The organism is Streptococcus sp. 27098_8_91 (assembly GCF_041432385.1).
GTDB lineage: Bacteria > Bacillota > Bacilli > Lactobacillales > Streptococcaceae > Streptococcus.
Window position 1 is genome coordinate 115,343 of the sequence record NZ_JAPVZN010000001.1, and the last position, 57,671, is coordinate 173,013.

50 protein-coding genes and 3 pseudogenes (2 of these 53 running past the window's edge) are annotated in these 57,671 nt (G+C 38.2%); 4 read left to right on the forward strand and 49 right to left on the reverse strand.

Translation table 11 applies throughout. The annotated features are described in order from the left end of the window. From O3611_RS00530 to O3611_RS00585, 12 genes are all read right to left on the reverse strand, one after another. Positions 1–597 carry the 5' portion of a GNAT family N-acetyltransferase gene (locus O3611_RS00530; RefSeq protein WP_371607465.1) on the reverse strand. The gene continues 270 nt to the left of window position 1, outside the view, so 597 of the gene's 867 nt are visible here — the first part of the coding sequence; it begins with the start codon at positions 595–597; the stop codon falls past the left edge of the window. Between the two features lie 11 nt (positions 598–608). Beyond that, on the reverse strand, positions 609–1,226 hold the full coding sequence (gene cysE, locus O3611_RS00535; RefSeq protein ID WP_371607466.1) for a serine O-acetyltransferase: 618 nt from the start codon (positions 1,224–1,226) through the stop codon (positions 609–611). A 14-nt stretch (positions 1,227–1,240) separates the two neighbouring features. Continuing rightward, on the reverse strand, positions 1,241–3,463 hold the full coding sequence (pnp, locus tag O3611_RS00540) for a polyribonucleotide nucleotidyltransferase (RefSeq protein WP_371607467.1): 2,223 nt from the start codon (positions 3,461–3,463) through the stop codon (positions 1,241–1,243). A gap of 691 nt (positions 3,464–4,154) precedes the next feature. Further along, complete coding sequence (gene metF, locus O3611_RS00545) at positions 4,155–5,015, reverse strand: methylenetetrahydrofolate reductase [NAD(P)H] (protein ID WP_371607468.1); 861 nt, start codon at positions 5,013–5,015, stop codon at positions 4,155–4,157. Positions 5,016–5,077: 62 nt separating this feature from the next. Continuing rightward, a complete protein-coding gene (metE, locus tag O3611_RS00550; RefSeq protein WP_371607469.1) occupies positions 5,078–7,327 on the reverse strand; it encodes a 5-methyltetrahydropteroyltriglutamate--homocysteine S-methyltransferase in 2,250 nt (749 codons plus the stop codon). 243 nt (positions 7,328–7,570) lie between these two features. Beyond that, complete coding sequence (locus O3611_RS00555) at positions 7,571–7,933, reverse strand: TIGR02328 family protein (protein WP_371607470.1); 363 nt, start codon at positions 7,931–7,933, stop codon at positions 7,571–7,573. Continuing rightward, a complete protein-coding gene (locus O3611_RS00560; RefSeq protein WP_371607471.1) occupies positions 7,917–8,321 on the reverse strand; it encodes a YbgA family protein in 405 nt (134 codons plus the stop codon). Before O3611_RS00560 ends, O3611_RS00555 begins: the two co-directional genes overlap by 17 nt. Before the next feature lie 100 nt (positions 8,322–8,421). Next, complete coding sequence (locus O3611_RS00565; protein WP_371607472.1) at positions 8,422–11,466, reverse strand: type I restriction endonuclease subunit R; 3,045 nt, start codon at positions 11,464–11,466, stop codon at positions 8,422–8,424. Between the two features lie 45 nt (positions 11,467–11,511). Continuing rightward, complete coding sequence (locus O3611_RS00570; RefSeq protein WP_371607473.1) at positions 11,512–11,994, reverse strand: restriction endonuclease subunit S; 483 nt, start codon at positions 11,992–11,994, stop codon at positions 11,512–11,514. A 68-nt stretch (positions 11,995–12,062) separates the two neighbouring features. Continuing rightward, positions 12,063–13,247, reverse strand: a complete 1,185-nt coding sequence (locus tag O3611_RS00575; RefSeq protein ID WP_371607474.1) for a restriction endonuclease subunit S — start codon at positions 13,245–13,247, stop codon at positions 12,063–12,065. Beyond that, the gene (locus O3611_RS00580) at positions 13,247–14,815 is read right to left on the reverse strand and encodes a type I restriction-modification system subunit M (RefSeq protein ID WP_371607475.1); all 1,569 of its coding nucleotides are present in this window, start codon (positions 14,813–14,815) and stop codon (positions 13,247–13,249) included. Before O3611_RS00580 ends, O3611_RS00575 begins: the two co-directional genes overlap by 1 nt. Positions 14,816–14,953: 138 nt before the next feature. Further along, entirely contained in the window at positions 14,954–16,294 is a 1,341-nt protein-coding gene (locus O3611_RS00585) for an RNA-dependent DNA polymerase (RefSeq protein ID WP_371607476.1), read from the reverse strand. Positions 16,295–17,062: 768 nt separating this feature from the next. On the opposite strand from O3611_RS00585, the gene O3611_RS00590 reads away from it, so the two are divergent. After that, the gene (locus O3611_RS00590; RefSeq protein WP_371607477.1) at positions 17,063–17,683 is read left to right on the forward strand and encodes a TVP38/TMEM64 family protein; all 621 of its coding nucleotides are present in this window, start codon (positions 17,063–17,065) and stop codon (positions 17,681–17,683) included. A gap of 233 nt (positions 17,684–17,916) precedes the next feature. Here O3611_RS00590 and O3611_RS00595 read toward each other — a convergent pair whose 3' ends face one another. From O3611_RS00595 to O3611_RS00615, 5 genes and pseudogenes are all read right to left on the reverse strand, one after another. Next, complete coding sequence (locus O3611_RS00595) at positions 17,917–19,071, reverse strand: MFS transporter (RefSeq protein WP_371607478.1); 1,155 nt, start codon at positions 19,069–19,071, stop codon at positions 17,917–17,919. Positions 19,072–19,470: 399 nt separating this feature from the next. Then, positions 19,471–20,397: a permease-like cell division protein FtsX gene (gene ftsX / locus O3611_RS00600; RefSeq protein ID WP_075232086.1), complete on the reverse strand. Its 927-nt coding sequence runs from the start codon at positions 20,395–20,397 to the stop codon at positions 19,471–19,473. Next, positions 20,390–21,082 (reverse strand): cell division ATP-binding protein FtsE, encoded by a 693-nt coding sequence (gene ftsE, locus O3611_RS00605; RefSeq protein WP_049548597.1) that lies wholly within the window; start codon positions 21,080–21,082, stop codon positions 20,390–20,392. Before ftsE ends, ftsX begins: the two co-directional genes overlap by 8 nt. 15 nt (positions 21,083–21,097) lie before the next feature. Continuing rightward, positions 21,098–22,193, reverse strand: a protein-coding gene (gene prfB / locus O3611_RS00610) for a peptide chain release factor 2 (protein ID WP_371607479.1) whose coding sequence is annotated in 2 segments (ribosomal slippage) — positions 21,098–22,120 and positions 22,122–22,193 — 1,095 coding nt in all. Because the reading frame shifts where the segments join, the coding sequence is not laid out codon by codon here. Positions 22,194–22,477: 284 nt separating this feature from the next. Beyond that, positions 22,478–22,792: pseudogene (locus O3611_RS00615) on the reverse strand (MBL fold metallo-hydrolase); the annotation flags it as partial. On the opposite strand from O3611_RS00615, the pseudogene O3611_RS00620 reads away from it, so the two are divergent. Continuing rightward, positions 22,786–23,069, forward strand: a pseudogene (locus tag O3611_RS00620) (IS110 family transposase); the annotation flags it as partial. The pseudogenes O3611_RS00615 and O3611_RS00620 overlap by 7 nt on opposite strands. Before the next feature lie 308 nt (positions 23,070–23,377). Here O3611_RS00620 and O3611_RS00625 read toward each other — a convergent pair. The 19 genes and pseudogenes from O3611_RS00625 to O3611_RS00715 form a co-directional block, all read right to left on the reverse strand. Next, positions 23,378–24,868: an oligosaccharide flippase family protein gene (locus O3611_RS00625; protein WP_371607480.1), complete on the reverse strand. Its 1,491-nt coding sequence runs from the start codon at positions 24,866–24,868 to the stop codon at positions 23,378–23,380. A 288-nt stretch (positions 24,869–25,156) separates the two neighbouring features. Further along, the gene (locus O3611_RS00630; RefSeq protein ID WP_248035315.1) at positions 25,157–26,194 is read right to left on the reverse strand and encodes a prephenate dehydratase; all 1,038 of its coding nucleotides are present in this window, start codon (positions 26,192–26,194) and stop codon (positions 25,157–25,159) included. Continuing rightward, a complete protein-coding gene (locus O3611_RS00635; protein ID WP_248035380.1) occupies positions 26,194–27,648 on the reverse strand; it encodes an O-antigen polysaccharide polymerase Wzy family protein in 1,455 nt (484 codons plus the stop codon). The genes O3611_RS00630 and O3611_RS00635 overlap by 1 nt, the downstream gene beginning before the upstream one ends. Before the next feature lie 31 nt (positions 27,649–27,679). Then, positions 27,680–28,699, reverse strand: coding sequence for a sulfotransferase (locus O3611_RS00640; RefSeq protein ID WP_248035317.1), 1,020 nt, complete (start codon positions 28,697–28,699; stop codon positions 27,680–27,682). Between the two features lie 12 nt (positions 28,700–28,711). Next, entirely contained in the window at positions 28,712–29,815 is a 1,104-nt protein-coding gene (locus tag O3611_RS00645; RefSeq protein WP_371607481.1) for a glycosyltransferase, read from the reverse strand. Positions 29,816–29,822: 7 nt separating this feature from the next. Beyond that, complete coding sequence (locus O3611_RS00650; protein WP_371607482.1) at positions 29,823–30,788, reverse strand: glycosyltransferase; 966 nt, start codon at positions 30,786–30,788, stop codon at positions 29,823–29,825. Then, positions 30,785–31,999 carry a CDP-glycerol glycerophosphotransferase family protein gene (locus tag O3611_RS00655; RefSeq protein WP_371607483.1) on the reverse strand — a complete coding sequence of 405 codons (1,215 nt, stop codon included), beginning with the start codon at positions 31,997–31,999 and terminating at the stop codon, positions 30,785–30,787. Before O3611_RS00655 ends, O3611_RS00650 begins: the two co-directional genes overlap by 4 nt. Positions 32,000–32,043: 44 nt before the next feature. After that, a pseudogene (locus O3611_RS00660) lies at positions 32,044–32,463 on the reverse strand (phosphorylcholine transferase LicD); the annotation flags it as partial. A 140-nt stretch (positions 32,464–32,603) separates the two neighbouring features. Continuing rightward, entirely contained in the window at positions 32,604–33,923 is a 1,320-nt protein-coding gene (locus tag O3611_RS00665; RefSeq protein WP_371607484.1) for an LCP family protein, read from the reverse strand. Then, positions 33,920–34,768, reverse strand: coding sequence for a prephenate dehydratase (gene pheA / locus O3611_RS00670; RefSeq protein WP_371607485.1), 849 nt, complete (start codon positions 34,766–34,768; stop codon positions 33,920–33,922). Before pheA ends, O3611_RS00665 begins: the two co-directional genes overlap by 4 nt. Then, positions 34,765–35,241 (reverse strand): shikimate kinase, encoded by a 477-nt coding sequence (locus tag O3611_RS00675; protein ID WP_371607486.1) that lies wholly within the window; start codon positions 35,239–35,241, stop codon positions 34,765–34,767. Before O3611_RS00675 ends, pheA begins: the two co-directional genes overlap by 4 nt. Then, a complete protein-coding gene (gene aroA, locus O3611_RS00680; RefSeq protein WP_371607487.1) occupies positions 35,234–36,517 on the reverse strand; it encodes a 3-phosphoshikimate 1-carboxyvinyltransferase in 1,284 nt (427 codons plus the stop codon). The genes O3611_RS00675 and aroA overlap by 8 nt, the downstream gene beginning before the upstream one ends. Positions 36,518–36,606: 89 nt before the next feature. Then, positions 36,607–36,945, reverse strand: a complete 339-nt coding sequence (locus O3611_RS00685; RefSeq protein ID WP_036757185.1) for a YlbF/YmcA family competence regulator — start codon at positions 36,943–36,945, stop codon at positions 36,607–36,609. A gap of 11 nt (positions 36,946–36,956) precedes the next feature. Beyond that, positions 36,957–38,060, reverse strand: a complete 1,104-nt coding sequence (locus tag O3611_RS00690) for a prephenate dehydrogenase (protein ID WP_371607488.1) — start codon at positions 38,058–38,060, stop codon at positions 36,957–36,959. 9 nt (positions 38,061–38,069) lie between these two features. Then, a complete protein-coding gene (aroC, locus tag O3611_RS00695) occupies positions 38,070–39,236 on the reverse strand; it encodes a chorismate synthase (RefSeq protein WP_371607489.1) in 1,167 nt (388 codons plus the stop codon). A gap of 9 nt (positions 39,237–39,245) precedes the next feature. Then, positions 39,246–40,313 (reverse strand): 3-dehydroquinate synthase, encoded by a 1,068-nt coding sequence (aroB, locus tag O3611_RS00700; protein WP_248035340.1) that lies wholly within the window; start codon positions 40,311–40,313, stop codon positions 39,246–39,248. A gap of 18 nt (positions 40,314–40,331) precedes the next feature. Next, positions 40,332–41,186 carry a shikimate dehydrogenase gene (locus O3611_RS00705; RefSeq protein WP_371607490.1) on the reverse strand — a complete coding sequence of 285 codons (855 nt, stop codon included), beginning with the start codon at positions 41,184–41,186 and terminating at the stop codon, positions 40,332–40,334. After that, on the reverse strand, positions 41,176–41,853 hold the full coding sequence (gene aroD, locus O3611_RS00710) for a type I 3-dehydroquinate dehydratase (protein ID WP_371607491.1): 678 nt from the start codon (positions 41,851–41,853) through the stop codon (positions 41,176–41,178). The genes O3611_RS00705 and aroD overlap by 11 nt, the downstream gene beginning before the upstream one ends. Further along, a complete protein-coding gene (locus O3611_RS00715; protein ID WP_371607492.1) occupies positions 41,850–43,013 on the reverse strand; it encodes a class I SAM-dependent rRNA methyltransferase in 1,164 nt (387 codons plus the stop codon). Before O3611_RS00715 ends, aroD begins: the two co-directional genes overlap by 4 nt. A gap of 247 nt (positions 43,014–43,260) precedes the next feature. On the opposite strand from O3611_RS00715, the gene O3611_RS00720 reads away from it, so the two are divergent. Next, positions 43,261–44,712 carry an alpha-amylase gene (locus O3611_RS00720; RefSeq protein ID WP_371607493.1) on the forward strand — a complete coding sequence of 484 codons (1,452 nt, stop codon included), beginning with the start codon at positions 43,261–43,263 and terminating at the stop codon, positions 44,710–44,712. Positions 44,713–44,910: 198 nt separating this feature from the next. Here the strand turns inward: O3611_RS00720 and O3611_RS00725 are convergent, their stop codons facing one another. The 12 genes from O3611_RS00725 to cdaA all read right to left on the reverse strand — a co-directional run bounded on the left by O3611_RS00725 (position 44,911) and on the right by cdaA (position 56,382). Beyond that, entirely contained in the window at positions 44,911–45,585 is a 675-nt protein-coding gene (locus O3611_RS00725) for a DnaD domain-containing protein (RefSeq protein WP_371607494.1), read from the reverse strand. 8 nt (positions 45,586–45,593) lie between these two features. After that, positions 45,594–46,538: a homoserine O-succinyltransferase gene (gene metA, locus O3611_RS00730; protein ID WP_371607495.1), complete on the reverse strand. Its 945-nt coding sequence runs from the start codon at positions 46,536–46,538 to the stop codon at positions 45,594–45,596. A 192-nt stretch (positions 46,539–46,730) separates the two neighbouring features. After that, positions 46,731–47,243 (reverse strand): adenine phosphoribosyltransferase, encoded by a 513-nt coding sequence (locus O3611_RS00735; protein WP_075229870.1) that lies wholly within the window; start codon positions 47,241–47,243, stop codon positions 46,731–46,733. 122 nt (positions 47,244–47,365) lie between these two features. Beyond that, the gene (locus tag O3611_RS00740; protein WP_371607496.1) at positions 47,366–47,971 is read right to left on the reverse strand and encodes a hypothetical protein; all 606 of its coding nucleotides are present in this window, start codon (positions 47,969–47,971) and stop codon (positions 47,366–47,368) included. Beyond that, positions 47,971–49,839, reverse strand: coding sequence for an ABC-F family ATP-binding cassette domain-containing protein (locus O3611_RS00745; protein ID WP_371607497.1), 1,869 nt, complete (start codon positions 49,837–49,839; stop codon positions 47,971–47,973). Before O3611_RS00745 ends, O3611_RS00740 begins: the two co-directional genes overlap by 1 nt. After that, entirely contained in the window at positions 49,836–51,035 is a 1,200-nt protein-coding gene (locus tag O3611_RS00750; RefSeq protein ID WP_371607498.1) for a CCA tRNA nucleotidyltransferase, read from the reverse strand. The genes O3611_RS00745 and O3611_RS00750 overlap by 4 nt, the downstream gene beginning before the upstream one ends. Next, positions 51,032–51,799 (reverse strand): 4-hydroxy-tetrahydrodipicolinate reductase, encoded by a 768-nt coding sequence (gene dapB / locus O3611_RS00755; RefSeq protein ID WP_371607499.1) that lies wholly within the window; start codon positions 51,797–51,799, stop codon positions 51,032–51,034. Before dapB ends, O3611_RS00750 begins: the two co-directional genes overlap by 4 nt. Before the next feature lie 274 nt (positions 51,800–52,073). Continuing rightward, entirely contained in the window at positions 52,074–52,922 is an 849-nt protein-coding gene (locus O3611_RS00760) for a DegV family protein (protein ID WP_371607500.1), read from the reverse strand. A gap of 3 nt (positions 52,923–52,925) precedes the next feature. After that, positions 52,926–53,300 carry a DUF1149 family protein gene (locus O3611_RS00765; RefSeq protein WP_001050083.1) on the reverse strand — a complete coding sequence of 125 codons (375 nt, stop codon included), beginning with the start codon at positions 53,298–53,300 and terminating at the stop codon, positions 52,926–52,928. A 71-nt stretch (positions 53,301–53,371) separates the two neighbouring features. Then, complete coding sequence (glmM, locus tag O3611_RS00770; RefSeq protein ID WP_371607501.1) at positions 53,372–54,721, reverse strand: phosphoglucosamine mutase; 1,350 nt, start codon at positions 54,719–54,721, stop codon at positions 53,372–53,374. Between the two features lie 25 nt (positions 54,722–54,746). After that, positions 54,747–55,538, reverse strand: a complete 792-nt coding sequence (locus O3611_RS00775) for a YbbR-like domain-containing protein (protein ID WP_371607502.1) — start codon at positions 55,536–55,538, stop codon at positions 54,747–54,749. Continuing rightward, the gene (cdaA, locus tag O3611_RS00780) at positions 55,525–56,382 is read right to left on the reverse strand and encodes a diadenylate cyclase CdaA (protein WP_045763531.1); all 858 of its coding nucleotides are present in this window, start codon (positions 56,380–56,382) and stop codon (positions 55,525–55,527) included. Before cdaA ends, O3611_RS00775 begins: the two co-directional genes overlap by 14 nt. Positions 56,383–56,516: 134 nt before the next feature. Between cdaA and O3611_RS00785 the strand changes: the two genes are divergently transcribed. Then, entirely contained in the window at positions 56,517–57,485 is a 969-nt protein-coding gene (locus tag O3611_RS00785; protein WP_371607503.1) for an NAD(P)/FAD-dependent oxidoreductase, read from the forward strand. A 32-nt stretch (positions 57,486–57,517) separates the two neighbouring features. Here the strand turns inward: O3611_RS00785 and whiA are convergent, their stop codons facing one another. Continuing rightward, positions 57,518–57,671: the 3' end of a DNA-binding protein WhiA gene (gene whiA, locus O3611_RS00790; RefSeq protein ID WP_371607504.1), read on the reverse strand. It continues 758 nt past the right edge of the window; 154 of the gene's 912 nt are visible here — the last part of the coding sequence; its start codon lies off the right edge, out of view; it ends in the stop codon at positions 57,518–57,520.

Consider the following 57,671-nt stretch of genomic DNA (forward strand, 5'->3'; position numbering starts at 1 on the left):
AATATATAGGCGACTTTCTGGATCTTTCAGAGCTTTAGCGACATATCTATCCACAACTTCTTTAGATTCATGTTCCTCTGAAAATACCTGAAATTTTAACTGACTAATTTGATCCTGATAGGAACGATCTGCTAACAAAACGTCCAGATTGGAAAGTTTTGCTAACGGATAAGGTCTTCTATCCTTACCTAACCAGGTTTCTGTCTCTTCATCCTCAACCAGTCCCCAGTTGTTGACAAAATCAGGATGGCGGTCTAGAAAAACACACTCTGTCTGAAAAGTGACTGAATGAATCGGAAAAGAAGCTGTTTCTCTCTCAAAACTAGTAAACAATGCACGCGCAATTCCTTGACGGCGATGATTGGGGTGGACCAGGATCGCTACTTCCACATCTTGGTCATCTGCATAGACGGTTAATAGGCCAACAAGTTCACCTTTTTCATAATAAAGGAAAAAGGTGGGCATATCGGGGTTAAAATTGAGCATGTTAGAAAGATAAGGATCACGATAAGTACTGTCATAGTTTTGGCAACAGTTAATTAGTTTTTTCGCCTCAGATAGCTCCTCTTGGCTTAACTTGTTTCTTGCTTGAATCATATAGGTATCCTCTATAAGCCTGACGAACTATGACTGGCATCTCTCGCCTGCTCAAGTTTATTGACGTAGTATTCCCGTTTTACTTCAACTTCGTGAATGGTTGGTTCATCCTTTTGCCCATGCACTCGGACAATCTTAGCTGGAATACCGACAACCGTTACATCACTAGGAACATCTGCTACGACAACCGCTGCAGCACCGACTTTGGCATTTTCACCGATTTCTACAGGTCCAATGACTTGAGCATGAGCAGAGATGAGAGCTCCTTTACGAACGGTCGGATGGCGTTTGCCACAATCCTTCCCAGTCCCACCAAGGGTTACCCCGTGGTAGAGAAGAACTCCTTTTTCAACGATAGCCGTCTCCCCAATTACAAGACCTGAACCATGGTCGATAAAGACACCTGATTCGATCTGAGCGCCTGGGTGAATCTCTATCTGCGTCCAAAAACGCCAAAACTGGCTGTGCATACGAGCTAAAAGCTTAAAGCCATGTTTCCAGAGAAAATGAGAGAGACGGTGGGCAGCCAAGGCTTTGACACCAGGATAGGTCAGCAAAACTTCCAAGGTAGTGCGAGCTGCTGGATCATTTTCTTTTACGATATCAATGGTTTCACGCCACCATCCCATATATTTCTCCTTTCTTATTCTGAATCTTTTGGTGTTTCTGTAGTTTCTTTCTTAGGTTTGTGGTCCTTGTGGTGATGACGAGGACGATCGCCATGGCGATGACCTTTATCCCCTTTTTCTTCTGAACGTTCAGGTTTTGGCGGACGTGGCAAGAGTGCCTTCATAGAAGCATCTACACGACCTTTTTCATCGATCTTAATAACCTTCACATCTACAAAATCACCAATTTGAACTAAATCTTCTACATTATTAGTACGAGTCCAAGCCATTTCAGAGATGTGTACGAGGGCATCTGTCTTGTCAAAGAGGTTGACAAAAGCACCAAATTTCTCGATACGAACGACTTTAGCACGGTAAACTTCATCCACTTTAGCTTCACGGACCAAACCAGCAATGATTTCTTTGGCACGGTTAATAGCATCTTGATCGCTAGAGTAGATAGATACATTTCCTTCTTCGTCGATATCAATCTTAACGCCTGTTTCAGCGATGATCTTATCGATGGTTTCTCCACCTTTACCGATGACAATCTTAATCTTGTCCACATCGATCTTGATGGTATCAATTTTCGGAGCAGTTGGAGCCAATTCTGGACGAACTTCTGGAATGGTAGCTTCGATGACGTCAAGGATTTCAAAACGAGCTTTCTTGGCTTGAGCAAGAGCTTCAGTCAAGATTTCTGCAGTGATCCCTTGGATCTTGATATCCATCTGAAGGGCTGTAATCCCATCGCGAGTACCTGCAACCTTGAAGTCCATATCACCAAAGTGGTCTTCCAAACCTTGGATATCTGTCAATACTGTATAGTTGTTACCATCTGAGATAAGTCCCATAGCAATCCCTGCTACTGGCGCCTTGATTGGCACACCACCAGCCATAAGGGCAAGAGTGCCGGCACAGATAGAGGCTTGAGATGAAGAACCGTTTGATTCCAAGACTTCTGCTACCAGACGGATCGCATATGGGAATTCTTCCAAGCTTGGCAATACTTGAGCAAGAGCACGCTCCCCAAGAGCACCGTGACCAATTTCACGACGACCAGGTGCACCGTAACGTCCAGTTTCCCCTACAGAGTATTGTGGGAAGTTATAGTGGTGCATAAAGCGTTTCTTGTACTCTGGATCCAAACCATCGATGATTTGCGTTTCACCCATTGGTGCCAAAGTCAAGATAGAGAGAGCCTGAGTTTGTCCACGAGTGAAGAGACCTGAACCGTGTACACGAGGAAGGAAGTCAACAACCGCATCCAAAGGACGGATTTCATCGACCTTACGGCCGTCAGGACGAACCTTGTCTTCTGTGATCAAACGGCGCACTTCTGCGTGTTCCATTTGTTCCAAGATTTCAGCCACATCACGCATGATTCGGTCAAATTCTTCGTGGTCTGCATATTTTTCTTCGTAAACTGCTGTTACTTGATCTTTTACTGCTTGAGTTGCAGCTTCACGCGCTAATTTTTCTTCAACTTGAACAGCTTTTTGAAGGTCACTGTTGTAGGCTGCGATGATTTCAGCTTGTAATTCAGCATCCACATGAAGCAATTCTACTTCTGCTTTTTCTTTACCAACTGCCGCAACGATTTCTTCCTGGAAGGCAATCAATTCTTTGACAGCTTCGTGCCCTTTCAGAAGAGCTTCCAACATGATTTCTTCTGACAATTCTTTGGCACCAGATTCTACCATGTTGATAGCGTGCTTCGTACCTGCTACTGTCAATTCAAGAAGCGATTGCTCTGCTTGTTCTTGAGTAGGGTTGATGATGATTTGGCCATCAACATAACCTACTTGTACCCCAGCGATTGGTCCGTCAAACGGAATATCTGAGATAGACAAAGCCAATGATGAACCAAACATAGCTGCCATTGGTGCAGATGCATTTTCATCGTAAGAAAGAACCGTATTGATCACTTGCACTTCATTACGGAAACCTTCCGCAAACATCGGACGAATTGGACGGTCAATCAAACGCGCTGTCAAAGTCGCATCTGTTGAAGGACGTCCTTCACGTTTCATGAAGCCACCAGGAAACTTCCCAGCTGCATACATTTTTTCTTCGTAGTTGACTTGAAGTGGGAAGAAATCCCCAGTTGCCATCTTCTTAGACATAACGGCAGCAGTCAAGACAGTTGACTCACCATAACGCACGACAACAGAGCCATTTGCTTGCTTAGCAACCTGACCAGTCTCTACAATCAACTCACGACCCGCAAAAGTCGTTTGAAACACTTGTTTTGTCATTTTAATCCCCTTTGGATTGATAATATTATACGCCTTGCCTACAAAGATCAAGATATTTTGGACGGTTCGGCTTTCCGAACATTTCTGTAGAAAAATAGGAAGGTGACGCCGCACTCGATGAGTGCTAGGAAGCTTATCTTTTTTCCTAAGAAATGAGGCCAAAATTCAATTACTCAAGATACCAAGCCGTTAAGCAACTCAAAGGAAAATAGGAAATCGAACGACGGAGCGACTGCTCCTAGGTAGATTTATCTTTTTCCACAGAGTTGTAGGCGTGTTCAGTTACACAGGATACTAAGGGCGTGAAGAATCCCGTATGAAAATAGGAGATTGACGCAGTGTGCCACGCACACCAGGAAATCTATCTTTTTCACTAGGGATTTAGCCCGTGTTCAACTTTCAAGATACCAAGGACGTCAAAAGCAAAGTAAAAATAGGAAACTGGTGAAGTCTTCGATGAAGACAAGACCGTTTATCTTTTTTACACAACTTTTCGGCCGGGTTCAATTACTCAAGATATTTTAGACTTTTTGAGTTTTGTTTTCGCAATCTTTATAACCTAAATACCCTCATCTTTGTATCAAGTACGTACAGAGTCTATTTTATCATATTTTTCTTAAAAAGTACGGTCTTTTCTATCAAAAAGGAACCATTCCTCTATGAAAAGAAGAATGGTTTGCTTTTAATTATTTTAAGGTTGGTGATTGAACAAGGCATGGGTTGCTTGGTGGATGTACTGAGCAGTGTCTGCGTTGTTCATGGTGTAGAGATGCACGCCTGCTACGTCTTGCGTTACCAAGTCCACGATTTGGTCTACGGCATAGGCAAGTCCTGCTGCTCTGAGTGACTCAGGATCATTCTCATACTTGTCCAAGATAGCCTTAAACTTACGTGGGAGATGGATATTCTCACAAGTCTTCAAGAGACGAAGCGCTTGGTTACGATTGAGGATTGGCATGATACCCGCATGAATGGGAACATCAATCCCAGCCAAGGTACATTTGTCTTGGAAATCGTAGAAACGCTCGTTGTCAAAGAAAAGCTGAGTGACAAGGCTTGAACAGCCTGCATCTACTTTTTTCTTGAGATTTTGAATATCTGAGATTTGGTTTGGCGAATCAGGATGTCCCTCAGGATAACAAGCACCGATGATATCAAAGTGTGGGGCCTGTTCCTTGATGAATTCAATCAGGTCTGTCGCGTAACGGAAATCTTTTTGAGGCTCAACATCTGGAATGATATCTCCACGCAAAGCCAAGATTTTCTGAACACCAACCTTATCCAAATCTGCAATGGTCTCAGCAACCTTATCCTTAGTCAGATAAATAGCTGGCAAGTGAGCAATGGTTGGAATCTCCAAGTCATTTTGGATATAATCAGCCAAACGAACCGTCGTCTCTTTGATATTAAATTTATTATTGCTGGCAGTCACACTGATGAAGTGTGGAGCCAAGTCTTGCATGTTTTGCAGAGCTGCAATAATTTTGTCATTGCCTACTGCTGGGGTTGGAGGGAAAACTTCAAATGAGAGGGACGGTGTTTGACGTAACATATGTATGAACCTTTTCTAGTTGATTTCTTACTGATCAACCATGTATGGAGAAATGTCTTTTCTTACAATTTCTCACGCGCAGCTTTAGCAGCTTCTACAAGGCGGATCAAGCTTTCTTTAGTTTCTGGAATACCACGTGTTTTCAAACCACAGTCAGGGTTGATCCATACTTTCTTGCTTGGTACTTTGGCAAGGATGGCTTCGATGGTGTGGTCGATTTCGCCTTCGTTAGGCACACGAGGTGAGTGGATATCGTAAACCCCAGGTCCCACTTCTGTTTGGAAGTTTTTCGCTTTGAGTTCGTCCAAGATTTCAAGGTTTGAACGGCTAGCTTCAAATGAGATAACGTCTGCATCCAAGTTGTCGATAGCTGGGATGATATCTGTAAATTCTGAGTAACACATGTGAGTGTGGATTTGTGTGTCTGGTGCTACTGTTGAGTGTACCAAACGGAAGGCTGGAATAGCCCAGTCAAGGTAGTCTTCGTACCAGTCGCTACGACGGAGTGGCAATTTCTCACGAAGAGCAGCCTCGTCGATTTGGATGATTTTCACGCCTGCAGCTTCAAGGTCAAGAACTTCATCCTTGATAGCAAGAGCGATTTGAAGAGTAGAATCCTTGATAGAGATGTCTTCACGTGGGAATGACCAGTTAAGGATTGTAACAGGTCCAGTCAACATACCTTTAACAGGTTTGTCCGTACGGCTTTGTGCGTAGCTAGACCATTTCACAGTGATTGGGTTGAGACGAGTCACATCACCCCAGATGATTGGTGGTTTAACCCCACGCATACCGTATGATTGTACCCAACCGTTTTTAGAGAAGAGGTAACCTGACAAGTTTTGACCGAAGTACTCAACCATGTCGTTACGCTCGAATTCACCGTGCACAAGCACGTCAAATCCAACTTCTTCTTGCCACTTGATCCATTCGTCGATGGTTTCAGCAAGGAAGGCATCGTATTCTTCTTGAGTCAATTCACCCTTACGGAAGGCCAAACGTTTAGCACGAACTTCCTTGGTTTGAGGGAATGAACCGATTGTTGTTGTTGGAAGAGCTGGAAGTTTGAATGCTTCTTCTTGGATAGCTTCACGTTCTGCAAAGGCTGGCAAACGAGTATAGTCTGCGTCAGTCAATCCAGCGATACGAGCACGAAGTTCCGCATTTTCACCAACACGTTCAGTCGCAAAGAGTTCTTTGTTAGCAGCAAGTGCTTCTGCACCTTGACCGTTGCGGATAGCATCCAAGTCACGGATCTCATCCAATTTTTCAACTGCAAAAGCAAAGTGGTTCAAGATAGCTGGTTCAAATTCTTCATTAGCAGTTGTAAATGGTACATGAAGAAGTGAACATGAGCTAGTCAAAACAATATTTTCAGCTGGAATTTGCTCAAGAACAGCCAAGCTCTTTTCGTAGTTGTTGCGCCAGATGTTCTTACCATTGACAATACCTGCATAGAGAGTCTTGTCAGCTGGGAAACCACCTTTAACGAGTTCAAGAGTTTTCTTACCTTCAACGAAGTCAAGACCGATCGCATCTACTGGCAATTTCACAAGGTCAGCATAGACGTCACGAACGTCTCCGAAGTAAGTTTGAAGCAAAACTTCAAGACCTTTCTTGTCAGCCAAAAGCTTGTTGTAGAGGTTCAAGAAGAGAGCTTTTTCTTCTTCTGTCAAGTCTTTGACAAGAGCAGCTTCGTCGAGTTGGATACGAGTTGCACCAAGTTCAGCCAATTTAGCAAAAACATCTTGGTAAGCAGCCACTAAGCTATCTACGAAATCTTCTGCTTTCACACCTTCTTCAAAGTCTGACAATTGAAGGAACGTGAATGGACCTACAAGGACAGGACGAGTGTTGAGACCAAGTTCTTTTGCTTCTTGGAACTCATCGAAAATCTTGTGACCAGCCAATTTTACTTGAGTGTCTTTTTCAAATTTTGGAACGATGTAGTGGTAGTTAGTGTTGAACCATTTTTTCATCGGAAGGGCACGAACATCCCCTTTTTCTCCTTGGTAACCACGTCCCAAAGCGAAGTAGCGTTCAAGATCTGACAAGTCCAAGTTTTGTACTGATGCAGGAACTACGTTGAAAAGAAAGGCAGCATCAAGGAAGTTGTCATAGTGAGAAAAGTCATTTGATGGGATTTCAGTGATGCCTTTTTCTTTGACGATGTTCCAGTGTTTCGCACGCAATTCTTTAGCCGCAGCCAAAAGTTCTTCTTCTGAGATTTCTTTTCTAAAGTATTTTTCAGTTGTAAATTTTAATTCGCGGAATTCACCCAAACGAGGGAAACCGATAATTGTAGTTGACATGTTTTGTCCTCCAAAAATTGTTGTTGAAACTATCTTAACAGAAAAGGAAGCGTCTGTATAATTGTAAAAAATTAGGCTTTGATATAGTTTGAAACTATATCGATATTTCGAGCACAAAAAAAGATTTGAGACAAATGCCTCAAATTCTTTGATAGACAATGATTAATAGTCTTTCACGCAAACAAAGTTCACAGTCCTAGATTCGCAATTAGGAGCTTGCCTATGGCTTGTTATTAGAAAAGACTATAGGTCAATCCCCTTGTCACGGAGATTAGCCAGACATTCCTTATAGTAGGCATGACCATGCTCACTATAGATAGGACTTTTCAGCTTTTCCTCTGCTAAGTCTTGATAAGGAGGGCAGGTCTTGCCACGGTAGTTCTTGTCCAGCCACTCTGGACTGACATTGTAACCACGGCCAGCCATCTCCTCCATGATCAAACGATGATAGGTATAGAGACGATAGGGTGAGTGGGTGAAGACGTAGTCAACCGTCGCATGCTTTCTGCCCCAGCCATTCCCACGCAGAGCGCAGCACTCTCGATGTTGCCCCAAGAGCTGAGGACGGGGAAGTTGTGAAATCAAAGCCTCATGCCAAAGTCTCATGGGAGTCTCCTTTCAACAAGGTAGAATGTTGCAGATAAGCATTTAGGTAACATTCAAGCAAATCTTTCGTCTTAGCAATTAATTCTTCTTTGGTGGCATGACCAGAGTGATAACGTTGCAGTAAAAACATATAATCCTTGCGTTCAATCTCCGTTGCTTTCTTCTTGAAATATCCCCAAATATGCTGAAAGGCATTGCAAACCTGACCCCTATTTTCTGGAATCTGACAGGCACGGTCAATCATCTCTTGAACCAGACTCAGCTCCACCTCTTCATTCTTCAAGTATTGGCGAATCTCATTGTAAATATTGCTGGAATGGCTCAAAACAAGGTATTTATTTTCCGCCCAGAGTTGCTGACAAAGGGCACGTTGGTTGTTGTTTTCCATATTTCTCCTTAACTTCTACTAGTTCCCAGGAAATACGGAAACAAAGTTATATCTTAAAAATGAGCGAATCGATTTTTAGATGAGTCTAACGTCCACTTCGCTAAATTCCTGAATAAGTCTCTACTAACAACTGAATCTTACGTAAAACTTCTTGCTTTTTCCGTTCACGCGCTCCCTGTCTACGAGAAGTTGGTGGAATAATCGAATCCAAATCAGTCCCACTGTTTTCAGCATAACCTCGTTGAATTGATTTGTCTATGAATAATTGGTAATCAGCTACAAGTTTCTCAGAGTCAGCTAGGTCATGAATCGCGATTTTCTTTCGCTCCTTGCCATATTCGTAGAAAGCATTGATAATCCCATCATGGTCTTTCAATTTTTGCAAATCAGTGTCATTGATAAATCCGATAACCAATTCTTCTTTGGCACGAATATCGATACTAGAACGAATCACACGACTAACTTCTGCTTTCATTGCTTCTTTGGACTCAAAATTCTTCGATTTTTCAACAATCAATGCAAGAATGTAGTCCAGATTAATCTCATCTGTTTTTAAGAGTTCGATTTCAAATTCAACATCTGAAAGGTCAACACCTAAGTCTTTTGTTCTTTCATAATTTTTAAGGTTTAGGAACTCATCTCGAATTTCCACATAGGCACTTCTTAAATCCTGAAGATAACCTTCAGAAATAGGCTTATCGATTTCTTGAAACTCATCATAATTTCGAAGAACATTATCAAGCTTCAACAACTCACCAAATAACTTAACAAATTCTTTTTTATCATGCTCTGTCTCAATTTCTTGCGGATTCGGGAATCTTTCCAAAATTTCCTGACAAACCACAGTATAGCCTTTGACCTCGATACCCGTTACTGGATCTACGAAACCATCCATGTATTCACTAAAACTTTTTTCTAAGATGATTTCAAGCTTATTGGTGTCTCCAAAAGTCTTAATAGCTTCTTGCGTAGCCTTCTCTAAATCACGGAAACAAACAATATTCCCAAAAGGTTTAACCTCGTTAAAAATACGATTGGTTCTCGAGAATGCCTGAATCAAGCCATGATAACGTAGATTTTTATCAACAAAGAGAGTATTCATGGTTGGAGCATCAAATCCAGTCAAGAACATACCAACTACAATCAGCAAATCCACTTCCTTTGACTTAACACGTTTGGAAAGGTCACGATAGTAATTTTGAAACTCTTTCCCATCAGTCGAAAAGTTGGTCTTGAACATTTGATTATAATCGAAGATTGCTTTAGTAAGAAACTCTTTAGATGAAAGAGGCATGGCTGTATCTTTAGGATCTAGCTCTTCATCTTGAATTTCTCCATAAGCTGACTGTTCTTCGTTAGGTGCAAAGCTAAAGATAGTCGCAATCTTCAAACGCTTAGCTTCTAGTAATGCTGCTTGTTGTCGATGAAGTTCTTCATAGTATAATTTCGCGGCTTCAATACTTTGTACAGCCAGCATGGCATTAAATCCAAACAGTTGTTTTTGCTTATGAGTATAGTGTTGACTTCGATGCGTCTTGTCATTATAAACTCTCAACAGGTACTCAGTGATTGTCGCTATCCGCTCTGGATGCAAAAGAAGTTCCTTCTCTATCTTTTTGAGTTTCTTCTCATCAAGCTCTCGGCCGACTGCTTTTTCTGCTTCTCTATACTTATTAATTTCAGGCTTAATATAGTTATAGTCAACCTTGAACTTCAATACTTTTTTATCTCGAATAGCATCTGTGATAACGTAGTTATGAAGTTGCTCTCCAAAAACCTCTTGTGTAGTCTCTCCCGTCAAGCTATTTTCTGGGAAAATCGGTGTCCCTGTAAATCCAAATAAAGCATACTGTTTAAAGGATTTTTTAATACGCTTTTGAGCCTTCCCAAACTGAGAGCGGTGACACTCGTCAAAAATCAAGACACATTTCTTACTGTATATTTCATGGTTTGGATTCGCAGTTATAAATTTGTTTAACTTTTGAATGGTTGTGACAACAATTCGATCATCATTTTCTTCAATACTACATTGAAGTTCTTTTGTATTGTTACTACCATTAACTGAATTCGGTTGGAACTTTTTATATTCATTCATAGTTTGGTGATCTAGGTCTTTTCTATCCACCACAAAAATCACTTTATCAATATAGTCCAACTCCGTTGCCAAACGAGCTGTTTTAAAGCTGGTCAAAGTTTTCCCTGAACCCGTTGTATGCCAGATATAGCCACAGGCATTGATAGTGCCAAAGTTCTTCATCTCATTAGACGAATGAATCTTGCGTATGATACTCTCAGTAGCTGCTATTTGATAAGGGCGCATGATGAGCAAGGTATTATTAGTATCAAACACACAATACTTAATCAAAACTTCCAAGAGAACTCGTTTGCTCAAAAAGGTGACAGTAAAGTCCTCGAGGTCATGAATGGTTTTATTTTTACGGTCTGCCCATTCACAGGTGAACTCATAATGATTTTTATTTTGAGCTGTCGTATTTGCAAAATAACGTGTATAAGTCCCATTAGAAATGACAAAAATTTGAATGTATTTGTATAAAGAATTTTCGCTATTGAAGCTTTCCTTGCTATATCTATGAATTTGTTCAAAAGCTTCTTTTAGACTAACCCCGCGTCTCTTCAATTCAATCTGAACTAACGGTAGACCATTCACTAAAATAGTAACATCATAACGGTTGGTATGACTACCCACTTGGGTCACCTGGTTGATGACCTGCATGCTATTGTTATGAATATTCTTCTTGTTAATGATAAAAATATTCTTAATCCGTCCATCGTCAAAGACAAAGTCATAGATATAATTTTCTTGAATTTTTCGAGTTTTTTCAACTAATCCTTCATTGGGGCAGTCTAAATACTCTACTACAAAGCGATCCCACTCAGCATCCGAAAAAGTCACCTTATTAAGTTTTTCAATTTGTACCTTGGCATTTGCTAAGAGCTCTTCAGGTGTATGAATATTTAAGCGTTCATAGTTGAGATGATTCACCAAATCAGAAATCAACTGATTTTCTAAATCAGCCTCTGACTGATATTCTCTATCTGTACGATACTCTGGTTGATACTCAGCCAAGAGAATCCCTTCATTTGTTTCTGCAATTACTTCATGTATTTTTGAATAATCAACCATGGTATGTTCCTTTTTTGTTTTAATTGAGATTCTTTCTCAAAATGATTAAAGACTTTGTCTAGTAAAGTTTAATAATTGTTCTCGCCAGTATTCATACTGTTTCTGTCTTAGTTCGATTTCCTTTGGGAGGCCCTCAGAAAGAGAGTTGGTTAAGATGTTGAAATGGTCAAGAATAGAGACAATTCTTTCTTGTTCTGTAATGGATGGTAAGTAAAAAATAATTTTATCAATAGCATCCTTAGATAATCTCGGAATACTTGCCTTTCGAACTTGTGATTTTATTTTTTCTTGGTTACTTAATAAAACATAATAGATAAATTTATTAGAAATATCTCCAGATGTCTGTAGTGTATAAACATCATCAGCCGCCCAGAAGTCCGTATCACAATATCCTATTTCACCAGCCGCTCCTGCACAAATCACAAAACTAGTATTTTTCACTCTGTTTGCTTCGGTATAATATCCCAAGGGCGTCAAACTGTTTTGATAAACTGGAAAACTTCCTGTAGTAGCTAACTGTTGTCTCACAAGACGCTTCCCACGTTGTAAATTGATAACTTGTCCCAACTTTACTCGAATTGGTCCAAATACCCAATTTAAGAGCCTAATGATGTCTTGTCTGTACTGTACTGTACTGTACTGTCAGTGTACTCGCCTTCGGCGACGAATGTCAAGAGTTTATCTCGAAAATATTCGTACTGTTTTTGACGAAGTTCAATCTCTTTGGGTAGTCCAATATTTAAGTCGTTACAAACCGTATCAAAGTTATCTAAAACTTGAACAATACGAGATTGAATTTCAAGGGATGGGACTGGGATTTTGAATTTTTCAGTATCATTACTAGAAATTTGTGGCATTTGCATATTATTAGCAATGTTTTGGAAATGTCCTTTGTTGTGAACTAAATAATGATAAATATATCTCAGGTTGGTATTTTCATCATCTGAACTGTACGACCAAAATTCATTTTTAAAACTAAATGGTTCTGTATAGTATTCAAAATCAATAATTCCACGAGATTTTACAACAATTGCCTCCTCTGTATGAATATCTTTATCGGGAATATCTCCATAGTTCACATCAGCGTAAGTCTTTCCTCCTGCAAAGATACGGATTGGCGCACCATCTTTGTGAAGTAATTTCATCTGACTAGCTGTAATTTTAGTTCCTTTTCCCTTTTTAAGACATTCGTTCAACGTCTTCCACTCAACCTGATAAATCTCATCCTCAAAAGACAAGAGTTTATCTCTATAAAAAGAATATTGCTTTTTACGTGAGGTCAATTCTGAGGTCAATTCTGAGGTCAATTCTGTAACATATTCTGTCATTTTGTCAAGTTTTTGCACGATTTTTTCTTGAATTTTTATAGGAGGGATAGGAATAAGAATTTTTGAAACGTCCTTGGGATATACGTGAGGTACTCCTGAACCTTTTTTCATACTAAAAAGAATCTCTTGCTTTTCAAGAAGATAATGATATAAAAACTTTGGGATTAAAGCATCTTCAAAAGGTTCAATTGAAAAAGCATCCGAAACAAAAATAGGCTCATCCCAATACATTACAAAACCTGCATATGCTCCACTACCAGCAACCGTTATCGTTTCACCTTCTCTATTAAATTCACCATGAAAGTAGGCCGGCTTCTGACCTCCAGAAATAACTGGATAGGGCCCATCAGTCGCAGTTTTTGAGGTAATTGTTTTCCCTCGTTTTAAAAGCGCTACTTCACCCAACTCTTTCCATTCAACGGGGCAGTTCTGTATTTCTTCTAGGATATTCATCATTTACCTCCTAGTTCCTCTACAATCTTATCTATCTCTGCACGTAAGTAGTCAATCTTAGCAACAGTCTCAGCGATTTCTTGATTGAGTTTATCAATATCAATCTTCTCACGTGTATCTTCTTGTTCAACATAGGTAGAGACGGAAAGGTTATAATCCTGCTCTGAACCAATCACTTCATTATCAACAAGAGCTGCTTTATAGTCTACACTTTGATAATTAGTGAATAATTCAACGATATGGTCGATATTGTCATCCGTCAAGACATTGTTATTAGTCTCTTTTTTGAATTCCTTACTCGCATCGATAAAAAGGGTTTTATTTTCTAATTTATTCTTCGCTAGAACCAAAATTGTCGTTGCAATAGAGGTTCCAAAGAAGAGATTATCAGGCAGAGCAACAACCGCTTCGACAAAGTTATTATCTACTAGATACTGACGAATGGTCTTCTCAGCACCACCACGATAGAAAATACCTGGGAAACAAACAATGGTTGCTCGACCTCTGTTAGACAAGTGGTTGAGACTATGCATGATAAAGGCAAAGTCAGCTTTTGACTTAGGAGCTAGTTTTCCTGCTGGAGCAAACCGGTCATCGTTTATGAGAGTTGGGTCTCCATCTCCCACCCATTTGACAGAGTATGGAGGATTAGAGACGATAGCATCGAACGGTTTTTCATCTAAATGCTGAGGATTTAAAAGGGTGTCTCCTCGCTTAATATCAAAGTTATTGTAGTTGATGTTGTGCAAGAACATATTCATACGAGCCAAGTTATAGTTGGTCATATTAATTTCTTGACCAAAGAAACCATCTTCCAAAATATGGTCTTCGTATTGCTTTTTCATCTGAAGCAAGAGCGAACCCGATCCACATGTTGGGTCGTAAACCTTGTTAATCTTGTCCTTACCAACCATTACTAAACGAGCCAGTAATTTAGAAACTGTCTGAGGAGTGAAGAATTCACCACCACTTTTACCAGCATTACTCGCATAGTTTGAAATCAAGAATTCATAGGCATCCCCAAAGGCATCAATATCATTTTCCTCAAAATTGCCAAAGTTAATGCTATTGATACCATTAAGAATATCAGAAAGACGTTTATTCTTTTCTGGAACAGTTCCACCAAGAATGTTGCTTCGTGTGTCCAAGTTATCAAATAAGCCTTTGATATCGTCCTCAGATTTGAATCCAATCGCCGACTTCTCAATATCTTGGAAAATATTGGCTAAATCTTCGTTTAAATTTTCATTTTGTGTAGCGTTCTTGACGACATTTTCAAATAGTTGACTAGGAAGAATAAAGAAACCCTTATCCTCAACTGTCCCTGGTTTGAAATCTCGTTCAGCCTCTTGATCACTCAAATCGGCATAACGGAATTCTAAATCTCCAGCTTCATGCTCAGCGTGATCAAAATAGTCTGCCATATGCTCTGAAATAAAGCGATAGAATAGGATTCCCAATATGTATTGCTTGAAATCCCAACCGTCTACAGCTCCACGAACATCGTCTGCAATCGCCCAAATTTTGCGGTGAAGCTCCTTACGCTCTGCACTTTCTTTATTTGCCATTTTTACTTTCCTTAATAAATCTATTATCCTTTCTATTTTATCATATTTTCGACAGTAAAAATCAACCGAACAAAGAAAACCACTCGAACTAGGAAGAACGAGTGGTTTAAATTTGGAACATTTAGAAAAATACTTAATTTACAGTCTAGAATGAACCCTATACCCTAATGCCTTTTCAATTTTTTTCTTTCTATTTTTTAACTGTGATAGCATTAAGTTAGAAGTATTTGGACTAATTCTATCAAATATTTCCTGGGACCTCTGAGCATATTTTATAAAATTACTAGGATATTTCTTTGATTTCCCAAAATCAGTATATAGTGAATAAATTTTATGTCGATTTGGTAGCTTTTTAAAACCTTTCTTTTTTTGAATATATTTAGATTTGTATATCAATTTTCTAGCTTCTCGATAAAATTTATAGATACTCTTTTCTTTAATTTTAACTGTACTACCATCAAATTTAAATCCTAAATAATCCATACTAGTTACTTTATTATGTTCATCTAGTATCACATTATTTCTAATAAAGAATTTTTTATTTTTTTCAGTCTGTAAATTAATTTTATTCTCATCTGACATTTTTTTTAGATAATCTGTTATATCATCTATAAAATTATTACCATATTTAGAATACAGTTTTTCAAAATCTAAAACTAATATAAAATCATCAGAATATCTTTGATAAAAGCCATTAAACTCATGTGATAACATAGATAAACTCCTATCAAAGTCAATTGAATAAATATTTGCAAGTACTCCACTTAATGAATTCCCTTGAGGAATACCATACACATTTTTGTTGAGTTTACACTTGTTATTTTTATGAAATTTTCTAAAGTCACCTATATTCCTAAAATAACTAGTTTCATTTTTCATTACCAAATAATCATTAGAAGAATCTAAAATATTCTTTTCAATAAACGCAAATTTAGTTATTGATTTATATATGTTATACCAATCACTGGGTAATTGTTGAACTTTTAATATTCTCTGCAATCTATCCTTTAATAATATGTGATCTAATGTATCAAAAAAATTTTCAAAATCACCAATAATAACCAAGGCATTATCTTGCCTCTCTATAAAGGCGATAGCCTCTGCAGCAAAATTTATACTACTTTGATGTTGTTTGTTCGTACGATATGCTACAGAAAAGCAGTTCAAGCCACTATATTCCATCCAGTCATTATAATAAATATTTAATAAATCAGAATAATACTTATAGATTAAACTATCCAAATGACCCGCATACATTAGTGGTCGAATCTTGAATTTAACAGGTCTTCTCTCGATATCACTAAACTCGTAATCTACATACTTAGAAGTTTTTAGTTCATTACGTAAAAAAGGAAGAAAACTATGGCGAGCAATCTTCTCTGGATTTTTAATATAATCTATTACTTTATCAATTTTAATTCGTTTATCAATATGACGATATTTCTTACACTTATATATTTTGAAATCTATATTTTCCATAAAACAAAAGGAGCAATATCAGCAATAGGTCGGTATTCCTATAATAATAGCTAACATTGCACACTTATATCAGTTATTTTCTCTTACCGAATGCCAAATTAGTCACAAACATTAGAACGATTTCTAGTAAGAAATTCATTAGTATATCCTCATTATTATGCTGATGATGCTGGTGATATTGGTATCTTTGACTACGAGTCGAACGTAGACTAGTACGTTGTCGAAGTTCGGATCCAAACTGCCGACAGAGGCAGATTGCTATAATCTGTTTAACTATATTAATTATATCATAATTTATAGTTATTGAGCAAGTGTCTGTCATTGTGACAGTTAAATTCAACTTCCCATACGGCTATACCTATGGACAGTTCTATTCTACCACATTTAATTACAACGTCAAGTAGAATTTCATTATTTTATTCTCAAAAATGTTAATTTATGTTTCTATGTTCATTTTTCTTTTTGCTATCCAACTATATTAGGGATTTTCCGTTCATATTTTTAATCTCAATTTCATATGATTATACGAACGTTTTTTTTGTCTGATATACTCGAGTTTATCTTATAGTATTGTCTTTAAATACACTCCATTCTGTCACCGATTTATTTCCAAATATAGCTTCTCTAGATGCCTAACTAAATCTACTAGAATTTCCTTGTTTAAAGTTCTATTTTTAATGACTTATGACTACTTCCCTCCCAAATCCCATATAGTCTTTCTCCTTAAAATATGGTATAGTAGAATCATACTACACAAGAGGAGTTTACATGTCACACGATAAAGAAATGAAAGCTGTTTCTCCCCTTCTACAGCAAGCAATCAATATTTCTTCCATCATCGGTGGAGTTGGTACTTTGATTTTCTGTATCTGGGCCTATCAGGCTGGAGTCTTGCATTCTAAGGAAACCCTATCTGCCTTTATCCAACAGGCCGGTATCTGGGGGCCACCACTCTTTATCTTTTTACAGATTTTGCAGACGGTTGTTCCTATCATTCCTGGTGCTCTGACATCCGTTGCCGGTGTCTTTATCTACGGGCATATCGTGGGGACGATTTACAACTATATTGGAATCGTTATTGGTTGCGCCATTATCTTTTACCTGGTTCGCCTCTACGGAGCACCCTTTGTTCAGTCTGTCGTCAGCAAGCGTACCTATGATAAGTACATCGGTTGGTTAGACAAGGGTAATCGCTTTGATCGCTTCTTTATCTTTATGATGATTTGGCCAGTTAGTCCAGCGGACTTTCTCTGTATGTTGGCTGCTTTGACCAAGATGAGCTTCAAGCGTTACATGACTATCATCGTTCTGACCAAGCCCTTTACCCTGGTCGTTTACACATACGGCTTGACCTACATCATTGATTACTTTTGGCAAATGTTCGCCTGATCACTAAAAAAAGTTGATCAAAAACTCAATTTTATACTCAATGAAAATCAAAGAACAAACTAGCCGCAGACTGTACTTGAGTACGGCAAGGCGACGTTGACGCAGTTTGAATTTGATTTTCGAAGAGTATTTATCAGAAAATGAAAACAATAAAACGCATAGTATCAAGGCTTTTCAACACCTGATAGTATGCGTTTTTCTGATTGTAAAGATTTTTTCTCAACCTCTTTTTGTTAAGCTTCTTTTTTCAATAAGAGAGAAACAAGGACTGATGTCGCAATCATCCATGCTCCTAGAATAATAAATGTCATTCGACCATTCGTTGTTACTAAGCCAATTCCTGAAAGAACAAAAGGTGTTAAGGAGGCACCAAAACTACATCCCAAAACAGCATAGGAAGTTGCTTTGTTAAGGAGTTTTGCTGGGATTCTCTCAGAAATTAATTGAAAGACTGTCGTAAGGGCAATGCTGTAGGCAAATCCTCCTAAAACAGAACCTGCAACGACTACCCAAAGAGAAGGTGAAAGAGCGATGATGATTTGCCCAATACCAAAGGTTACACCCGCAACCAATAACAATTTTTCCTTAAAGGCAGAGATGAGGAAAGAAAAGCTAATTCCCGCCAGAATCCCAATCAACTGCATGGCACTGAGTACCAGACTAGACAACTGAGCATCTCCAAAACCTGCCTCAATCATGAGACTAGGAATACGGAAGGTAATGGCTGTATTGGTACATACAATGACTGCAGCTCCGACAGCTAGGAAGAAAATCAGCTGTAGCATGGAGCGAGTTAGTTTCGCTACTTCTTCTGTCTTTTGCTTGGACTCATGAGCTTCTGCTTTTCCATAAGGGACAAAGAGAAGGAAGAGTACAAGAACCACTAAAGCTGCAGCGTAAGCTAGGAAGGTTGCGGTCCAGCCAAAGGCCAAAAGCTGACCGACTGTCAAGGTCAAGATAGAGGCTCCCACTACCTCAGCTGAACCACGAAAACCAAGCATCTGGATACGAGTCTTGCCATGGTACCGTTCACTGATGATAGAGATAGCCTTGGCGTTTAGCATCCCCACACCAATCCCAAAAAGAAGACGAGTAGCAAAGACAAAGTAGTACCCCTGATACCAGAAGGGAGCTGTTCCGCTGATTGACAAGATCAAAAGTCCCAGGGTCAACTGGAGGCGTTCAGGGAAAATACGCTCAAGAACACCATTTAAGAGGAGCATGGCCATAATCCCAAAGGATGGAAGACTGACTAGAAGTTCAACCTGACCAGTCGAATAGCCCTGATAATAATCAAACATGGCTGGTAGGGCACTTGATATAGAAAATGATGTGATCAATACTAACGACAGGGAAAGTATACTCACTTTTTCCAAAAATTGTTTCATTTTATCCTCATTCATTATTTATGTTAAGTCAAAAGAGCTAGATATTACTGTAGAAATAAAAGATTTCTTTCATCTAGTCCCTATAACTCTTTTAGCAAAAAGGTCCTTTCCTATCATACACTGTTTCCCAAAAATTGGCAAGCAACTGATACTCAATGAAAATCAAAGAGCAAACTAGGAAGCGAGCCGCAGGTTGCTCAAAACACTGTTTTGAGGTTGTGGATAGAACTGACGAAGTCAGCTCAAAATACTATTTTGAGGTTGGAGATGGAAGCTGACGTGGTTTGAAGAGATTTTTGAAGAGTATGGTTTATAAGTTCAACATAAAAAGTAGGACCATCTGACTCGGTCAAGCCTCGATGGTATCCTACTTTTATAGATTTTAGTAAACTATCTTACTTAGATTTTCAAGAATCGACGCATTGAGATTCCTGAACCAAGTGAACCGATACAGATTCCGATGAGGAACAAAAGACCAATCATCAATGGAATAAAAGCATCTGGGGTAATCAGAGATAGATTTTGTCCAACCAAAGATGGGTTAACTGATTGGTAGACTCGGTTATAGATAAAGTAAACCATGATTGATGGAATAGTTGCTCCTAATAGCCCAATGAAGGCACCTTCTAGCAAGAATGGACCACGAATGTAGCTATTTTTAGCACCAACCAAACGCATGATTTGAATTTCACGACTACGTGAAATGATAGTGATACGAATGGTATTTGAAATCAAGAAGACTGCGATGAAAATCAAGAGTCCTGCAATGACCAATCCCCAAACACGGATGAAGGAAGCCAACTTGAAGAGACGCTCCGTATTGGCACCACCGTCTTGAACCTCAGAAACTCCTTCGATTTTCTTAGCTTCTTCAGCGACTGGTTTCACATCACTTGGTGAATTGGTATCGACAATGTAGGCATCATGAAGTGGATTGGCATCTCCTTCAAAAACCTTCCAATCGTCACCCATGGTTTCAGTCAGCTTTTGGTACTGCTCTTCTTTACTTGAGAAGGTTACACTTTTAACAGCTGGCATAGCCTTGAGAGCATCATAAACCTTGTGGTAATCATTGTTTGTAACTGTCTGGCCTTCTTTGACGATGGTTTCACTATTGTCTTCAATATCCTTACGAACATAAACCATGACTCGGACGTTGTTTTCGATATCCGTTGCCAATTTTGCAGTATTAAAGATAACTGAGGCAAAAATAGCAACCAAGGTCAAGGTAATCATTACTGAACTGACAGCAGCAATGGTCATCCACCCATTACGCTTTAAACTCTTTAAAGCTTCGAACAAGTGGCGGAAAAATCTACTAATCATCGTATCCGTACTCTCCTTTCGCTTCGTCACGAACCACACGACCATTCTCGATGGCAATGACACGGTGGCGCAAGGTATTTACGATTTGGCTGTTGTGGGTAGCCATCAAAACAGTCGTACCTTGGAGATTGATGCGCTCCAAGAGGTTCATGATTTCCCATGAGTTATCTGGGTCCAAGTTACCTGTTGGTTCGTCGGCAATCAAAACCTTAGGATTGTTTACGATAGCACGCGCAATGGCGATACGTTGTTGCTCACCACCTGACAATTCATTAGGGAATGAACGAACCTTATGCTTCAAGCCGACAAGATCCAAAACTTCCATAACACGTTTTTTGATATTGCGACGGCTTTCACCGACAACCTCCATTGCGTAAGCAATGTTCTCATAAACGGTTTTCTTTGGCAAGAGTTTGTAATCCTGAAAGACAACTCCAACACTTCGACGAAGAAGAGGAATATCTTTCTTTTTAATCTTAACAAGATTAAAACCTGCAACCTGCAAACTTCCTTTTTCAACTTTAACTTCACGGTACAAGGCACGGATAAAAGTTGACTTACCTGCACCCGAAGGACCTACGATATAGGCAAATTCTCCTGGTTCAATTTTCACAGAGACGCCACGTAGGGCTGTTGTCCCGTTGTCATACTTTTTGACAACATCTCTCATTTCAATGATCGACATGTGACTTCCTTTCTTTTAACTAATACGCCATTTTAGATAGGCATCGATGAAACCATCTAAGTCCCCATCCATAACCTTATCTACCTGCGCAACTTCAAAACTGGTACGGTGATCCTTCACCATGGTATAAGGGGTAAAGACATAGGAGCGGATTTGGCTTCCCCATGTGATTTCTTTCTTATCCCCCTTAAGGGCATCTACCTCAGCAGCTTTCTTTTCCTGCTCCATCTGATAAAGTTTTGCCTGAAGCATCTTCATCGCACGATCACGGTTTCCATACTGAGTACGGTCAACGGTTGATGCAACGACAATCCCTGTCGGAATGTGGGTCAAACGGACACCTGTTGAAACCTTGTTGACGTTTTGTCCACCTGCTCCACCCGAGCGGAAAGTATCCATCTTGATATCATCTTCTCGGATGTCAACTTCAATAGTATCATCCAACTCTGGCATAACTTCTACAGAAGTAAAGGAGGTGTGACGACGCTTAGCTGAGTCAAATGGTGAGATACGTACCAAACGGTGAACTCCCATTTCTGATTTGAGAAGTCCATAAGCATTTGGTCCTTCAAAAGACAAAGTCACCGACTTAATTCCTGCTTCATCACCCGCTTGATAGTCCAAGACTTCAACCTTAAAGCCTTTAGCGTTACCATAACGAGTGTACATACGAAGGAGCATATCGCCCCAGTCTTGGGCTTCTGTTCCACCAGATCCTGGGTGAATCTCTAAAATAGCATTATTATGATCATAAGGCTCTGACAAGAGCAGAGTCATCTCGTAGCTAGTCATCATCTGATCTAGTTCAACTAGCTTCTCAACCAACTCATCCTTGACAGACTCATCCTCTGCTAAAAAGTCTAGTAAGATTTCAGCCTCATCCTGCAACTCTTCCATGGTATGGAGGGTATTGTAGGTATTTTTTAGTTCATTTAATTCTTGCGATGTTTTTTGGGCCGCAATATTATCGTTCCAAAAATCAGGTTCTGTCATTTTGTTTTCCAAAATGGCAATTTCTTCTTCTAACCCTTCGAGGTCAAAGAGACCCCCTAAAAGAAGCTAATTTTTCACGATTGGCGTCAATTTTTTGACGAATTTCTGAAATGTCCATATATACTCCTTTTTCGTATCGTTTTATTATACCATAATTTTTCTTATTTATCTAATCAGTCGGTTTTAAAATTTCTTATCAAAATATTTCTATTTGAAGACGAGAGAGCTATTCTCAATCATTTAGTGTGTGAGAAATCGAAAAACATCTCAGAGCTGATCAAGTTTCTTGTCCAAAAAACATTGATTGATTCTCTGAGATGTATATAAATACTATTTTAAAAAAAAAGTATCTGACAGGTCTGAACACAGCACCTAATCAACTTTCTAGCAAAGCAACTAAGATTATTCTTTATCTGCCTTCAAAGTCTGTTTTGTTTCAGCAGCTTCATCTTTTTTATTGTCTTCTGCTGAATGCTTCTCTTTCTCAACTGGCTTATCAGAATCCTTCTTAGGTTCTTCTTGACTTCCCTGAACTTCTACTTTATCAGGATTCAAGCTCCAAATGCCATCTTGATTGACCTTGTAGCCATCAGGTGTTGTCCCATTTCTTAGAAGTGAACCATTTACTTGGAAATAATACCAGTTGCCATTCAGTTGTTTCCAACCAGTCTCCATAGCACCACTTGCATTGAGATAATAACGAGTGCCATCGACATCTAGAAAATTTATTTCATTTTCATCATCCCACTACTTTTGAAAAACGAGATAATCACTATGACAGGAAAATTATGTTCAAGTACATTCACAACATTGCTTCAGCTAGGCATACCAAACTCTGCTATATCGCTAACTTCTATGAGAAAAGAAAAAGATAATCAGCAATAACTTCAACCAGACACATTCAATTACCTCTACACATCATTTCATTCGTTCAATGTATTATCTCATCACGCATAACAAACTTTACGATTACACTTCGACCCAAAATAGATAAAACTATTAATGCTGCATTATTTCAACACCTTGTTTCAATAAATACCAGATGAGGTGTTATTTTATAGTAGATTCAAATAAGATATGAACAAATAGATTAGGAAAGTCAAACTTATTTCTAGAAATATTTTTAGCAGTCATAGCGTACTGTTCTAGATTCAATCTACTCTAGTATACCTTTTTTAGATTAATAAGTGTTAAAAATAAGACAGTAGCCTCTGGATAGCTACTGTCTTATTTAATTCTTAAAGCCTTGATAGACTTGATGAATGGTTGAAAAGAGTATTGAATGAATTGAGTTAATAACAATCATGATAGGTGAGTTGATCTTTTAATTTTAGCCAGTGCAAGATTAAGTGCATAGTGTAATGTTTTATCATTTGTTATAAAGAGAATAACGAAATAATAAACACCACAAGAGACAATTGTCGATAGAACCATGAATATCATATTAAGATTCACCGTAAAGGAGTCAACTCGGAAAAGCGTTTTAAAAACTAAATAAATAGGAATAAATCCAAGTGAGACAATAATGTAACGTATTAGAGTCAAGAAAATTTCTTTCAAATCATGCAATTTATGTTTCTTGATAAAATAAATTTCTAGTAGTACTACGATAATTTCTGCAATAATAGTAGTACTGATATAATATTCTGGTAAGAAAATATTATTGAAATATAAGAGACAGTTAAATAAAATATTGATCCCACCACCAATAAAGTAAAAAGCAGTTAATCGATTTTCGTGGTCATTAATGAATATAATTTGTCTACCAAGAATCAACTCGATTGCCCATATAATGCTCCTAAAAGCGAATAGGCTAGTAACGATACCAGCTTCAAGATACTTCTCAGATGAATAGATAACCGTTGCATACTTACCTAAAATCATGATTCCAATACTAGTTGGAATTGTAAGGAAATAAAATAATGATGCTGCTTGATTTACAAGGCTCTTATAAGAATTGTAATCTTTTTTTCCAAGATAATATCCCAGACGCGGGACACTGACGTTAATAGCTCCACCCAGAACACCGGCAATCAGCATAACAATGTTTGAAGCGATGGTATAATAAGAAACGTAGTTTTCATCAGGTCCCTTGGTGATGAACAACCTATCAAGCAAAGTATAGAGCATGCTGGAATTTGCCAATAGCAGCATGGTCAAGAGTGGTTTAGATGCTTTTACCAACTCAAGGAAGCCAATCTTGACAAAGGAAACTTCTCTCTTGATCCAAAGAAAACTAAGTAAATAATTCAGTACAGTTGTTGCACTCATGACAATTGCATATGGAACAATATCATCCGCTGTTTTTACAAAGGTGAAGATAGTAACTAGCATAGTAATTCTAATAATCAACGTCTTGTAAAGTATGAAGGAATAATTTTCATAGGCTTCATTCATCCACTCAATATTGAGAAATTGAAATAGCGCTTGTGTACCTAAGATATAGTAGAGAACTTTAAGATTCTCAATACTAGTATCCAAGAAGATGAAGGTGAAGTAGATGCCAGTAGTAAAGATAGAAGTAAAAACAGAGATATAGAATAACTTAGAAAAGACATAATTGATCTTATTCTTATCATCCTTAACCTTACTGATAGCTCGAATCCCATAATTGTATATTCCAAAGGCAGCGAGTGGAATAACAAAGCTGGCCCATGTATTAGCAGTATTAAAATATCCGTAGTTAGATTTACTTAGAATCCGCGTCAAATAAGGATTAGTTATCAGCGGAAAGACGATATTAAGAATATTAACTAGCAAGCTAGCCAAAGCATTGACTTTTATATTTTTCATTACACTTCCTTTCTTAACTGTAAAATGCTCTCCCGTATTATATCATATTCTAGCTTTTTAGGATAAAATCTTAAAATTGAATAGGTTATACTAGACGAGACAGAATTTATAAAGTCTTTTACACTAAAGTAGAAGGAAGATACATATGTCTAGAAAACTTGTTGTATGTTCAACTGTAGAAGGCAAGGATTTTCCTATCCAGTTGGTAACTTTTCTTCGACTCATTACAGTGGCAAAAGAGTCTATACTCTAATATAATGTCATACTGTCCTTCAAAATTGACATAATCTACAAGCTATACGTAGCTACACCTAGTAGATTCTTATTTAAATTTTTAACAACTTGAAGATTTTCTTCAAAGTTTTTATATCTAGTTATACCATACTCTTCTACAAATAAAATGTTGTCAGAATCTAGTACAGACTTAATGTTATTTAAATTTCCAATGACAATATTTTCTGGTAAGGCTTTAGCATATTGCTTAGAAAATTTATCAAAAACATTTTTATTCGTTGCTATCACTAATAAGTTCTTATTTCCATTCTTATATTGTATAACATCTTTAAAATTAGCTACATTATCTAATTTCACTACAAAATCTACACCATATTTTTCATAATCTCCAGCTCTATTAATAGTTGGATTAAAAATATACGCTGCTACGTTAACAAATATTACTAAAAACAGAGCTCCAATTCCGAGTATAATCACACGAATGAATAAAGTAACTTTATTTACTCCAGATTCTATGTCATTTTTTTCAAGTTCTTTTGAATAAACTGTCTCCAATTTTTCAATTGTGACCCCAGAGTATGTCTGTTTATATTTATCAATCAAATAATCCAATTTCTGTTCAATAATATCATTCGCCAATTTACTTGGTGTTAATATTTTTACTGTAATTCCCGCATTATTTAATAAGGAATTTACTTCTATCTTTTTGTTCCAAAAATCAAAATTTGAGTTTTTAAGTGTAACCTCAGATGTCAGTAATTCTGACGCAATTTTTTTCATATCTGATTCTGATTGGTCATTGAACAAATAAGCTCCATTTAAATTGGCTTGAATCAAACGTCCATAGAAATCACTATATCCTCCAATTGTGTTACTATTAGGAGTTTTAGTTTCATCTTCTGGCGCTATGATTTTATACGAAAGATAACTAGAATAATTACTAGCATCCTTTACAACAGACTTTGTTGTAAGTACTTTATATGAGTATGGAATAGCTAAACAAAGAAATAAAACTATTAGTGAAACCAGATTTAATACTCTTCTCTTATAAATATTTGCAAATAAATCTGCAATCGAATAATTATCAAACATTATACATCTCCTTTATTATCAACTGTGTATTTTAATTTTCTTTCTATTAGGGTTGCTACAAAAAAGATAACAAAAATAATTCCCCAATATTGCAATGTAACTAAATTAAAGAAGCTCTCTGTAAAGCCTCCTCTCGGCATAAAGAATAGATTATTTAAAATTAATAACGTAATACCGAATAATAGTACTCCAGATTTATAAGCTGATTTTATCATAAATATGAAACCTATTCCCATTAGAATACTCAACAGAAATAGTCCAAGCATTCCATAATCAGTATACATTTCCATTATATAGCTTCCACCTATGCCATGACCTGCCAAATAATCCTGTTTCAAAACAATATACGAAATATTGTGAGCGTATCTGTCACTTTCAAGAGCTAATTCTAGACTATTATTAGCACTAGTAAAGGGAGTTCCACCAAATAAAATACCTAAATTCCCTCTAGTGATATACTCAATTATAGGACTAAATGTATAATTTCTAAACTCTTTTATTGGTAAATTACTTCCATATAAGTATCCCCTTGCTAAAACACCAAAGCTAGTTCCTTGTTTATAGATAAAATCTAAAAAAAGTTCAGAAATACTCATATTCCCAATCCCTGCTCCATCACGGGCATAATTCAAAAATCCCATAACAAGCATCATGATAGGAGCACCTATATAGAACATAGCTTTTTCTTTTACACCTATCCATATCCCTTTTTCTGTTTGATTTCTCATAAAATAATAAATAAAAGAAAATATCAAACTTAATACAAATGGATTTCTAGTTCCTATTAAAAGATTAATCACATTTCCAACGACAAACATACCTAACACTATTGTTGAATGACGTTTGTTGGGCTTAGTAGCTAAATAGATACACATGGCATAAACTACAAACGTTGATAATGTATAGGTAAAATAAGGTAGCTCGCTTTTGAAATCTGCATAATACTCATAATATGATACATTTACTCTATACATTAGCCGTTCGATTAACCTAATTAAATAGAACGGATATGAAACTAGAAATACTGCTAGAGATACTTTTCTTATACTATTTATAAATAATATAGATTTTTGAGTTTTATAGCCCTCTTTTTTATTGTTTTCTTTTTTAGAAATTAATAAACCTCCTATTGTTAATCCAATAATAGAAACAATAACAGCCAAAAATGAAAATCTATAGACATCTTCCTGATAAGTATTTATCAACCCCTGCTTGAAATAATCTATGGTTGGTCTAGACACTAAAAATAGAAAAATTGTAATGTAAAAAATAAGGTGGATTATATAATACTTTATATTGTTAAAACAGTATAGGATACTACTTATAATAAGCATAACTAAAGTTATCAATAACGTAATAATCGAATTGTTATATATATATGCAATACCCAAAAAAATAGTTATAACATAGCTAAATAGCGTAATTAGATAATACACTCTTTTCCAATCTAATATCAAATACTCACCTCATTCCTCTACACAGTAATTAAAAAACATCCCCAGTAGAAACAATACGTTTCTTAAAATTATATAGGTACTCTGATAATTCTAACTCTATCATTTCTACTTCCTCCCTGTATTTATCATCTCTATTGTAAACTTGTAAATTATTCACAGAAATAGCTGGGTTGAAATACTCAAACTTTGCTTTATGATGGACAGAATCTATACCGATGAAATTTTCTATATCTTGTTTTGTTTCCTCATAATTCAAAACCAAATCCTCAAAATTTAATCGTAATGCTAAAGTATTTGTTTTTTTCTCATTTTCTCTCATCATTTTGTAATAATTACAAAATTCCTTAACATCGGTTGGATATGGCACCTCTTGATTTCTTGGCTTCCAAAAGTATTTATTCATTATAAATACATCCCGAGGATCTCTAGAAATTATTATTGGAAATAACTCTTCAATTTTATAATTATCAATTATATTAAGATTATGGGGCAATAAAAGCTGATCTAGGACTATATACTCTTCTTTATCCGAAATTTCTTTTATTACATTCAAAATAAATTTTCTACTTTTTTCATAGAAATCATCCGACGCTACCATACTCATTTCTAATTGCACTTGTTTTGGCTTTGTTGTCTTTTTAAAGATAATTCTCTTTATAACTCTCATAAGCCAGGCAATTTTTGAAGGTTTTTGATGATAATACCAAATCCCCTGATATTTACTAGTTATTATAGAATCCAAATAAGATTCTACCACATTCATGAAGTTATGCGATATTTTATCTTTATAATCAGCTATTCCCCAACCATCATAATGATACAACTTTTCCATGAGTTTTCTAAAATTCTTTATGGCTTCATCGCTTCTTATAGCATTATTATTATATAGTAATTTATATTCTAAATCAAATAATCCATCGGGTGCATATAAGAATACATACTCAAAGTCTGAATTTTTTGTGTTTATTCCTTCATATTCTTTTAATAAATCTGTCACAGCAGAAGATCCACTTCCCATATAACTCATAGGAACTATGATTTTATCCATATTTTTATCATCCTATAATTCTTTAATGATTTTTTTTATACTAGCAACTTGTTTATCTAAGGAAAATTTATCTACGTGTTCTCTACACACTTCCGACTTAATTATTCTATTTTCCTTATTTTTACTAAGTTCTTCTACAATATAATTGGTGATTTCTTCATTGTTGTCTGAAACAAAGCCACATTTTTGAGAATTATATAGTTCATTTGTTCCCCCTACAGGTGTACTAATGAATCCCTTTCCCAAAGCTAAACTTTCGACTAAAACAGTAGGAAAGCCCTCTGCTTCTGATAATAAAATGACATAAGAAGATTTTTTTATGTATGGATACGGGTTTTTAACATAGCCCAACATAAAAACATTGTTCTCTAATTGATTATCAAGTATAAATTTATTAACGTATTCCTCTAAATCGCCTTTGCCTAATAGATATAATTTTTTATTGGGAATCCTTTCAACCACATTCTTAAAAACTTCTAACAGTCTCTTTATGCCTTTTGATTCTTCGATTCGTCCTATATAGATAAGACTATCCTCTTCAAATTTAATTTCCGCATTTTCAAGAGATTTAGCATTGATATCATTAAAATCATATCCATTATATACTAGTTCTATTTTTTTCTTATACTCAGGATAAATTTCTTTGATGGATTCTTCTGTTTTTTCTGAAATAGCTATTATTTTGTTAACTGATCTTAGTTTTTTACCTTGTCTAATTCTAGATATTTTATGATTTTGCAAATTATAAATTGTTCCATGATTCCACGATATTGTTTTCACATCATCATTAAGTAAATAAACTGGATAAAGATAATTAAAAGCAATCTCATAATCGTATTTTTTTAGAGTTATTCTATTTCTAAAAAATTTTGGAAAGAACAAGAACAACTTCCATTTAATGTTTTTAAAAAGACTAGCATTTTCTAAATTTTTAAATACAGGTTCTAATACATTAATATTTTCATCATCACTCCCTACAGCACCATGATGATTTATCTCTAAAATATCAATATCGTATTCGTCGCTTAATCCTTTGGAAATATTTTCCAAAATTTTTTCAGCTCCGCCCCCCATACTAAAAGACCAGGTTATAAACAAGACTTTCTTTTTACCCATATCTCACCTATTTCAAAAGTTTTTTCACTATTTTTCTTTGATTATATTTTATCAAATACATTAGTATTTTTCTCTTTAAAGGTTGACTCTTTAAATATTTATTTTTTATCCAATTTGGATATTTAATTTTAACTTTTTTTAGATATTCATCTAATAGAGGAGATGTTTCATCTATTCTTAAGATATTTGCATATCCTCCGTATAAAATATGGTACCAGTTAAAATATTCTAACTCTTCTTTAAATTCTCCTGGATAATTTTCTGCATAGTATTCTTCAACACTACTCAACATAACTTCTATGTCTCTTATTTTATTTATAGCAGTGCCACCACGCATAATAGAACCTTCTGTTAAATAATATTTGTATATGCTAAAATTAAAGTATTTTGCTTTACTTACATTGGGCCATAGTCTTGCCATAAACTCAAAATCTTCATATAAATAGCCACTTTTAAAGGTTACTTTAGTTTTTCTTAAAAATTCTAAATCATATATATAATGCCAAACAGCATTTGGAAGAGTGAAAAGTTTCTTTTCTGTATTAGGAATAAGTATCGTATTTTCTTGTATTCCCATACTTATAGTCTCTAGTTTACTATTCTCATATCCTACTCGATAATCAAATATATTTACTTCTTCTAGTTTTTGATTAGCTATAAATTCTATTGCCCCTTCTTCTATCTCATCATCTACATCAACAAACCATAGATAATCTCCACTAGCTTCTTCTAGAATTACTCTTCTTACATGAGCTAAACCTGAATTGGTTTGTGTTATTACTTTTATCTGGGATATTTTTTCACTATACTCTTTTAATATTGTTTTACTATTGTCTTTTGAACCATCGTTTACTATTAGCAATTCTAACTCTATGTTTTCTTTTGCTTTCTCATACTCTTTGAGTATAGAATCTATACAACGGGATATATATTTTTCTCCGTTGTATACTGGTATGCCTATTGTTAATTTCATTCTTTTTTTCCTATTATCTCTTTTATAAATCTATATACTCTTCTAGAATTTCTGTCATCGTATATTCTAAAAAACTTTTCAATTTTTTCTTTGTATCTATCTTCCAGGATCCACTTATTATTAAATTGTTTTTGAATATCTGATATTAATTCATCTAGGGTATCTATTGATTTTCCGAAGCCATCTTTATAATCATAGTATCCTTCTTCGTACTGACCCTCCCTAAATTTTTTATAATCAAATTGATAAAACAAAACTGGCTTTCTCATATAAGCAAAATCCATAAATACACTTGAGTAATCTGTAATTAAAAAAGCTGACTCTTTTAATAATTCTTGTATATCATATTTTTTCCAATCTGCCAATATTATATTATCCGAAGAAGTTTGAAATTCTTGTAAATTATTTTGCATATTTCTATGCGGATAAAAAATTAACGTTAAGTCATTTTCTTCTAAAAAAGTTTTTAGGTCCTTACTTAATAAAAACTCATTCCATTTTTTAAAATATTCACTTTCTGTAAAAATACTGCCTTCATTAAAGCTAGTTCTAGCTTTAGTATTTAGGTTTAACCATTCTCTCCATGTAGGCATTACAAGAATTTGATTATTTTTTACAATGTTATTATGGAGGTTGTCAAATCTAGGAAAACCTAAATATTTTACATACCCACTAGGATAACCAAACTTTTCCTCTATTTCCTTGTACTCTTGTTCTGCTCCACATATAAAGCCACGCATCTTTGTATTTTCATAATATAGCCATTTAGCATCTGAAACTGTTATTCCATGTTGTAAAAATACTTTATTGGTGTTTAATCCTAAATATACTTCCATAAGATTAAAAACAGCTGCATTAGGGTTTCCCGCTTTTTGTGTACTTACATTTACTCCTGCACTTAGATAATAAATCCAGTGTCTCAAAGACCAATACTGTATACATTCTCCTAACTCTTTGACTTTTTGAGCATCAGGAGATTTCAAATCAATAACATATATTACATTTTCCTCTGGGTGATTTTCTCTAATATATTTAAACAACCAATAGCCATTATCTCTAGCTTCTTTTTCACTTTCACATATTAGTATTAGATTCTTATTCTTGCGTCTAAAGAAAAGAGAAATAACATAGGCTATAGGAAAAATAAATATAAGCGAAATAATATCTCTTATAGAAATTAATCTTAATTTTTCAAAAAAATTTCTACTCATCTTAGTACCTCCTCATATACGTGCTTATAGTTTAATGAAAATTTCCAACTTATTCTCTTTTTTATTAGAGCAAAAAGCTGATGTTTGGAAAAATAGTCCAAGGGAAGAACATCCAGAGCCAAGCCGTGTGGGAGGTCCAAATCCTGCTGGTACGGCTTTATGCAAGTTGTTGACTTGTCTCGAATAGTGATAAAGAGGTTGCGATCAACAAAGTCTCTATCACTTTTTGATAGGAAGTAACGCTCATCCGCATAACGAGGCCATAGCTCTGCTAATTTTTCATAATCCTTGCGGGGCATAAAGAAGTCTAAATCATCATCCCAAGGGATAAAACCTTTATTTCGTAAAGTTCCAATAGCTCCTCCACCACACAAATAACAGAGTAAATCGTGTTCTTTACAAAAGGCGACAAAATATTCAGCCATCTCTAGACTACGAGCTTGAATTGCCTTTAAATCACTCATCTTATTCTCTTCCTCTTCTATAGAATACATCATTCTATTATACCATAAAAATAGTTTATAAATCCATCTGACCATGTGAAAAATCAAAGCCCAAGATACCTATTTTCATAGGTATCTTAAGCTCTGATTCATTTTACAGTTTACCTAAATCCCATTTGGGCTAGCTTATTCTGGTAAGCTTTTTGATCCACTCGAAGGGCTTGGCCTCCATAGACATCATAGTCATCTACCCAGTCTCCAAGTTCTGGAACTGTAAGTCTCTCAATACCGTTCTGACCTCCTTCAAGGACGGATAATCCGTTGGTCAATAAGAAGGTATAAGGAAGGTTTGTAGATGTCATAGCGAATACTTTACCAAGTGCTTCTGAACCTGTGAAAAGTTTTGTAGGATCTTTAATTTGCTGTAAAACAGCAGTCATGACTTGTTGCTGTCTACGAGTACGTCCATAGTCCCCTTCATCGTCATCACGGAAACGTGCATAGTTCAGAAGAGTCGAACCATTCATCTGTTGTTTTCCAACTCGAATGGTTTGAGTCGGTGACTCAGTTTCCGTTGCATGCAAGTCATCGCCTACAGTCGCTTCTGTCACAGGAACCCCGTTTAGGGTTGAAAACTGAGCATCAATAGTCACACCATCAGGGAAAAGCGTATCAATGGCTGTCGCAAAGGCTTGAAAATCGACAAGGGCATAATATTTTATGTCTAGATCAAAATTATCCTTGAGCACCTTGCGGACCATTTCAGCTCCTTGTTTACCTTCTTGTTCCCCTAATTCATAGGCCAAGTTTAATTTATGGTCGGTCTGTTTTTGACCATTGATGACTTGGCTATACCCATCAATATAGACCAAGTTATCACGCATAAAGCTAACAAGCTTCAATTTTTTATCTTTGCCACTTACATTCAGAACCATAATGGAATCTGTCCGTGTTTCTGAACTATTCTGTCCAATACGGCCATCCGTACCCAAAATAAGAATATTAACCCCATCACGCGTATCTTGTCCATTGAAGACTTCAACCTGAGCAGCTTTGGCATCTTTGGGCCCATTTGAGCCATTAGGATTCGCCGATTGGAATCCCTTTAAGAACATGACGATCATTCCTACTGCTACACAAAGCAATAATATCCCTAACCAAGCAAATAAGCGTTTAAAACAAAAACCTCTTTTTTTCTTTGGCTTCTTAGCTTTTGGAACCTTCGTTTCCAGTTGAGCTCCACCACTACGGCGGCTAGAGCGACTACGATTAGCATAGGTTGGCAGGTCGATACCAGAGTCTGAAAGAAGTTGTTCTTTAGTTTCTGGATTGAAAACTTCCGCTGAACCTTTTTGACCTTCTAACTTAGCATGTAATAAGTCAAATTCTCTCTTTTCTTTTTCATTCAAATAATGAATATTTTTCAAAAGATAGTCATATCTCAATTTTTCATGGTGTGTCAAAGGATTCTCTCTAGTCATTCCTTCTCCTTCCCTTTATCCTGTATGGTATAGATAGGGTAAGCTCCTAGTATTTTATAGTGGATCCCAATCGTTTCTAATTCTTCTTGAGCAAAATGGACCAGTTCTTTATCAGCATAGTCCACATCAATGATAAAAAAGTATTCGCCCAAGGCTGTTTTTAGGGGACGACTTTCTATCTTGGTTAAGTCAATCCCTCGCCAAGCAAAGGTAGAAAGTGCTTTATATAATGCACCTGGAAGATTATCTGGCAAGGTCAAGGCTAGACTCATCTTTTCAGAAGCTGCATTCAAGGGAATTTGTGGTAATTTAGGTCCCAAAACCCAAAAACGAGTAAAATTGGCTTCCATTTCTTGAATATCTTGAGCGATAAGTTCTAGCCCATATTCCTCTGCAGAACTTTTTGGAGCAATAGCTGCAAATGCTTGATCAGGATGTTCGGAAACATACCGAGCAGCATAGGCTGTACTTGCCGTTACTTCTAATTGAGCGTCTGGATAATGCTCATCAATAAATTTCTTCCCCTGTGCCAAAGCTTGTGGGTGAGAAAAGATTTTCTCAATTTTAGATTGCCCTGGCACCGCCATCAACTGTTGATGAATTGGCTGCACAATCTCCGCCACAGCCTGAATACGAGCTTGATGAAAAAGATAGTCCAAGGTCTCATGAACACTACCTTCAATGGAATTTTCAACTGGCACTACTGAATAGTCTACCAATCCCTGTTCATAGGCCTTGATAACGTCCGTAATATTTGAAAAAGGCTCTAGTTCCTCATGAGGAAAAGCCGTCTGCACCACATGGTGCGAAAAAGATCCTTTGGGACCTAGATAGGCAATTTTCATCTCAATTCCTCTATAATTTCCTCCGGACTTAGCTTGGACACATCGATAACTTTACTAGCCACTTCCTCATACCAAGCCTGTCTTTCTTTAAAAATCGCAGCCAAATCTTCCTTGCTATTCTTTAAAAATAGTGGGCGTTGATTGTCCTCATCGGCTGAAATTCGCTGGTACAGGGTCTCAAAACCTGCTTTTAGGTAGATATTATCAGCATTTTGCTTGAGCAAGGCCCGATTACGCGGAGAAATGACTACTCCTCCCCCAGTTGACACGACTTGGTCCGTTTTAAGTAAGTCAGCTAAAATTTCTGATTCCACCTGACGGAAGGCTGCTTCTCCTTTTTCTTCAAAGAAAAGAGCAATCGGCATCCCCAGTCGGTCTTCCAACAAGGCATCCATGTCTACAAAGTCAGGATCTAATCCTCTAGCAATAGTAGATTTTCCTGCACCCATAAAACCTAGTAAAACCTTAGCCATGAATCAAAGTCTCCAAATCATCAAAGAAACTTGGGTAGCTAGTATTGATAGCTTCAGCACGATCCAATTCAACTTCTCCATCTGCCACTAAAAGAGCTGCAATGGCTGTCATCATACCGATACGGTGGTCTCCAAAGGTGTTGACTTTGGCTCCATGGAGGGCAGATTTCCCTTTAATAATCATTCCGTCTGCTATAGGTGTAATATCTGCTCCCATGCTATTTAAAGCGTCTGCGACAACTTGAATACGGTCAGTTTCTTTAACCTTGAGTTCTTCTGCATCTTTGATGACTGTTTGACCTTGAGCTTGGGTAGCAAGAAGGGCAATAATTGGCAATTCATCAATCAAACGTGGAATCAAGGCTCCGCCAATCTCAGTTCCTTTTAGGTCTGACGTCTCAACAGTCAAGGTTGCAGACTTAGCAATTGGGTCAATGTCAGTAAGATCCAATTTCCCACCCATAGCGTGGATAACATCGATAATACCTGTACGTGTTTCGTTAATACCGACATTCTTAAGCACCACACGAGAATCTGGAACAATCAAACCTGCGACCAACCAAAAGGCTGCACTAGAAATATCTCCTGGTACGACAACTGTTTGTCCACTTAGTTTCTGTGGTCCTTGGACTGTGATTTTCTTACCATCAACACTCAAGTCTCCGCCAAATTGATGCATCATATCTTCTGTGTGGTTACGAGTGCACTCCTTCTCAATGATGACAGACTGACCTTGAGCCTGCAATGCTGCAAAAATCAAGGCAGACTTGACTTGGGCAGAGGCAATCGGTAATTCATAATGAATAGGTGTTAAATTTTTCGTTCCTTTTAAGTGTAACGGTGGCAAGTCTCGCTCTGTCTGACCAGAAATGGTAACTCCCATTTTTTTCAAGGGAAGAGTTACACGATCCATTGGGCGTTTAGAAAGACTATCATCTCCAAACATCTCTACTTCAAAGTCTGCACCAGCAAGTACGCCTGAAATCAAACGAATAGATGTCCCAGAATTCCCCATATCGAGAGCGTTCTTAGGGGCTTTCAATCCATCCATGCCAACACCTTGAATGGTAACGACACCGTCTTTGTCCTCAATCTCTACGCCGAGGTCACGAAATACCTGCATGGTTGACAAGACATCTTCACCACGCAAGATATCATAAACTTTAGTCTCACCCTCAGCCAAGCTTCCAAAAATGATAGAACGATGACTGATGGACTTATCTCCTGGTACTCGAATACTACCATTTAAGTGCTCAATGTTTGTTTTTAATTTCATACTGGTCCTCATACTGACAATACTTTTTCTTATTTTATCATAAAAAGTCAGAAATTTCTTAAAAATTCCTGACTTTATGAGGTAAATTCTTATTTTAAAAGTTCTGAAATTGGTTCAAAGACAATTTTTTCAATATCAGAAAGGTAGATAGAAAGTTGTTGCTGTTTGGCAAAGAATTCTGACAAGAGAGAGTTTCCTTGAATCTGCTTGCCAAAACTTTCCATTTTTTCTTGGAAAGAAGCATCTGGAATTTGACCAGTTTGTGCCATGATTTGGATTTCATGTTGAAAAGCAATATAATCTGCAAAAATTTTGCTTGCTTCTGCATCCGCTTGGATGGCATCTCTAGCTTCTTTAACGGCCTTGTATTCAGGCAACTCACGGAGCCCGCGACTAAGTGCATTTGCACTATCATAAATATTTGACATGATTGTCCTCCTTATTTAATAACGACTGTGTAGTCAGTATTTTCTGTAATGACTTGCTCAGCACGTTTTAAATCCTGAGCATTCTTAAAGGAAATTTGCAGAATCCCGTGAACATCCTCACGGTTTTCCTCATTGATATGGATATTGACCAAAGAAGTTCCACGTAGCAATTCCAAGATGCGTAAAATCACATCTTCCTCATCGGGAACATCTACATAAAGGTCAAATGAGCTATCTACTCCTCCGCGTTTATGAATTTCCATAGCCTGACGTTGCTCACGCGCTTGATTGAAAAAGTTCCAGATTTGGTTTTCATCACCCTTACTGATTGCTTGTCCAATCTCGTCCAAACGGCCCTTGAAATCCTCGATGCGTTCAATAATGGTATCCCGATTGGATAAGAGGATAGAAGTCCACATACCTGGCTCGCTTTCAGCAATCCGAGTCATATCACGAAAACCACCTGCCGCAAAGCGTCGCGCCATTTCATGCTCTTCAGCATAACTTGCAGTTTGTTCCATCAGGCCTGATGCTAAGATATGCGGAAAATGGCTAATCTGAGAAGTCACTCGGTCATGCTCTTCAGCATCGATTTCAATGAAACGAGCATGAAGACCTGACAGCAAGTCTCTCATTTCTTCGAGAGTATCCAGAGTTGTCAGACTAGATGGCGTGAAGATATAATAGGCATTTTCAAAAAGATTAACATCTGCAGAGGCAGCTCCTGTCTTGTGACTTCCTGCCATGGGATGGGCTCCAACAAAGCGAACGAACTTATCAGCAAAACACTTCTCAGCTGTAGCCACTATAGCTGACTTGGTCGAGCCAGCATCAGAAATAATGACACCTTCTTTCAAGTCCAAGTTGGCCAATTCCTTAATAAAGGCAATAGTTTGCTTGATTGGCAGGGTAAGAATGATGACGTCTGCAAGTGGAGCAAAACTGGCAAAATCATCCGTCGCTCGGTCAATCATTCCTCTCTCCAAGGCAATATCTCTAGACGCTTGACTACGATTGTATCCTAAAATTTCATAATCAGGATGATCCCGCTTGATTCCGAGTGCCATGGAAGCACCAATCAAACCAAGGCCTGCGATATAGATGGTTTTTGCCATAAGAACTCCTTAATAATTCTTTGTATACTCCCGATGTTTAGCAACAGCTTCTTTTAATTCTTCTAGATTATCAGAAGAAAATTTCTCTAAGATTTCTTGAGCCAAGACTGTTGCTACGACTGCTTCCATAACAACACCTGCTGCTGGAAGAGCGGTTGGATCACTTCTCTCCACCGTTGCTTTATAAGGCTCATGAGTTTCAATATCGACACTCATCAACGGCTTATAGAGAGTCGGAATTGGCTTCATAACTCCACGAACGATAATCGGTTGGCCATTGGTCATACCACCTTCGAAACCTCCAAGGTTATTAGTCCGACGAGTATAGCCATCTTCTTGTGACCAGAGAATTTCATCCATGACTTGGCTGCCCTTGAGATAACCTGCTTTAAAACCAAGTCCAAACTCCACACCCTTAAAGGCGTTGATTGAAACAACTGCTTGAGCTAGTCTCGCATCTAGTTTACGATCCCATTGGACATAAGAACCAAGACCAACCGGAACACCTCCGACAACTGTTTCCACAACACCACCAATGGTATCACCATCGCGTTTGATCTGATCAATATAGTCCTTGATTTCCTGCTCACGTTCTTGATTGACGATAGAAACTTCTGACTGGGCAGCTAGTTTTTTAATCTCTGCAACTGTTAAGTTTTCTGGAACTTCGATTTCCTTACCACCAAAGACAATAACATGGTTGGCAATTTCAATATCAAGCTCAGCCAATAGACGTTTAGCCACAGTCCCAACTGCCACCCGCATAGTCGTTTCACGGGCAGATGAACGTTCCAGGGAATTTCGCAAATCATCAAAGCGGTATTTGATCCCCCCTACCAAGTCGGCATGACCTGGGCGAGGATGAGTGATTTTTCGTTTACTTTTAAGGCTATCTTCAATGTCCTCGGCAGACATGATATCAAGCCACTTTTGATGGTCTTTATTAATGACATCCATGGTAATGGGAGCCCCTGTCGTCTTCCCATGGCGAACGCCAGAAGTAAAGACAACCTGATCACTCTCAATCTTCATGCGGCCACCACGGCCGTAGCCACCTTGGCGACGTTTGAGATCCTCATTGATATCCTCGGTAGTCAAAGGAAGGCCTGCTGGGATTCCTTCAATAATTGCTGTCAGACGAGGACCGTGTGATTCTCCTGCTGTTAAATATCTCATACATTCTCCTTATTTTACCAAGTAATCTTTCATTTCTTCGAGTGAGACGGGGTGAATAGTAGCTGAACCAAGCTCTGGTACCAGAACTAATTTCATGGTGTTACCACGCGCTTTTTTATCATGAGTCAAAGCCTGATAAAGCTTATCAACATCCCAGTTTTCATAATCCACAGGAAGCCCAAATTTCTGACACATTTCTCGGATAGACTGAGTGATTCCAGCTGGCATAAGGCCTTTTTGTTCGGCTACTTTAGAGACCTGAACCATTCCCATCGCTACTGCCTCGCCATGCATGACACGTCCATAGCCAGCAGTTGCTTCAATAGCATGGCCGATTGTATGACCAAAGTTGAGATATAGACGAATGCCATTGTCCAATTCATCCTCAACTACCATCTTGCGTTTCACCTGGCAAGAATGCTCAATCAAACTTTCTGAATGCTCCAAAATACTCTCTACAGAACCATCCATTTCAGATAACAAGTCCCAGAGTTCTGGATCTTCAATTAAGCCATACTTGATGACTTCACCCATTCCTTCCATCAACTCTCTCTTACCTAAGGTTTCAAGAACGGTTGGGTCAATCAAAACGCCATCTGGCTGGGCAAAAGTTCCCACCATATTCTTGGCAAAAGGAGTATTCACTCCTGTCTTACCACCGATTGAAGAGTCGACTTGAGCAGTCAAACTGGTCGGAATTTGAACAAAGTGAATACCTCGCATATAGGTTGAGGCTACAAAGCCAGCCAAATCACCAACGACACCACCACCTAAAGCTACGATGCCGTCACTGCGAGTTAAACCTTGCTTAACTAAAAATTCATAGACTTTCTGAACTGTAGTCAGATTTTTTCGTTCTTCACCTTCTAAAAAATCAAAAACAGCTACTTGAAAACCAGCGTCTTCAAGGCTGAGCTTGACCTTCTCTGCATAGAGAGAAGCCACTCGATTATCTGTTACAACGACCACTTTTTGTGGTTGCCAAAGTTCTCGCAACCATTTTCCTGCTTTAGACAGGCATCCTTTTTCAATCTGAATATCATAGGGATGATATGGAAGGGCTATTCTGATTTTCATAGCAGGTCTCCTTTTTCTTTATTGATACTTTTGTTTTAATAAATCCCAGATTTGATCTGTTGGCATTTCCTTGCCTGTCCATAACTCAAAAGCTTCAGCAGCTTGGTAAAGCAACATGCCAAGGCCATTGATAGATTGATTTCCCTGGTTTCTTGCCCATTTTAAAAACGGTGTTTCAAAGGGTTGATAAATCACATCAGCTACCAAGAGATCTTTGGGGAGGAATAGGTTTGAAGGAACTGGGGCGGACTTACCATCCATACCCACACTGGTCGCATTGACCAAGAGGTCAGCTTGAGTGATGTTGTCTTGAAGCTCTTGACTATCTTCTAAAGCAAATAATTCTACCCTAAATCCTGTTTCATGCTGTAGTTTTTCTAGGTATGGTCTTGTTTTTTCCATTGAAGCGGAACGTACAAAGACAGAAACTTGACTGACTCCATCCAAGATTGCCTGCGCCAAAATTGCCTTGGCTGCTCCACCTGCTCCTAACAAGACCATTTTTTCCCCTGATATTTTAAAAGAAGGCAAGCTCTTAAAGAATCCCTTGCCATCTGTGTTATATCCAATTAAAGTCCCCTCCTGATTCACAACTGTATTGACAGCACCAATCAAACGAGCTTCTTCGCTCAACTGGTCCAGATAAGGAATCACTTGCTCCTTGTAGGGCATAGAAAGATTGATTCCAAACATCTGGTAACGACGAATGTTGGCAACTGTTTCTGCCAAGTCAGTTCCTTCTACCTCCCAAGCAAGATAGACCCCATTGGTATTGGTTGCCTCAAAAGCTCTGTTGTGAATGAAGGGTGAAATGGAGTGTTTGATAGGATTGGCGACTACAGCTGCTAAACGTGTGTAGCCATCAATCTTCATTTAGTATCTCCCTAATTTTTTTCATGCTAGAAAGTGAAATCTGTCCTGGAGCACTGACTTCGTCCAGACTTGCAAAAGACCAGCTAGAGCCCGTTACATCTGAAGTAATACGAGAAACCTTACCCACTTTCCCCATAGAAATCGTCACGTATTCTTGTTCTGGGTTCAGTGTTTTAAAGCCACGTGTAAAGTTCATAAGGTCCAATACATCTTGTTCTGTATGAGCCATAACCGATACTTTAACCACTTTGGGCGTTAGGCTGGTAAGCTCGGATAAGATTTCCATCATATTCTCTGGAGTTTCTTGGAAATTATGATAACTCAAGACCAGATTTGGAAAATCAAGCATCTCTTCAAAAACATCCTTGTGACCAAAATACTCAAAATCAAGGTATTCAGGTTGATAGAGTTGAGCTACATCCTTGATAATTTGTACATACTCTGCCGAATCCAAATCGATCTCGCCTCCCTCAGCACGAGTACGTAGGGTAAAGAGGAGTTCACGGCCTGCAAATTTTTCAAAAATAGCTGGAGCTACCTGTAAAATAGCTTCCTTTGGTAGGAAGTCGGCACGCCACTCAATGATATCAGCATCGATATACCGCATGGCATCGATTCCTTGCGCCTCTTCTAAACTCTTTGGCATTACTGAAACGACTAATTTCATTTAGTTACCTTCATGCTAATCACCTTAAGGTAATTACTACTTTCATCTTTTTCATTGTAGACAAAGTCTGCTGGAAGTCCATATTTATTAAGAACCTGGTACTTTCTTCCTGCAAATCCTTTGTCGATTTGTTCTATAAATTTTTGACGGGAAACATTGGCAGCATTGGTGCTAGCAATGATCATACCTCCCGGATTTAAAATCTCTAAACTCTGGGAAATCAACTTGTGATAGTCCTTAGCTACAGAGAAAGTTTGCTTTTTATTACGGGCAAAGCTAGGTGGATCAAGAACGATCACATCATAAGACAAGCCCTTACGTTTAGCGTATTTAAAGTATTCAAAGACATCCATAACAATGAAACGATGATTGTCAAGACTGAGTCCATTGGCATGAAAATGAGCTTCTGACAGTTCTCTGGAACGTTTGGCTAGATCTACAGAGGTTGTTTCACTAGCGCCTCCCATTGCTGCAGCAACTGAAAAAGCTGCTGTGTAGGAAAACATATTAAGCAAGGATTTCCCCATAGCTAAACCATCAACCAAGCTACCACGCACTTCATGTTGGTCCAAGAAGATACCTGTCATAAGACCGTCGTTCATAAAAACTTGATAGAGGACGCCATTCTCAAGAACTGTAAAATTTTCTGGTGCTTCTTGACCATAGATATGGGCAGACTCATAGTCTAGACCTTTAAAACGAATCTTTTCATAGGCACCTAAGACTTCAGGGAAAACCTGAACAAAGGCTGCTAAGATCTCTTGGCGAAGCCCATAGACATAGGAGTTATACCAGGAGAAAACAACATAATCTCCATAGAGATCCAAAGTCATTCCACCAAAGCCATCGCCTTCTTGATTAAACAAACGAAAGGCAGTTGTCAACTCATCTTGATAGTAAGAAGAACGTTTTTGTTTGGCTTTTTCAAACAAACTTTCAAAGAATTTTTGGTTAAAAGAAAGCTTCTGGTTGGTTACCAACCAACCAATCCCCTTATTTTGACGAGATAAATAGGCCTTGCCCAAAAACTGCTTTCTTTGACTAAATAACTCAACTTCCTGATCAGTTTCAGATAGTTCTGGAAAATCAATTTCCTCCAAAAGTACTAGACCTTGGTTTAGTTTTTTTTCAACACGTCTACTGACGAATACTTTATTCATAAATACTATTATAACAAATTTTGTGACAATTCACAAAATAGAAACTATTGATTCATCCATCATCCTACCCTATCTGAGAGAATTTTTCCTCCCATCAGTCCTGCTATTTTTCTTTTATAGTATTTCAACACTTCTAGTTGAAAAATAGACATAAAATTCAAAGAGTTTAATTTCAACGCAAACGTTTGCGTAGAAACTGACTTTATGCTACAATAATTCTCATCACTGTTAAGTAAGAGGACTATCTATGAAAAATCAAACCCTAATGCAATATTTTGAATGGTATCTACCACATGACGGAAAACATTGGAAACGCCTTGCTGATGACGCTGAACACCTAGCAGATTTGGGAATCAGTCATATTTGGATGCCACCTGCTTTCAAGGCAACCAATGAAAAGGATGTCGGTTATGGCGTCTATGATTTATTTGACCTTGGAGAATTTAACCAAAAAGGCACTGTTCGCACCAAATACGGTTTCAAAGAAGACTATCTCCAAACCATCCAAACCTTAAAGTCTCACGGGATTCAACCCATGGCCGATGTGGTACTCAATCATAAGGCAGCCGCTGACCATTTAGAATCTTTTCAAGTTATCGAAGTGGATCCAGAAGATCGAACTGTGGAACTAGGAGAACCTTTTACCATCAATGGCTGGACTGGTTTTACCTTTGACGGACGACAAAATACCTACAATGACTTCCACTGGCACTGGTACCACTTTACTGGAACTGACTATGATGCCAAGCGTCGTAAGTCTGGCATCTATTTGATTCAAGGTGATAATAAAGGCTGGGCTAACGAGGAATTAGTTGATAACGAAAATGGCAACTATGACTATCTCATGTATGCAGACCTAGATTTCAAGCATCCAGAAGTCATACAAAATATCTACGACTGGGCAGATTGGTTTATGGAAACGACTGGTGTAGCTGGTTTCCGTTTGGATGCAATCAAACACATAGACTCTTTCTTTATGCGCAACTTCATTCGCGATATCAAAGAAAAATATGGCCAAGATTTCTATGTCTTTGGAGAATTCTGGAATCCAGACAAGGAAGCAAATCTGGATTACCTTGAAAAGATTGAAGAACGCTTCGACTTAGTCGATGTCCGCCTCCATATGAATCTCTTTGAAGCAAGCCAAGCTGGTGCAGACTATGATTTGCGTACCATCTTTAATGATAGTCTCGTTCAAATCAAGCCAGATAAGGCTGTAACCTTTGTCGAAAACCATGACACCCAACGAGGTCAAGCTCTGGAGTCTACTGTTGAAGAATGGTTTAAACCAGCAGCCTATGCTCTCATTCTTTTGCGTGAGCACGGTCTACCATGTGTCTTTTACGGAGACTACTATGGGATTTCAGGACAGTATGCTCAGGAAAACTTCAAGGATGTCCTTGACCGTCTGCTTGCCATCCGAAAAGATTTGGCTTATGGAGAGCAGACTGACTACTTTGACGATCCTAATTGTATCGGTTGGGTTCGTTCAGGAGCTGAGAATCAATCGCCACTTGCCATCGTAATTTCTAATGGCCAAGCAAACTCCAAAACTATGTTCGTCGGTCAAGAATGGGCTGGTCAATCCTTTGTTGATTTACTAGGAAATCATCTTGACCAAGTAACTATTAATGCTGAAGGTTATGGAGATTTCCCAGTTACAGAACGCTCTCTTAGTGTATGGGGACTGGCTAACTAATCAATTAATACTCTTCGAAAATCTCTTCAAACCACGTCAGCTTCCATCTACAACCTCAAAGCAGTGCTTTGAGCAACCTGCGGCTCGCTTCCTAGTTTGCTCTTTGATTTTCATTGAGTATAAAAACCACAAAAAATGCCCACAAGCTAGATTTTCTTTCTAGTCTGTAGGCATTTTTTCTATTATCAATACTTAAAATTAGTCTTTCCAAAGATCCATAGCATTTTGAAAATCTGCAGAAACTTGAACATTTTGAGGATTAGTCGCTTCTCTCTCCTGACGCTTCGCCTCTACCTGGACTACACTCTTAATGCCTTCATGGCGCCAGTTTCGTAGGATAGCCTGGATATACTTCCAATTTGGTTTTCCATTCAAAACGGCCTCACGTAATGCTTCTTTGATCAGGTCAGCACTAGTTCCGTCTTCTTTTAAACTCTTTTCTAAATCCTCAATTTCAAAAGGACTCAGGAGACGACCTAACTCTTGTTGGAAGGTTTCCACCAAGTCTTTCAAATCATTTTTAGCAGGTACAGCTTGGCTTGGTTCTTGTTTTTCAAAAAGCTGGTCCAAACGTTCTAAAGCAAGGGTCGCATCAAAAATAACTTCTATTTCTCCATTGAGTTCAATCGTACGATATTGGAGTAAGCCTTTTTCTGTCAATCTGGAAATCGCTTGATTGACTTCATAGACTTGCTTGCCTATTTTCTCAGCGATTTGACTTGGGGACAATTCCCCTAAAACTGTTGTATTTTGTAGGTAAAAGAATTGCCAAACTAAGAAATCATCGCTTGATGAGAAAAGTTGATTGTAGTTTAAGAGCAGAGCACTTGGTAACACCAAGTTCCCTGATTTGAAAGCGTCTAAATATGTCATAATTCCTCTTATAAATATCCAAAATGAGACACATCTTCTTCTGCACTCTTCCACTCAAAAGGCGTTTCTTGGTAAACTGCATAATTTACCCAGTTACTGAAAAAGAGAGCTGCTGAGGAACTCCAACGCATACAAGGAAGTTCATGGATGTCATCATTTTTGAAATAATTTTCTGGTATATGGGGATCTAAACCAGCATCTAGATCTCTGAAATATTCTTTGGCAAGCGTATCACGATCATACTCCAAATGCCCAAAGCTATATACTTCTCTTAAATCTCGGCTTGCAAGGATAGATATTCCCACTTCTTTTCCAGATGCTAAGATCTCTAAATTTGTTTTATTTACAATGTCTTCTTTGAGAATTTCTGTGTGACGAGAATGGGGAGACACATACAAATCATCAAAACCTCTCAGCAAAAGATGACCTTCTTTTAAAACATCCTGAGGATAAATTCCCGAAAGTTTTTGAGCCATCTGGTGTTTATCTACATCGTAACGATAGTAGAGGCCAGCCTGTGCTCCCCAGCAAATATGCAGGGTTGAAAAGACATGAGTCTTTGACCAATCGATGACCTGAGTAAATTCCTCCCAGTAGTCCACTTCTTCAAAAGGAAGATGTTCGACTGGTGCTCCTGTGATAATCAAGCCATCAAAATACTGGTCTTGAACTTCTGAAAAGGTCTTATAAAAAGTCTCCATATGTTCAGAACGAGTTGTTTTCGACTGATGACTTTCCATATATAAGAAATCAATATCTAACTGCAAAGGAGTATTAGCTAAATGTCGTAAAAGCTGAGTCTCTGTAACCATCTTCTGTGGCATCAAGTTTAAAATCAGAATTTTCAGTGGTCGAATATCCTGATGAGCCGCCCGCTGGTCATCCATGACGAAAATATTTTCCGTTCGTAAAATCTCAACTGCTGGTAATTTTTTATCAATTCGAATCGGCATGGAAATCTCCTTACTGTATCAATTCTAGGCTCAAACGAACATACAGTCGTCAAATGAAAAATCAGCTGACGAAAGTCCTTTCCTTTATTATACTGTAAGAAGATATAGTTTTCAATTATAGTTTTTCTCTAACTAGATATAGCCTTTTTTTATATCAGATGAAGAGAAAACAGCCCTAGGGACTGTTTTTCACTAATAATGCATAAGCACTTTATAATCGTAATCTCCGATAGCTTCGCGACCTTTAAGCTCATCAAGCTCAATCAAGAAGGCACAACCAGCTACGATACCACCAAGTTTTTCAATCATTTCGATAGTTGCTTTAACAGTACCACCCGTTGCTAAAAGGTCATCTACGATCAGAACACGTTGACCTGGTTTGATAGCATCTGCGTGCATAGTCAAAGTATCAACACCATATTCTTTTTCGTAGTCAGCTGAAACAACTTCACGTGGTAGTTTTCCAGGTTTACGAACAGGCGCAAAACCGATTCCCAATTCAAAAGCGACTGGACATCCAACGATAAATCCACGCGCTTCTGGTCCAACAATCATATCGATTTTTTTGTCAGTAGCGTATTGGACGATTTCACGAACAGCATAGCTGTAGGCATTACCATCAGCCATCAAGGGACTGATATCACGGAAGACAATTCCTTCCTTAGGGTAGTTTTCAATGGTTGCAATGTAATCTTTTAAGTTCATAGCATTTCTTTCTTTTAAAATTTTTACTCTCTATTATAACACATTTCTTAGAAAAGAGAAATAGAAAGAAACCCTGGAAACTGAGTCCAAGGCTTCTAATCTGATCTATAACTATTGCTAGCTTAATGAATTCTTGCCTTCTTTTTGCTTTTAGATTTTTGATTGCGTTGATGATTTTGTTCGATGCGCCACTCTCGCTCAAAGTAGGACATGGTTTCAAATACTCTTCGCGGTAAACCAACATCCAGCAAATAGATTGGGATTTTCAAAACGTTAGAATGTTTTGAACTTGTAAATCTACTTCGAAGACGATACCAGAAAAAGTTGGATTTTAAAACTTCCTTGTCATAAAACTGAACCTCAATCATATAAAAATCCCTCGAACTACTACCACCCTTAATTCTCACAAGTGAAAATGTTTCTACTTGTCCCCAAGAATAAAACTGACTTTCTTTTTTTGGATGAGGCTTATAGGAAAATCCTTGAGGCGTACATTTCAAATACTCTTTATCTGACAGAAGAATTTGAAAACGTTCATACAAGAGCCATCCAACAATGATGATTAAGAATAAGACAAAGAGTCTTAGTGCTACTAATTCAATAGCTGCTTCTTTGGGATTTGTCATCATAAAAGATAGGATCCAAAGAAGAAAAGCTAACTCAACTAAGCAGAGAACGATAGTCCAAATGATTTTCTTACTGCTCCATTTGATGATTTTCTCTTCCATTAAGCCAACTCACTTAAATATTCATAGCGTTCATATCTTTCCAGCAAGTCTTCATTTTTCTCGTCTAACTCTTTTTGAAGGGTAGCTAGTTTCCCAAAATCAGAGCCATTTGCCTGCATTTCTTCCTCTATAGAAGAGATGCGGTTTTCTAAGGCTTCGATGTCACCTTCAATACTTGCCCACTCCTGCTTTTCTTGGTAGGTCATCCGTTTCTTTTCTTCACGGACTTTAACGACTTTTTCCTTCTCAACTTTTTGACTTTGTGTTACTGCTTCTGCTTCAAAGGCCTTTTCATCTAGATAATCTGTATAATGGCCAAAGAAAGGACGGATGTCCCCGTCTTCAAAAGCAAGAATCTTAGTTGCTACCTTATCAAGGAAATAGCGGTCGTGACTAACTGTCAAGACTGGCCCTGCAAAACCTTGTAAAAAATTTTCTAGAACCGTTAAGGTCGCAATGTCTAGGTCATTTGTTGGTTCATCCAAGAGAAGTACATTGGGTTTTTCAAGGAGAAGTTTAAGGAGGTACAGACGCTTCTTCTCTCCACCTGACAGCTTCTCAATCAAGGTGCCGTGCGTTGAGCGTGGGAAGAGAAATTGTTCTAGTAACTCAGCGATTGAAGTCGTAGTACCACCGCTAGTCTTAACCTCTTCTGCCACTTCTTGCAAGTAATTGATAACTCGCTTACTTTCATCCAATCCTTCGATTTGTTGCGAGAAATAGGCAATGCGTACTGTTTCACCGATGATAACTTGTCCTTCAGTCGCTTCAAGTCTTCCTGCAATAAGGTTAAGAAGGGTTGACTTCCCAACACCATTGTCCCCGACGATTCCGATACGGTCTTTGGCTTGTACCAAAAGATTAAAATGTTTCAGAATCGGTTTATCGTCATAGGCAAAGGAAACATCCTTAAACTCGATAACTTTTTTACCGATACGGCTGGTTTCAAAATTCATGCTCAAGTCTGTCTCAGCTGTAGTTCCTGAGACTTCTTTTTTCAGATCATGGAAACGATTGATCCGAGCTTGTTGCTTGGTTGCACGAGCCTGTGGTTGTCTGCGCATCCAGGCCAATTCTTGCTTATAGAGTTGTTCCTTTTTGTGAAGAAGAGCTGCATCGCGCTCATCCTGTTCAGCCTTGAGGCGAACATAGTCTTGGTAATTTCCTTGATATTCGGTCAAACCAGCTCGGTCTAACTCGAAAATTCTCGTCGAAAGCGCATCTAGGAAATAACGATCGTGGGTGATAAAGAGAACCGTTTTCTTGGAATTTTTCAAAAAGAGGGTCAGCCATTCAATGGTGGCAATATCCAAGTGGTTGGTTGGTTCATCCAAAAGCAAAAGATCGTGATTTCCTAACAGCACTTGGGCCAACTGAACCCGTCTTCGCAAACCACCTGACAGGGCTCCAACGGGAGTTGATAAATCCTGAATTCCCAGCTTGCTGAGAACGGTCTTGACCTGACTCTCAATTTCCCAAGCTTGGAGAGAGTCCATTTCTGCCATGACCCGTTCCAAACGCGCCTGCTTATCCTCACTGTAGTTGAGCATGAGCAATTCATACTCACGGATCAACTGGATTTCTTTCAAATCGCTCGATAGAACAGTATCCAAGACAGTCTTGCTGTCATCAAAATCTGGATTCTGAGTCAAATAACCAATCTTGTAATCGTTTTTTGCCGAAAAAGGGCTTACGTCACCATCAAAACCAGAGATTCCCGAAAGGACATCCAAAAGAGTTGTTTTCCCAGTTCCGTTGACACCAATGAGACCAATGCGATCCAAGTCATGGATGATAAAGGAAATATCCTTAAAGACAGTCTTGTCTCCAACGGATTTACTTAGTTTTTCAACAATAAAATCACTCATTTTTTCTCCCTCAAGTAGGCATGAATAGCTTCCAAATTATTTTCCAAATCTCCATCTACAATAGCATACTCAATCTCTGCTAAAATTTCTCCCATTTCTGGTCCTGGTTGATAGCCATATTCTTTGATCAAAATCCCACCATTGATTTGAATTTCTTTTTTATCATGGATGGTTAAGCTGTGGTAAGTCTCTTCGATAGCCTGTGGATTGACTTCTTTTCCTTGAGCCTGACGAAGATTTTCAGCCTGTAAAAGCAAATCTAGATCAAAACGGTAACAAGCACGTTTACCTAGTTCCCCTTCTTCTCGGAGAGCCAAAATAGACAGCAAATCCTGTACCTGCTTGGCAAATTGGCGTGAAGTCTTCCAATGTTTCAAAAACTTTTGAGCATCTTCCACTTCTAAAACCCATAAAAGTGCTGCCCAAGCTTGCTCAGAAGATTCAAAAGTAAAATCTTTTTCTAAATCAAACAAAGATTGGAGGTTCTCCTGACTACCAGCCATATCCGGAAGATAATCATAAGCTTTACTTGCAATCATAGAAGATAAACCTACTCGCCAATGAGGAGCCAGTAGAAGTTTATCAAATTCAACAAAAGTACGCTCCACAGAGATTTTTTCTAGGAGTGGCGTCAAATCTTTCATAGCCTCAAAGGTTTCTTGCTCGAGTTCAAAACCAAGACTAGCTTGAAAACGAAATCCACGCATAATGCGTAGGGCATCTTCGTTGAAACGCTCACTAGCTACACCAACTGCTCGTAAAACTTGATTTTCTAAATCTCTCAAACCATCGAACAAATCAATGATTTCGCCCATCTCATCCAAGGCAAAGGCATTGACTGTGAAATCACGGCGTTTGAGGTCCTCTTCTAACGAACGAACAAAAGAAACTGAACTTGGTCTACGGTAGTCTACATAGACATCCTCAGTTCTAAAAGTGGTTACTTCGTACTCTTCATCTCCGTCTAAAACCAAAACTGTTCCGTGCTCAATGCCAATGTCAGCTGTCCGTGGAAAAATCTGTTTTGTTTCTTCTGGATAAGAAGAAGTCGCGATATCCACATCATGGATGGGACGATTTAGTAGAGCATCCCTAACAGAGCCTCCAACAAAATAGGCTTCATAGCCTGCTTCTTTAATTTTTTCTAATACTGGTAAAGCCTTCTGAAATTCAGAAGGCATTTGTGTTAATCTCATAATAAGTGTTCTAATCCATAGACAAGCTCATGACGCTTGACAACTTCTTTAATTCCCAAATTCACTCCTGTCATGAAGGAGCTACGATCATAGGAGTCATGACGTAGGGTCAATCCTTCTCCCTGATTTCCAAATATAACTTCCTGATGAGCTACCAATCCTGGCAAACGGACTGAGTGGATTCGCATACCATCAAAGTTAGCACCACGTGCACCTGCAATGAGTTCTTCCTCATCACTAGCACCTTGTTGGATAGACTCACGAACTTCTGCCATCAATTCTGCTGTTTTGATAGCTGTTCCGCTAGGTGCATCTTTTTTCTTGTCATGGTGAAGCTCAATAATCTCTACATTTGGGAAGTATTTAGCTGCCTGTGCTGCAAATTGCATGAGTAAGACAGCACCCAAGGCAAAGTTAGGAGCAATCAAGCCACCCAAGTCTTGTGAACGAGAAAAATCTTCTAATTCTTCGATTTCCTGACTAGTAAAGCCTGTTGTACCAACCACTGGAGCAAAGCCATTTTCAAGAGCAAAACGTGTATTCTCATAGGCAACAGCTGGCGTTGTAAAGTCAACCCATACATCTGCCTCAAAGCCTTCTAAGGCAGCCTTATCATTAAATACAGGAATTCCCTGCCAGTCAGATGCAGACTCAAAAGGATCTAAAACCGCTACCAGTTCAAGTTCAGGATCAGACAAAACCATCTGACAAGCAGCCTGACCCATCTTGCCCTTAAAACCTGCTATAATTACGTCAATACTCATCTTTACTCCTATCTAAGATACAAAGGACCTTAGTTGCCCATGAAAAATAGGGAATGGCGCTGACTTTCCACGAAAGGCAAGACAGGCATCTTTTTTCAAGAGGCAGATAGTCCGTGTTCAATTTTAAGATACAAAGCCTGTAAGAACAAAAAGTGAAAATAGGAGGTCTAAGCAAGGAGTATCTAGTCCTTGGAAGAACTATCTTTTTTCACACTGGGTGCCAGGCGTGTTCAATTTTAAGATACAAAGGACCTTAGCTGCCCCTAAAAATAGTCTAAATTATAGGTGTATAGCCCAAAGCAATACTTCCTTCTCCCAAGTGAGTCCCAATAACACTACCGAAGGTTGCAATTGAAACATCTGTAGCCACTCCACCATCGATCAAAAGCTGGCGCAAATCTGCTGCTTTTTGAGGAGCATTCCCGTGAATGACAGTAATCTGGTAATTCCCAATAGCTGTTGCTTCTTTAACAATTTCAACCAAGCGTTTGGTAGCCTTTTTCTCTGTACGAACCTTTTCATATACTTCTATCACACCTTGGTCATTGAAGTATAGGATTGGCTTGATACTAAGGAGATTCCCCAAAATAGCCGCACCATTAGAGAGTCGTCCCCCCTTAACTAGATGGTCAAGATCATCCACCATAATAAAGGCTGAGGTATTTTCAATCTGTTCAGTTACTTTATTTAAGATAGACTCGAAACCATCTCCCTGTTCTGCCCATTTAAAGACACTTTCAACCATATAGCCTAAAGGAGCACTTGTAATTCGAGTATCTGGAAAAGCAATGGTCAAACCTTCAAACTCATCCTTCATATATTGGATATTTTGGTAAAATCCTGAAATTCCAGAAGATAGGAAAAGGCCCAAGGCATGTGTATAGCCTTTAGCTTTTAATGATGATAAAATTTCATCTAACTTGGCAATACTTGGTTGGCTCGTTTTTGGCAATTCGCTTGCTGAAGCCATTTTTTCATAAAATTCTTGAGCGGTTAGATTTACACCTTCAACATACTCCTGTCCATCGATATTCACAGGAATGTCTAGCACAAATAAATCTTCTTTCCGCAAGGTTTCCGCTTGTAGAAAAGCAGATGAGTCTGTTATGACCGCTAATTTCATTTCTTAAAACTCCAAATTAATTCCCGGTAAATCAAGGGCAATTTCTGTTACTTCGTAAGTCAAACGATTAAGCATATCCAAACATGGACGAGCTAGTGTCTCAACTTCTTCTTGGTTGAAATCACTTGGTTGGTCGACAATACGACCTTCAACATGATTGACTTGAGAAATCGTTCCACTAATGACAAATCTATCAAAGACAATCATAAAGCTCAAAACAACTACCAAAGAAGTAACTTGATTATCTTGATCATGCTGAAGCAACTGGAAGTTTACATCAACCTTAGTTTCAGGTGCTCCATTTTCATTTTCCCATTCAAAGTTACGCGCATCAAAGTGATACTGGCTGACAAATTCTTGTTCACGTTTTAAATTCATTTTCATCTCCATTTGTACAATTACAATATAGTTGCCATTGTACCATATTTTTTTATTTTCTGCTAGATTTACTAAATACCAATCTCAGTTTTAACAACTTCAGCAATAGTGTCTACATAGTAGTCTACTTCCTCAGTGGTTGGGGCTTCAGCCATGACACGCAAGAGTGGCTCCGTTCCACTTGGGCGAACGAGGATGCGACCATTACCTGCCATTTCTGCTTCCATCTTCTCAATAATAGCCTTGATAGCTGGCACTTCCATGGCTTTTTCTTTCATGGCATTTTCCACACGAATATTGACTAATTTTTGTGGGTAAATGGTCACTTCTGAGGCCAATTGAGACAAACTCTTACCTGTTTCTTGCATGATTTTCGTCAATTGCACAGCTGATAGTTGCCCATCACCAGTAGTATTATAGTCCATCAAGATAATGTGACCTGACTGCTCACCACCGAGATTGTAGCCAGATTTTCTCATTTCTTCAACGACATAGCGGTCTCCAACAGCAGTAACTGCTTTATTGATTCCTTCACGATCCAAGGCCTTATGGAAACCAAGGTTGGACATAACTGTTGTCACAATCGTATTTTGAGCCAACTGACCTTTTTCAGAAAGGTATTTACCAATAATGTACATAATCTTGTCACCATCGACAATTTCGCCATTTTCATCAACTGCAATCAAACGGTCGCTATCACCATCAAAGGCTAAACCAATGGCAGATTGACTTTCTTTTACAAGTTCTTGCAAAGCTTCTGGATGAGTTGAACCAACGTTCAAGTTGATGTTCAAACCATCTGGAGTTTCTCCAATGACTGTTAATTGAGCACCTAGGTCTGCAAAAATTTGACGAGCACTTGTTGCAGCTGCTCCGTTAGCAGTGTCCAAGGCAACCTTCATCCCTTCAAGAGGAGTTCCAGTTGAAACGAGGTAGGCTTCATATTTACGCAAACCTTCTGGGTAGTCTACAACCGTACCTAAGCCCTCTGCACTTGGACGTGGAAGAGTATCTTCACTTGCATCAAGCAAGGCTTCGATTTCTGCTTCTTTGTCATCGTCTAATTTAAAGCCGTCACCACCAAAGAATTTAATTCCGTTATCAAGGGCTGGGTTATGACTTGCTGAAATCATAACACCTGCGCTTGCACCTTCAGTTTTAACAAGATAAGCTACTGCTGGTGTTGCAAGAACACCTAGTTTATAAACGTGAATTCCGACTGAAAGGAGACCAGCAATCAAAGCCGCTTCTAGCATTTGACCTGAGATACGAGTGTCACGTCCTACAAAAACTTTTGGTGCTTCAGTCGTATGTTGACTGAGAACATAACCTCCAAAACGTCCCAATTTAAAAGCTAATTCTGGCGTAAGTTCTACGTTTGCTTCTCCACGGACTCCATCCGTTCCAAAATATTTACCCATTTTTTTATCCTTTTCTATTGTTTTATTAATCTTTTTTTGAAGAGTCTGACTTGGTTTCAGAACTAGTTGAAGACGAACTGCCCAAAGATGAGCTTGTCGTTGCTGAGCTAGAACTACTTGCTGATCGAGCTTGTTTCGTTGTTATCTTCATGGTTGTTTCATACGGTGTAATCACCGTTGGTAAAACTGTTCCATTCTTATCAATAGCTTGTAGAGGAACTGAACCCGTATAATTTCCTGTAATTTTTTCACTAGTTGGTAAAACAGCCACAATCTTATCAATCTTGGATAAGGTATCAGCATCACTAGTAACCGAAACGCGTTCATCTGAAACAGTCACACTATCGATGAGAATTCGTTCATCAACCTTACCAGAGTCAATCTGTGGAGTGACTGGTAAATTATCCCTTGTTGCTTTCTTCCCAATTTTAACGGTGATTTTCTGCGGTGTTGCTAGGGCTGTTAAACCGCTCGGTAGATTCTCAATGGTCAAGGGAACCTCAACGGTTCCTTCTGTCGCTTGTGTTAAATCTGCAGTAACCTTAAATTTACGAGTGCTTTCTTGCATCTCACTAGCCAAGGTTACTCGATTGGATCCAGTCAAAAATACTGTAACTTCTGAACTAAAACCGCTAATAAAATACTGCTCACTATCGTACTGAATATCAATCGGTACATTTACGACCGTATTGGTATAGGTTTCTGTTCGAGCCGGTCTTGCATTATTATTATTTTGATAATTTATAGAGGTAGCGTAGATAAATAAAACGCAAGCAAAGAGGAGTGAAGAGATGATATATAAACTATTTTTTTTCATTCTTCCATCCTCCTAATATACGCTCTGTTAAGCTTGGCTCTTGTGAATTTTCCGGAATCAGTATACGACGTAGTTCTTCCTCAAACTCCTCCATCGTTAAATCATGCTTAAAGACACCATTATAGGTAATGGAAATACCTCCAGTTTCCTCTGATACCACAAAAGTGAGAGCATCAGAAACCTCAGATAAACCAATGGCTGCACGGTGTCGCGTTCCAAACTCCTTAGAAATACCAGTGTCTTCAGTAAGTGGAAGATAAGCAGATGTTACAGCTATTCGATCACCTTTTATAATGACTGCACCATCATGTAAAGGTGTGTTTGGAATGAAGATATTGATTAAGAGTTCTGCAGAAATCTTAGCATCTAAAGGAATCCCCGTGGAAATATATTCCTGCAAGGTTCTGACACGCTGAACTGATACAAGTGCTCCAATTTTTCGCGGGCTCATATATTCAACTGCTTTAACAAAGGCCTGAATCATCTGTTCTTCTGAGCTCATTGGTGTACTTGAAAAGAAATCAGTCGCACGTCCTAATCGCTCTAAACCTGTCCGAATTTCTGGAGAGAAAATAACAACCGCTGCGATAACACCGTAAGTAATCAATTGATTGATCAACCAGGAAATAGTTGTTAAGCCTAGGGTATTTGCTGCTATCTGAGCTAAGATAAACACTAAAACACCTCGAACCAGGATCATAATCTTGGTTCCTGCAATTGATTTTGTAAATTGGTATAAGATATAGGCAACGATAAGAATATCAATCACATTTATCAGAATACTCCAAGGACTGGAAAACAAACTAGACCAGTATTGAAGATTAGATAATTGCTGAAAATTCATTCTAGGCCTCCTCTCCATAAAAAAGCTACTCTTTATTATATCATTTTCTATGAAAATTTTCTTCCCCCTACTTCATTTTAAATTGGTAGAAAATATGATAAAATTAAATGATAGAAATGAATTAAGGAGAAACCATGTCTGAACTATATGATATTACCATTGTAGGAGGTGGACCTGTCGGTCTTTTCGCAGCCTTTTATGCTCACCTTCGTCAAGCCAAAGTACAAATCATTGATTCTCTTCCTCAACTAGGTGGTCAACCTGCCATCCTATATCCTGAAAAACAAATTCTCGATGTTCCAGGTTTTCCAAACCTCACAGGGGAAGAATTGACTAACCGCCTTTTGGAACAACTTGAAGGGTTTGAGACACCTGTTCACCTCAATGAAACTGTTCTTGAGATTGAAAAAGAGGATGGTGTTTTTAAGATTACAACTAATAAGGGAAATCATACTTCTAAAACCGTTATTATTGCTATGGGTGGTGGTGCTTTTAAACCACGTCCACTCGAATTAGAAGGTGTTGAAGGCTATGACAATATCCACTACCACGTTTCTAACATTCAACAATATGCTGGTCAGAAGGTAACCATTCTGGGTGGTGGTGACTCAGCCGTTGACTGGGCTTTAGCTTTTGAAAAGATTGCTCCAACTACACTTGTTCACCGTCGCGATAACTTCCGTGCACTTGAGCATAGCGTCCGAGCCTTGCAAGAGTCTTCTGTAACTATCAAAACACCATTTGTGCCGAGTCAACTTCTTGGTGACGGCCAAACTCTTGACAAGCTTGAAATCACAAAAGTCAAATCCGATGAAACCGAAACCATTGAATTGGACCACCTCTTTGTCAACTATGGCTTTAAATCTTCTGTAGGTAATCTTAAAAACTGGGGATTAGAACTGAACCGTCACAAGATTATCGTCAATAGCAAGCAAGAGTCAAGCCAGCCTGGAATTTACGCTATTGGTGACTGCTGCTACTATGAGGGTAAGATTGACTTGATTGCAACAGGTCTTGGGGAAGCACCAACTGCTGTCAACAATGCCATTAACTACATTGACCCAGAACAAAAAGTTCAACCAAAACACTCAACAAGTTTATAAGAAAAGAACCACGAATCATCCGATTCGTGGTTTTACAGTTCCTCTGCGATTTTGTTGATCTTTCTCAGGCGATGATTGACACCACTTTTGGTGAGAGGATTTGTCAGACTATCTGCCAACTTTTGAATAGAATAGTCTGGATGCTGGATACGCAGACGGGCAACTTCCTGCAAGTCTGCTGGCAAA

Coding starts and splice junctions, on each gene's coding strand:
- O3611_RS00760 (WP_371607500.1), bottom strand. CDS start 52,922: ATGAAATTAGCGGTCATAACAGACTCATCTGCTTTTCTACAAGCGGAA.
- O3611_RS00715 (WP_371607492.1), bottom strand. CDS start 43,013: ATGAATAAAGTATTCGTCAGTAGACGTGTTGAAAAAAAACTAAACCAA.
- O3611_RS00640 (WP_248035317.1), bottom strand. CDS start 28,699: ATGGATAAAATCATAGTTCCTATGAGTTATATGGGAAGTGGATCTTCT.
- O3611_RS00705 (WP_371607490.1), bottom strand. CDS start 41,186: ATGAAGATTGATGGCTACACACGTTTAGCAGCTGTAGTCGCCAATCCT.
- O3611_RS00675 (WP_371607486.1), bottom strand. CDS start 35,241: ATGGCTAAGGTTTTACTAGGTTTTATGGGTGCAGGAAAATCTACTATT.
- O3611_RS00560 (WP_371607471.1), bottom strand. CDS start 8,321: ATGGAAAACAACAACCAACGTGCCCTTTGTCAGCAACTCTGGGCGGAA.
- O3611_RS00745 (WP_371607497.1), bottom strand. CDS start 49,839: ATGAGTGATTTTATTGTTGAAAAACTAAGTAAATCCGTTGGAGACAAG.
- O3611_RS00645 (WP_371607481.1), bottom strand. CDS start 29,815: ATGGGTAAAAAGAAAGTCTTGTTTATAACCTGGTCTTTTAGTATGGGG.
- O3611_RS00665 (WP_371607484.1), bottom strand. CDS start 33,923: ATGACTAGAGAGAATCCTTTGACACACCATGAAAAATTGAGATATGAC.
- metA (WP_371607495.1), bottom strand. CDS start 46,538: ATGCCGATTCGAATTGATAAAAAATTACCAGCAGTTGAGATTTTACGA.
- pnp (WP_371607467.1), bottom strand. CDS start 3,463: ATGACAAAACAAGTGTTTCAAACGACTTTTGCGGGTCGTGAGTTGATT.
- metE (WP_371607469.1), bottom strand. CDS start 7,327: ATGTCAACTACAATTATCGGTTTCCCTCGTTTGGGTGAATTCCGCGAA.
- cdaA (WP_045763531.1), bottom strand. CDS start 56,382: ATGAATTTTCAGCAATTATCTAATCTTCAATACTGGTCTAGTTTGTTT.
- O3611_RS00690 (WP_371607488.1), bottom strand. CDS start 38,060: ATGGCAAAAACCATCTATATCGCAGGCCTTGGTTTGATTGGTGCTTCC.
- O3611_RS00555 (WP_371607470.1), bottom strand. CDS start 7,933: ATGAGACTTTGGCATGAGGCTTTGATTTCACAACTTCCCCGTCCTCAG.
- O3611_RS00740 (WP_371607496.1), bottom strand. CDS start 47,971: ATGGAAGAGAAAATCATCAAATGGAGCAGTAAGAAAATCATTTGGACT.
- aroB (WP_248035340.1), bottom strand. CDS start 40,313: ATGAAAATCAGAATAGCCCTTCCATATCATCCCTATGATATTCAGATT.
- O3611_RS00625 (WP_371607480.1), bottom strand. CDS start 24,868: ATGAAAAATATAAAAGTCAATGCTTTGGCTAGCTTGCTAGTTAATATT.
- glmM (WP_371607501.1), bottom strand. CDS start 54,721: ATGGGTAAATATTTTGGAACGGATGGAGTCCGTGGAGAAGCAAACGTA.
- metF (WP_371607468.1), bottom strand. CDS start 5,015: ATGTTACGTCAAACACCGTCCCTCTCATTTGAAGTTTTCCCTCCAACC.
- O3611_RS00585 (WP_371607476.1), bottom strand. CDS start 16,294: ATGGAAAATATAGATTTCAAAATATATAAGTGTAAGAAATATCGTCAT.
- O3611_RS00750 (WP_371607498.1), bottom strand. CDS start 51,035: ATGAGATTAACACAAATGCCTTCTGAATTTCAGAAGGCTTTACCAGTA.
- O3611_RS00565 (WP_371607472.1), bottom strand. CDS start 11,466: ATGGTTGATTATTCAAAAATACATGAAGTAATTGCAGAAACAAATGAA.
- aroA (WP_371607487.1), bottom strand. CDS start 36,517: ATGAAATTAAAAACAAACATTGAGCACTTAAATGGTAGTATTCGAGTA.
- O3611_RS00590 (WP_371607477.1), top strand. CDS start 17,063: ATGTCACACGATAAAGAAATGAAAGCTGTTTCTCCCCTTCTACAGCAA.
- O3611_RS00775 (WP_371607502.1), bottom strand. CDS start 55,538: ATGAAAAAAAATAGTTTATATATCATCTCTTCACTCCTCTTTGCTTGC.
- O3611_RS00765 (WP_001050083.1), bottom strand. CDS start 53,300: ATGAATTTAAAACGTGAACAAGAATTTGTCAGCCAGTATCACTTTGAT.
- O3611_RS00785 (WP_371607503.1), top strand. CDS start 56,517: ATGTCTGAACTATATGATATTACCATTGTAGGAGGTGGACCTGTCGGT.
- O3611_RS00655 (WP_371607483.1), bottom strand. CDS start 31,999: ATGAGTAGAAATTTTTTTGAAAAATTAAGATTAATTTCTATAAGAGAT.
- O3611_RS00580 (WP_371607475.1), bottom strand. CDS start 14,815: ATGGCAAATAAAGAAAGTGCAGAGCGTAAGGAGCTTCACCGCAAAATT.
- O3611_RS00595 (WP_371607478.1), bottom strand. CDS start 19,071: ATGAAACAATTTTTGGAAAAAGTGAGTATACTTTCCCTGTCGTTAGTA.
- pheA (WP_371607485.1), bottom strand. CDS start 34,768: ATGAAAATTGCCTATCTAGGTCCCAAAGGATCTTTTTCGCACCATGTG.
- O3611_RS00685 (WP_036757185.1), bottom strand. CDS start 36,945: ATGTCAAATATTTATGATAGTGCAAATGCACTTAGTCGCGGGCTCCGT.
- O3611_RS00735 (WP_075229870.1), bottom strand. CDS start 47,243: ATGAACTTAAAAGATTACATTGCAACCATTGAAAACTACCCTAAGGAA.
- O3611_RS00725 (WP_371607494.1), bottom strand. CDS start 45,585: ATGACATATTTAGACGCTTTCAAATCAGGGAACTTGGTGTTACCAAGT.
- ftsE (WP_049548597.1), bottom strand. CDS start 21,082: ATGTCGATCATTGAAATGAGAGATGTTGTCAAAAAGTATGACAACGGG.
- ftsX (WP_075232086.1), bottom strand. CDS start 20,397: ATGATTAGTAGATTTTTCCGCCACTTGTTCGAAGCTTTAAAGAGTTTA.
- O3611_RS00720 (WP_371607493.1), top strand. CDS start 43,261: ATGAAAAATCAAACCCTAATGCAATATTTTGAATGGTATCTACCACAT.
- O3611_RS00630 (WP_248035315.1), bottom strand. CDS start 26,194: ATGTTTGATAATTATTCGATTGCAGATTTATTTGCAAATATTTATAAG.
- aroD (WP_371607491.1), bottom strand. CDS start 41,853: ATGAAATTAGTCGTTTCAGTAATGCCAAAGAGTTTAGAAGAGGCGCAA.
- aroC (WP_371607489.1), bottom strand. CDS start 39,236: ATGAGATATTTAACAGCAGGAGAATCACACGGTCCTCGTCTGACAGCA.
- O3611_RS00575 (WP_371607474.1), bottom strand. CDS start 13,247: ATGAATATCCTAGAAGAAATACAGAACTGCCCCGTTGAATGGAAAGAG.
- cysE (WP_371607466.1), bottom strand. CDS start 1,226: ATGGGATGGTGGCGTGAAACCATTGATATCGTAAAAGAAAATGATCCA.
- O3611_RS00650 (WP_371607482.1), bottom strand. CDS start 30,788: ATGAAATTAACAATAGGCATACCAGTATACAACGGAGAAAAATATATA.
- dapB (WP_371607499.1), bottom strand. CDS start 51,799: ATGAGTATTGACGTAATTATAGCAGGTTTTAAGGGCAAGATGGGTCAG.